Origin of the sequence: Paraburkholderia haematera, from assembly GCF_905220975.1 — a bacterium.
In the GTDB taxonomy this organism is placed as follows: domain Bacteria; phylum Pseudomonadota; class Gammaproteobacteria; order Burkholderiales; family Burkholderiaceae; genus Paraburkholderia; species Paraburkholderia haematera.
In genome coordinates this window covers 1-57671 of record NZ_CAJNBK010000009.1, presented here as the reverse complement: position 1 = coordinate 57671, position 57671 = coordinate 1, and the positions used below count along the sequence as shown (strand labels likewise).

Below are 57671 nucleotides of genomic sequence, written 5' to 3'. Positions count from 1 at the left end.
GAAAGGCAAGCGAACCCAGATATGCGTCGATGGCGAGGTAATAGCGCATCGTATTGCGCTCGACGAGGCCGCGCACGCCGCCGATGTAATCGCCGCTCGACGCCCTCGTAAAGCCCACTTTCGCACTGCCTATGGTCGCGAGATAGACCTTCATCGCGATGCGTCCTGCCATGCCGAATCCATACGAATACGTGAGGTGCAGGAAGGTGCGCCCTTCGCCGATAGCGACGGCTTCGAGCACGATGCGATAGTCCTTCGTGCTGAGCGGTCCCTTCGCCGCGCCAAGATCGACCTGGAAGTAGTCGGGACTCGTCGCCACCGAACGGTAATTGAACTGCACGAGGAACGTGTCACCGAGTTCCTGTTCCGTCTTCTTGCCGACGTTCATGCTGATGGTCGCGCCGTTGCTGCCTGACGTGGCATGACAGTACTTCGTGTTCAGATGAAGGATCAGCACTTCGCACCAGTTCGCGGGGCCCTGCTGCGGGTCGTTGAATGCGCTGTTGACGGTCGCGAACGGATAATCGACGACGGCGTAGATATCGCCCTTTAACGTGTTCTGCGTTTCTTCCGAGTCCAGATGGATCGGGCGACGGAACACATTCGACTTGAGCTGCGGCGCGAGCGTGCCGTACTTGTCCTTAAGCGCGGTGGCATTGTCGTCGGCCCATGTCAGCGCGCCGAACGAGAGGCCCAACAGCGCGAGCGCCACGAGTGCGAGCCGTTTGGTGATCCGCATGATCCGCTGGGTGCTCATGACAGGGCGTTCCCGCTGGGTTGCGCACATTTCGCACGAATATAGCAGAGCCGCCATCAAATGCGGATGAGCCGTTCGAGCATAAAGGTGATTTGAACCAGGATTCACCAGGTTGCCCGGACCGCCGGACTCATTCCGCTCGTCGGCACCTTCACTGTAAGCCGCCATTCGATTGGCGAAGACCCTCATCCAAACCGAACACAATAAACAGGCGGCAAATGCGCCGAAATCAATTGCCAGCTTTCGCCGCCGTCGTCGGAAGTCCATAGCGAGCCGGTGGTCGAACCCATCGCGAGGCGCATGCCAGAGTCATCTACAGCGAGGCCGTGCCGATACACGAGGTCATACGCCGGCGCAGGCGGCAAGCCATTCGAGAAAACGTCGAACGTGCGGCCGCCGTCGCGTGTACGCGTGACGACGAACCGGCCGTCCACCGGGACCCGGCACTCGTCTTTCACGGCGGGCACGAACCACGCGGTGTCCGGCTCATACGGATGCACGGCAACCGCGAAGCCGAAGCTCGATGGCTGCGCTTCGATCCGCTGCCAGTGTGCCGCGCCGTCGGTCGAGCGGAAGATTGCGCAGTGATGCTGCGTCCACAGCGCATCGGGATTTGCCGCGCATTGTACGACCCGGTGCGGGTCTTGCACGTTGGCATCGCCGCGCCGCTCCGGCGGCATGTAGTCGGCCTCCATGCCTTCGGCAGTCACGCGCCAGGTCGCGCCGCCGTCGGCGGTTTGCCAGACGCCGCCGCACGATATGCCGATTGTCACATGCCGGCTGTCGCGCGGATCAACCATCACGGAATGGATGCCCGGCGCGTCGTAGCCGCCTCCGAACCATTCGCGGCGCTCCGGGCGATCCCACAGCGCACGGTTGAGCGCCCATGTGTCGCCGCTATCGCCGGAACGGAAGAGGCCGCCGGGAATCGTGCCGGCCCACAAGACGCCCGGCTCCTCCGGGCCACCGGTTTCGAGCGACCAGATTTGTTGAAGCGTCCACGCAGGGAGGGGCGGGCTGGGCGCGGCCGCGCCCGCATTGTCAGCGCCGGTGTCTGCATTTGCGTTTGCGCTGTCACTGGCACACGTCTCGTCGGCAGTCTGCGGCGGGTAGACGGGAACCGCGCACTCTTCCCAATCCGCCATGCCCGCGCGCTGGCGATGCAGTTTCACGCCGAAGTGGCCGAGGTTGAGCGCTGCATACAGCGATCCGTCGCGGGAGTCAGGCAGCGCCATGCTTACCGGCTCGCCGGCGAAATGCAGCTCACCGAACTCCCAGCCGCCCTTGCCATTGCCTTTCAGAACGAACAGTCCCTTGCGGGTTGCGACAATCAAGCGATCGCTCATGTCGAGCCTCTCTGGTCCCATGCACAGCAGTCGACCAGAGTTAGCGTTTCAGCACTGACTCCAGCCCCATGCAAAGCTCGGGTACGGATAGTCCCCTTACCCGCCCGACAGCGCCTGTACGACGTAAACCCGGCTTTGCTCGCCGAGCGCATCGGACAGATGTTGTCGGTCGCGCAGACGCCGGCCGTCGACAAACACGGCGAGATGCGGCCGCAGTGAGCCCTGATCGTCAAGGATGTAGCCGCGTAGTCGGGGTTGCGCGGCGAAGACGGCCTCGAGTGCCTCGCTCAGCGTGCGCGCATCGATCTCGCGCTCGGGCGTTGCGATATGTCGCTGAATCGAAGCGGCGAAGAAGATATGTGCCATAGCGGAGTAGCGTCGCGGGGATGGCAGTGTCCGTTGGTTCTGTAGTTTAGGCGATCTGCCGTGTGCTTTGGGCCATCGCCATCCACCAGACGATAAGCGGCATGATTCACCGCCCTTCACGTATCGACAAGACAAGGCCGACCCGACCCCGTGGAAACGGAGCGGTCCGGACCGCGCAGCGCGGCGCGCGGTCTGAGTCGCGTTAGCACGACGCTTGCAACCCCGCGTGGCAAACGCAAGGCACCAATCTAACTTCTCGCCGATGACAGCTCGATGCGTTTGCGCTGCAGGAACCGGCGCACGGCCGGATCGCGCTCGAGTCCGATCGCGAGATCGTACGCGCCGAGCGCTTCGGCCGTCGCGCCGGCACGTGCGAGCAGATCAGCACGCGCGGCCCAGTACGGCTGGTAGTCGGCCAGCCGCGGATCGTCCGCATACGGTTCGAGCGCGTCGAGCGCCGCCTGCGGGCCGTCCCGTTCCGCCTGAGCGAGCGCGCGGTTCACCGCAACCACCGGCGACGCTGCAATCACGAGCAGCGCATCGTAAAGCTGCACGATCTCGTCCCAGTTTGGGCGATGCGTCCGGCAGCGGTGGATATGCGCCGATTGCAGCGCGGCCTCGAGCTGAAAGCGTCCGATTGCGTTGAACGCGCTTGCGCGCCGCAGCAACGCGTTGGCTGCGTCGATCATCGGCGCGTTCCATGTCGCCGGATCCTGAGCCGACAGCGGCACGTAGTCGCCGGCCGCATCGCGTCGCGCATCGCGCCGCGCCTGCGCATACAGCATCAGCGCGAGCAGACCAAGCGTTTCTGCTTCCTCGGGCAGCAGCTCGACGAGCAGGTGTGCAAGAAACAGCGCCTCGCCGGCGAGATCGCGCCGCTCGGTATCGCTGCCGACCGGGTCGGTCCACCCTTCCGCATACGCCGCATAGACCGCTTCCAGCACCGCAGCAAGCCGGCCGGGCAACTCCTCGCGCTCGGGCACGCTGAATGGAATACCCGCTTCGCGGATCTTGTTCTTCGCCCGCACGAGGCGTTTGCTCATCGCGGCGGGCGACATCAGGAACGCGGACGCAATCGTCTGAGCTTCGAGCCCCAGCACGACCTGCAGCATCAGGGGCGTGCGAATCGCGGCCTCGAGCGCAGGGTGCGTGCACGCGAACAGCAGCGCGAGCCGCCGGTCAGGCAACGCGCCTGCTTCACGCTCGTCGATCTCGTCGGCCAGGATCGTGAGCTGGTTTTCCACTTCGTCGCCGACGCGGCGATGGCGTGCGCCGTCGATCGCCCGGCGGCGCGCGACCGTCATCAGCCACGCTTCGGGATTCGCGGGGCAGCCGCGCTCCGGCCAGTCCGCGAGCGCGGCCGCAAACGCGTCGGCCAGCGCGTCCTCGGCCGCGGCGACGTCGCGCGTGCGCATCGCCAACAGCGCGACGAGCTTGCCGTAACTGCGGCGAGCGACGGCCTCGGCAATCGAATGCGCGGCGCCGTCAGGGTGACGGCCGCCGCCGGACGGACTCATGCAGCAGATGGCGCGTCGTACGGGGCAGTCCAGACCGGGCGCACTTCTATGAGGCCGTACGCCGCGCCGGGACAACGCGACGCCCACGCGATCGCCGCGTCCAGGTTGGGCACGTCGATCAGGTAGTAGCCGGCGAGCTGCTCCTTTGAATCGGAAAACGGTCCGTCAAGCACCTGCGGCTTGCCGTCGACGAGCCGCACCGTGGTGGCCGTGCTTGTGTGCTGCAGCCGGTTGGCGCCCGCCAGCGCCTCCGCTTTTTTCAGCGATTCGGTGTACGCCTGATAGGCGGCAACCCCTTGCTGCCGCTCGCTGTCGGACATTTTGTTCCAGCCATTTTCTTCCGAATAGATCATCAATAGGTATTGCATATGAGCCTCCGTCATGGGGTTAAGGCGGCCGAATTACATCGGGCCGTCATTACAATGACGCTCGGGCCGCATGCTGACGGACAGGTGGCGTCGAAAAAATCGCGGACCGTGCATCCGCCTTAATCGTTCGCCTCCGTCGAGGACCCTGTTCGCGGTCACTTCGGGCGAGCCCGCCATCCCCTCCGCGCGGCTATCAATTTCACCGCACCGATCTTGCGTGTCGCAGTGCACACGATTGGTCGGAGCGACTGGGACATCGCGCCTGCAGGAACCCTTGTGTATTTATAGCGCCTTCAAACCCGCCCTGAAGAGCAGGAACAGATCGTCGAACTGAGTGACCAGTTCAAAAGACAAGAGAAACGCCAGCATATAGGCAGGCCCTGGATAACCGTTCATCCATTGCAGGATCGGTCCTGCAAGACGTGTTCTGACAAAATCCCGCGTCGCGATACACGTGATGGCTACGCCGATCGCGGCTCCCGCGAGAACATCAGTCGGATAATGCAACCCAAGGTACACCCGCGGCAAACATATGAAGATACCTGTGTACAACAGCGCGAGCACGCCGACGCGTCGTGAGACAACAAAGATGCCCGTCGCAATCGACATCCATAGCATCGCATGATCGCTAGGAAAGGAGCTCCACGTGCGCACAACGGCGTCATGCAGGCCGACAGAGGGAAAGTCCAGGTGGAGTTCAGGGTTGTAGAGCGGCCGCTGCCGGAACGGCAAGCAATAGGCAAGAAGCCTGCCACTCGCAAGCGATAGAAGACCACTCGCGACCGTCGCGATGATCGTCTCACGCCTCCATTCACTACGCGGATCCGGCTTGAACCACATCCACCACAACACGGGTATGAGGACGAGGCCTTTGAATATGATCTGGCCCGTTATCACTCTTATCGCGTGATTTATTGCCGCTGAGTGAAAAGCATTGTGCGTCAGGAAAATCTGGACTGCTGTATCGAAACTGTTCATTGCGGCGCCGAGCTTTCGGTTCTCAACAATAGGTGCCCCATCAGGGCAATGGATCGGAACCGTTCAAAAGACTGCCGTGCCTGTATTCGGCTCGAGCGATACGTTCGTCAACAGAGCCGGTACCGCAACGAGGCTATCGTCGCCAGCCGTGCCCGTAGCCGCCGAAACCGATGCCGACATCGACGGATGGCGCTGCGTAGTACGCGGGTGCATAGCCATAACCGTATCCATAGGCCGGCGCGGGGGCATAGCCGTACGGTGGAGCGACAATGCAGCCTGACAGGCTGGCCGCGAGCGCAACGACACACAAAAGTCTGATCATGTTTTCCTCCGTGCGCGGATTGTAGATGGCGGACGTATTCTGATTCGCAACGAAGTGTGTCCGAACGTAACCGGTCGAATACAGGCAATTGATCAGTTGAATTGGCGTTTGCGTGTTCGCCGGGTTGTGACAGTTTGCGCTCGCCGTGAGCGGGCCCTGAATGACCAGGACTGGGTAGGCGGCGCGTTTCCAGTCATGGCGTCCGACCCGGGAAACAGTCGCATCGGATTACCAGGCATCGTTCGCCTTGCCATCGTGGGGAAGAAGGTGGTGAACATCGGCGGCTGCCGCCGCAGCAATCATTTTGCTGTTCGTTTTTCGGGGGGGCTCTTGCACGGCTGACTACCGCTGTTCTGTATGAGGATATCGGAAGTCGTTCAGGCGCATTTCCTGAGGGGTCATCTCATAGGCGCGCCGAAAGGCACGCGTAAAATCGGATGCGCTTTTGAAGCCGACTGAATAGCCAACGTCCTTGATCGGAACGCTCGGAAATCGAACGAGCTCGTCTGCCGCGGCGCGCAAGCGAAGATGACGGATATAAGCACCAAGCCCGCCTTCGTGTTCGAAGAGCCGATAAATCGTGCTGCGTGGGAGCCCAAGTGATTCAACTACGCTTTCTGGAGATAGTTCGCATTCCTGCAGGTTTGCGCGAACGTAGCGTCTTGTATATTCGAACATGAGCGCGCGGCCGACGGCTCGCTTGCTGCCGCTCAAACCAGCCTCTTCCCCGAATGCCGCTGCGATCAATTCAACGAGGCCAGCGAGCTTGCGATGACCCTCCCCGAACGACATGGACCGGAAGTTCTCGACTAGCGTCTTGGCGCGCTCGACAATAAGCCGCGTGGCAGGTCTGTTCGGGTCGAGCACGCGCCCGTGTAGTGCTTCCGGGTCAGAGAACACATGTCGCAGCAGGTTGGAGGGCACAACGAGCGTGATGTACCGGCACGCCTGCCTCCGCACGCGTATGGGTTGTTCAAAGTCGGTAGCCAGTACGCTGCCCCCACCAAAGAGGTGCTCATGCTTCCTGGCGAGCGTCGTTGTTGAATGAGCTTCACCGTCCAGGAAGAGGGTAAAACCGATGCCGCGCACGGTATCGCGCGAAATGCGGGCGACGGTGCGTTCGATCATGATCTGATCGGTATAGGTGTCGCTTATACGGAATTCACCGATCTCATAACGATTGTTGATGCAGATAAAGGGCTGTCGAACCTGCTCACGCGACGGCACGAGTTCGATAATCTGTCCAAGCTGCTCCCAATAAGCCAGCAATTGCTGTTGCGGCGGCAGCCCGGAAACATCGAATCGGTTGTAAGCGATGCCATTCGCGAGCATATCGTGATCCCGTGGCAAAGTAGGGTGATGAGGATGCGATCCGGCGACGAGAGACGGGCGGCAACGATCTCGCAGCGCAGTATCGGGTGGGTGACGGGGTGGCGCCCCGCCGCCTCCGCGCCCCAGCTAGTGCTTTTAACGGCATAAGCTTATCTTAATATCGACAACTTACGCCTGCACCGATTGACGCGAAGGCCCCTCCCGAACCGTGGCAATGGCACCAAAGGCCGCTATGCGTCGCGTGCCGCCGATCCAATCTGACAAACACGGGCATTTCCCCAAAGCCAGCGAACCGGATCGGTTTGCCGCGAGCGGCTGATTCCATTCAGAGTCAGCCGCAGCTTCCACGCGTTGACTTGCACCCAAGCGCCTGGAACGCGGCCGTCGTCGTGTAAGAAAGCCCGGCTCACGACGATCGTATCGTTGCCGTTCGCGTCGACAGGAACCTGTTCGTCATACAGGCATGCCGTGCCTTTCTGGCTGTAGAACCCGTTCGTGCAGATCGCGAGTTCCCCCGATGGCATATTCAACCCGGATTTCAACTCCCGGGTGACATGATTGATTCAAAGCGCATTAATCGGAATTCAGCGTGAATTAATAATGGAAATATTGCGTGCGATTAGTATCCGCGCGATGGATTAATCGGTATCGTCTTATCCGAAGCCGTTTTGTAAAGTTTGTCCGGGCAGTCGCACCCCATGAGGTGCACGGTGCACGCGGGTTACCCCATCGCCGGCACAAGGTGTGTCCAGCGTGCTTGCATGACACAACGAACGATAACTACGTCTGGAGCCTGAATGACTTGCCGTCCGAGAGTCTTGTCCCGCCTTGCCATTACCCTTGCGCTATCGAGCACATACGCGCTTGCCGCACCGCCGACGTACAAGATGACTACGCCCATACCGCCGGAGATCACTACGCCTGACCGGGTTGAAACGCGGATTGGCCAACTGAATTTCACCGACGGCGTGCCCTCGCCGGAGACAGCACAGAAGGTCTACGACAATCTCGACTTCATGCGCGGCGTTGAAGCGTTTCTCAATGGCATCCCTGGGGCGTCGCTTGTCGCGATTCGAGGCGGGCTTAGAGAAGCCGGTGCGGTTGGCAGCACCGTTGGCGTGTTCGAGTCCCTGATGGATTCGAAATCCTTATTTCTGACGGCCAACACCGAAACGGTGTACTTCTGGAACTGGATGGATTTGAAAGAGGGTCCCGTTGTAGTCGAAACGCCGCCCAACATACTCGGTGTCGTCGACGATTTCTGGTTCCGCTATGTCACTGATCTGGGCAACGCAGGTCCGGATAAAGGAAAAGGCGGCAAGTTCCTGTTCGTGCCGCCCGGCTACAAGGGCGAGTTGCCCACGAGCGGCTACTACATCATCAAGTCACCCACATTCGGCAACCTTTTATTTGGCCGGGCATTCATGAAGAACGGCGATCCAGGTCCAGGCGTGGCCAGCCTGAAGGCACATCTGCGTGTCTATCCGCTGTCTCAGGCGAGCGCGCCGGGGCCGACCCGATTCGTCAATCTTTCCGGCCGCGTGATGAACACGGTCCACGCCAACAACATCAAGTTCTATGACGAGGTGAACCAGATCATTCAGGAGGAGCCGGCAGGCGCGTACGGTCCAGATATGACGGGGCTCTTTGCGTCGATCGGCATGGAGAAAGGCAAACCTTTTGCTCCGGACGCGAGAATGACAAAGATTCTCACGGATGCTGTCGCGGTGGGCAACGCAACCGCGCGCGCAATCGACTTCTCCAATCGCGACAAAGCCGTGTTGATCTATCCGGACCGCCACTGGAATACGCCGTTTGTCGGCGGAAGCTATGAATGGTTGAACAATGGCGCGCGCAACTTTGACGCGCGGACCATGTTCTTCTATGCGGCAACGGTCGATACGCCTGCGATGGCCGTCGCCATGCCGGGTATCGGCTCGCAGTATGCCGCGGCCAATTTCGACGCTGCGGGCAAACCGTTCGACGGTGGTAAGGACTACATGCTTCATGTCCCTCCCAACGTGCCTGTGAAGGACTTCTGGTCCGTCGTGCTCTACAACACCCAGACGCGCTCCATGTTGCAAACTGACCAGCAGTTTCCAAGTTTATCCAGTGAAAAAGGGCTCCGGAAAAATCCGGACGGTTCCGTGGACCTGTATTTCGGTCCGAAAGCGCCGGCCGGAAAAGAGAACAACTGGATTCAAACCATTCCAGGAAAAAGCTGGCTGACGATTTTCCGGCTTTATGGTCCGCTTGCTCCGTGGTTCGACAAGCGCTGGAAGCTCAACGACATCACCGAGACTTCCTATTGAGCAAGAAGGTGGCGACAGCGAAAGTTTGCAAGTTGCAGCCCTCTAAAAATTGTCGGTCTTTTTCCAATAAACGAACGGACTATCCATGAAGAAAACGACCCTGGTTACCACCTGCGTCACGGGCGCTGTTCTCGCCGCCATTGGCACCGCTCAATCGCAAACGGTTGCGGCTCCGTCAGCGGGTGCGACGGTTCCCGTTACCGTCGACAATTTTGTCCGCGCGGAATCAGACATGTATGTCGTTGCGTTGGCCAAGCAGGGAGGGTTGGGGAAGCTGCTGCATCGGCGGGAGCCCGCGTCGATCGATCATCAGACCGTTATCCGGCTGAATCGCGACACGCTCTATTCATCGGGTGTCTTCGACCTCGACGCCGGGCCGGTCACGATCAGGATGCCTGATCCGGGCAAGCGTTTCATGGCGATGCAGGTCATCAACGAGGACCACTATGTGCCGAACGTATTCTACGGTGGGGGTACGCATACCCTGACGCGAGAGAATGTGGGTACGCGTTACGTGGTCGTCGCGATACGAACGCTGGTCGATCCGAATAGCCCCGAAGACATCGGGCAGGTCCACACCCTGCAGGACGCGATCACTGTTAGCCAGAAGGCATCGGGCAAGCTCGACATGCCCAACTGGGATGCGGTGAGCCAGAAGAAGGTTCGCGACGCGCTCCTGATTCTCGCCTCCACGATTCCGGATTTCAAGCGGGCGTTCGGCACCAAAGAGGAGGTCGACCCGGTACGGCGCCTGATCGGCGCCGCGGCAGGCTGGGGCGGCAATCCTGACAAAGACGCAACCTACCTCAACTTCACGCCGGCAAAGAACGACGGAAAGACTGTCTATCGGCTCTCGGTCAAGGACGTCCCTGTGGATGCTTTCTGGTCAGTGAGCGCCTATAACGCTCAGGGGTACTTTGAGAAAAATGCGTCAAACGCGTACTCGATCAATAACCTCACCGGGAAGAAGAATAGTGACGGTTCAATTACCGTGCAGTTCGGTGGTTGCGACGGACAGGTGGCCAATTGCCTGCCCGTTGTCGCCGGCTGGAATTACACCGTGCGGCTGTACCGCCCACGTGCTGAAATTCTCAGCGGGGCCTGGAGTTTTCCGGCGCCGCAGCCAGTCAACTGAACTGACGACTTAGTTGCATGAGCGGAGGGCAGTGGCCGTTATCTGCTAAAGCGGCCGTTCTTCGTCTGAGAGGCGCAGTGACGGTAACAGGTCGGCCTGAAACGGTCGTGATTGATCTCAGCGCGGCCGTGAACAGACGTTCGACGGTGTCGCGCGGATCGTTGTCAGTCAGTGCCCAGACATGCCATCCAACCGAGGATTTGCCCGGGTGCAGACTATTCGAAGGCTGATCCATCGTATTCTTCCGACGCCTCAATCGCTTTTCCTAGCTTGACCAGGTAGCGCTTTGTTTTTTTGAAGTCGCCGCGCCATAACCACTTCAGGCAGCTGAAGAGTTCCCACGCCAGGAACCGGTCACCGTAGTGAAAGACGGTCATGTCGTGCTCGGGCGGTGCGAGCCTCGACGACGTCCTCGACTCAAGGCAATGATCCCGATTGGCTATCTCGACAAAGGGCTGCTCCAGGGTGAGATCGGTGTCGGGCGAGATGACGTGAAACTCGACAGAAGTTAAATCGAAGAAGATGAGCTTTTGAAATGGACTGTTCGGATCATGCGCGCCATCGAACGTGGCGAATACTTTCGATGGGGCGATCTGCTGCTGTATCGTTTGGAATAATGAATGCCCGGCCCCTTCCGAGCAAAAGGCAACGAGGTCGATGTCAGAGAGGCGATCTGCGCTCCCTTTTGCAAATGAACCGACAACCACCGCGCCGGTGCAATCTGGAGAATCTCGGACCGCGGTCGCGATGCGCATGAGAAGCTCGATCTGAAATGTTGTGGAGGGGTTGTCCTTCCACGTTTTGAGAAAGTCTTCGAAGCGCATCGGGCGGTCCCGTACGGTTTGTGGGATGTCTACAGGGTAAGACAATAATACGTTCGCGAACTGACTGCGAAGGACGGTTCCCGGCCCGCATTCTGTCGCATCACATTGCAAATGACGGCGTCCGCGTTGACCTTCAGGCGCCGCTGCCGAATCCATTTTTCTCAAACACGACGGGAGGCGTCGCCGCTTCGTTGACATGCAAACGGAAGACGTCCGGCCGCGAGTAGTGACCCGCGACGTCAAAGTCATATTTCGCCCGGGCAAGGTCGTTGAGGTCAAGGTCGGCCACAAGCAATGCATCCTGCTCAAAGATGGGGCCGGCAATGAGTTCCCCAAGCGGGCTGACGATACAGCTTCCACCGCTCATCAGCACAGTTGAGGGATCGTTACCCTGGATTGCGGCATAGTCGGTTGGGCAATCCGATCGGCGCAGGTGCTGGCAGGCCGATAACACGAAGCAACGACCTTCCAGGGCAACATGCTGCATGGAGGAAGCCCAGGTCGGCCGGCTGTCGGCAGTGGGGGCGCAGTAAATCTGCACACCCTTGGCGTACATCGCCATACGCATTAATGGCATGTAATTTTCCCAGCAAATAACGGCGCCGAGCCTGCCAAACGGTGTGTCGAAAACCGGGAGGGTCGACCCATCTCCGTAGCCCCAGATCAGCCTCTCGCCGCCGGTTGGCATCAGCTTGCGATGCTTGCCGAGCATCGTACCGTCCGGACCATAAAACAACGCAGTGCAATACAACGTCCCGTGGTCCCGCTCGATTACACCGATCACGATGTACTGTTTGTGGTCGGCGGCAATCTCGCCTAACCGGCGCGTGCCGGGACTTGGCACTTCTACCGCGCTGTCATAGTAACGGCGATAGTCGTCGCGTCCGGCAGCGGTTCTGCCACCAATCGTCGAGCCGAAATCGAGCCCCTTTGGATAGGCTGACACGAATGCTTCAGGAAATACGATAAGTTGAGTTCCTTGTCGCGCGGCGTCTGCGGCGAAGGTCGCGACTTTGTCGATGGTTTTGTCCGCATCGAAGACGACGGATCCTGTTTGCACAACCGCAGCACGTAATTTCTGTTGCATCAGAATTCTCCACTGAATGTGTGGGCTTGCAGTCGAGAACGTCCTGGGTTGCCCGCACATCGCGAGCTCAGTAGCAACTCATGCGAGCCAGCGGAGTTCGTCAGTCGCAACTAATGTGTGGCGAAAAGGTTGTTGATTGCGAGCAGGGCTACGGTGGATAGCAAGCCGCTACCAGTATAGGTCGCTAACAGGCAAGCTTCCTGCCTGGATGGCCGCCATTTGTACAGGAGGGGATGCGACCAACGGGTGGGTTGTAGGCACGGGGCTCGCCATGCCCGTCCTGACGCCGACCCTCTCAGGAACACGCCACGCCGACGGTCTGAAGCTAAAAGTGACCGCCGGCGCTTTCACTGCCGTTACTCCGAATGGCCACCGTGATCGTCGTCCCCAGCGGACTCGAGGCCCGGAAGGGTCTGAGTGCCTTCACGCTGAACGGCCACCAGCTTGTGTGGATCGAGGCCGAGCGCCTTCAGAATGGTCGGCGCCACCTGCATGTTGGTCACAGGGCTATCGACGACCTTTCTTTCCAGCTTCGGATTGGAGACCACTAGCAGCGTGTTCGTATCGTCGGCGGAAAGGCCGCCGTGCTCGGCCTGCTTTGCCGCGCTCCCGCTGTAAATCGTCCCATGTATCGGCTGGATGATGAGATCAGGAACACGGCCCTCGGCGGGATTGCCCCACATCGCTTTCAAGGTTGCGCCGTCATAGAGGGTCTGGATGTGGGTGGAATTGACGCTCGCCTGGTCAGCGCTGAGGATCGATACTGCCTGATCTCTATCGCTGTGGTTTTTGAGCCATAAGAGCGACACGTCGTCGGCCGTTTCCTGGGCGACCGCTACGCCGCCATTGGTGAGCAGGGTGGCAGGGTCGCTCACGTCGGCGGTCGCATAAGCGTTTTTCGAACCGCTAAGCATGTGAAGCTGCTTGACGTCGATCGGCGACTGGCCATGCTTGGCGCCGACGATGAACAGTGTCGATTGCAGCAGATGGCCCGCTTTGAGCGCATCGTACATCTGGCCCAGAGAGGCATCGACGAAGTCCAGCGATTGCTCCAACGGCTGTGTCGGGGTCGCGGCTGCATCGAGATAGCCACCACGGGTCGTGGTGGTGCCTTCCATGGCCACCGTGACCTTCTGTCCGACGCTGACCGCCTGAAAGTTCATGCCGAAGATCGCCGGCACACCGACCTGCTTCGTCCCGGTCTGATCAAGTCCGTGGATCCAGTTCAGGACGACCTTGACCTTGAAGCCGTCGTACGTCCGGGTATAGGTCGGGTCGGTGGTCCAATCGGCGGTCGCAGGCGCGTTCGGATAGCCATTCGTCTGTAGGGAGGTCGAGTTGATCTCGGGGGCGTAGAGTTCGTCCAGTCCCAACCCCGACGGCCCGTTGAGGATCTCGTAGGCCGGGTGCTTATCCGACCATGCAGTGCGCAGACCGGCCTCATGGATGATCTCGAAGATCGTGTTCGTATGGTGCTTCATGTATAGATGCGGCCAGACCTGCTCGCAGCCGTTCGCGGTCTTGCGCAACGCGAGGTTCGCGGGATTGATGTGAGGATTGCGTGGATCGAACGTTGCGCCGGGTGGCGGCGATCCGCCGTCCAGCTTGGTGAGATCCCAATCGAGTGCTTCGAAGTTGCTGACTTCCGTGCCGGGCGTGCCGGTGCAATTACTGCCCGGGGGATACAGGGTAGCGTCGTACGTATCGTCATAGAAGACGCCGTGGCTAAGGGGGCTACCACCGGTTGCAAAGGCCAGAAGCCCAGGAAACGAGTCCGAGGGCCTGGAGGTCGAAGCGCCGGTGTACTCGACGCCATGTTTGACGAGCTTCGCGAAGGTGGATCCCGGGTGTGTCTTGATGTAATTGACCAGATCGGCCTCATGCATCCCGTCCACACTGATCAGCAAGACATGCTTGTACTGCTGGTGGTGATCGCCATCATGATCCTGCGCTGTCGCGGCCATGCTCGCAAACGCCAGCATGCTCGCGCTGAATATTGCACTGACTCCAAACCGCTTCCTGATCTCGTTCATTTTTCACCTCGTAAATTGATTGGGAACGATCGTGCCCAACGAGAGGTAAGCCTTGGAATGAGAAAGTACCGTGAAGGGTTGCTTTCGGTTGTCTTCCGGCGAGGGGCGGAAGGCTCAGGGGGCGTGCGTTTGAGCGATTGTAAGGATTTGTATCAGCGAGGTAAGACATGGCCGAAATACCGCAGCGCCTTGCTGCGAGTCAACTTAGTTTGCCCATCGAGAACACGCGCCATGGCTGGAAAAAACTGAAGGCCCTCGATGTGCCAGCCGCGTGTCAGCCCTGGACGTTCAGCCGTCCGTCGAACGGGTGTGGGGTCCCCACTGTGTGATCCCGTCGGCGAACAGCTTTACCTGTACGACGAGCAACACTACCTGGTGGTAGCGGTGCCGGTGCCGTTTTTCAATAACAGTTCACTGCTTCGCCTCCATCGGCTGGCCAAGCACGAATGGGCCGCCCTGAAAGCGTTGCGCGGGATCGTCGCGCGAGTCGCTCGGTGCGGTCGCGGGGAAACGTTCCGCGAACTGCGCAGCGCTGTCGCGCGGGTTGAAGCCGAGGAAGCCGGCTTTCGTGTTGTCCCACCACTTGACCGGATTGTTCGACGCGCCGTACACGACCACGTGTCCGACGCGGTTCGTGAACAGCGAGCACCGCACAAGTTCGATGAAGTCGCGGTAGCTAAGATACGTGACGAGCATGCGCGGGTTCTTTGGCTCTTCGAACGACGAGCCGATTCGCAGGCACACCGTCTCGATGCCAAAACGATCGTAGTAGTAGCGGGAGAGCGCCTCACCGAAGCACTTCGTCACGCCGTAGAGGCTGTCCGGACGCTGCGGCGCGTCGGCGTCGAGCACTTCGGTCACCGGATGAAAGCCGATCGCATGATTGGAGCTCGCGAACACGACACGCTTCACACCGTGCTGGCGCGCGGCCTCATACACGTTGTAGGTGCCGGCAATGTTCGCTCCGAGCAGATCGTCGAATGGGGCGTCGACGGAGATACCGCCGAGATGCACGATCGCATCGACGCCGTCGACGAGTTGCATCACCGCCGGCCGATCCGCCAGATCGACGATGCTCGTTTCCTCGTGCGGCGCAGGTTCGCCGAGCTGCGCGATGTCGCTCACGCGCACGACTTCGGCCCAATTGGCGAGCGCGCCGCGCAGCTGGCGGCCCAGGTTGCCGGCGGCGCCGGTCAGAAGCAGGCGCCGGAAGGGCTTGGACGCTGTGACTGTTTGGCTCATAAAAGAACTCCTGGAAAGTGATCTTTAGAAAACGTTTTCTGAACGAGAACGATGAAAGAGATTCAGTGCCGATTGCCGGATACGCCGCTATCAGACAGCGATTGCAACAAATGGCATTCGCCTGCCTGACCGCGCTTTCTGCGACAATCGGTAAACAAAAGAGAAAACGTTACCTTCTGCATGAAAAAACTTTCCCCAACTATTCGCGACGTCGCCGCAGCGGCCGGCGTGTCGGTCGCCACGGTGTCGAAGTACATGAACGGTGCGCAGCGCTTCTCCGCACCGGTCGAGGCGCGCCTGAAGGCTGCGATCGAGGAACTCGGCTACCGCTCGAATCCGCTTGCGCGATCGATGATCACCGGCCGCTCCCGCACCATCGGGCTGACCATTCTTGACATCAGCAATCCGCACTTCACGAGCGTCGTGAAAGGCGCCAACCGCGTCGCGCTGCGGCACGACTACACGCTGCTGCTCGTCGACACCGACGAAAACCAGGCGCGCGAGCGCCCGCTGATCGAAGCGCTCGCGCAGCGCGTTGACGGCCTGATCGTCAGCTCGCGAATCCCCGACGACGAGGCGCAGTGGCTGCTCGATCTCGGCAAGCCACTTGTGCTGTTGAGACGTAGCGAGGCGCTGCCGATCCCGAGCGTCGGCATCGACAACCGGCTCGCAACCTACATGCTCGCGCGGCATCTGCTAAACCTTGGACATCGTCACATCGCCTACCTTGGTTTCGGCCAGGCTCGCATCAATGACGAGCGCATTCGCGGTGCGCGCGAATGTCTCGAGGAAGCCGGCCTCACGCTCGACGTCTACGACGCTCACGCGCCGACCGCGCGTGCCGGCCAGGACGCGTGCTCGCGCATGATGCTCGGTCCGCGCAGGCCGCAGGCGGTGATCTGCTACAACGACCTGATCGCGCTCGGCTTCATGAAAGAGGCGATGTCGCTCGGCATCAAGGTGCCGCACGAGCTGTCGGTAACCGGTGTCGACAACGTCCCGTACGGCGAGTACGCAGCACCCGCACTCACCACCGTCGATATCCAGAGCGAGAAGATGGGCGAGCTCGCGATGCAAAAGCTCATCGACGCACTTGCGGGCCATGCCGAGGCTGGGCATTCGGTGTTCGAGCCGAGGCTCATCGTCCGTGAATCGACAGCGGCCCGCGGCTGAAGCGCCTCTCGCTTTCTCGCTTTCACGCGTCGAGCTTCGCGGGCGCCATGCGCGGCGTCAGCATCTGCATGACGGCAAGGGCGACGAGGTAGGCAAGCGCGCCTATCGCGAACAGCACCCAGTAGTGGCCGGTGCGTTGCAGGACCTGACCGATCACCTCCGAGAACAGCACCGCTCCGATCGAGCCCGCCATCCCGCCAATGCCGACCACCGCGCCCAGCGCGCGCTTCGGGAAGAGATCGGAGGCGGTGGTGAAGAGGTTCGCGGACCAGCCCTGATGCGCTGCCGCCGCCAGTCCGACGATCGCAACGGCACCCCAGAGGTTGTCGACTTGTGAGACGAACGCGATCGGCAGCACGCAGCACGCGCAGATGAGCATCGCTGTCTTGCGCGCGGCGTTCACGCTCCATCCGGCGCGCAGGAGCGCAGAAGAGAGCCAGCCGCCACCGATGCTGCCGACGGTGGTCATTGCGTAGATGCAGACGAGCGGCAGACCGATGTGCTGCATGTCCATGCCGCGCGATTCGTTAAGCCACTTCGGCAGCCAGAACAGATAGAACCACCACACCGGATCGGTCAGGAACTTACCGATCAGGAACGCCCACGTCTGGCGCTTTCTGATCAGCACGCCCCAGCCCGGCGCGCGGGCGTTCACGTTGGCGGCATCGAGCGCGTCGACTTCGTCCTGCGCCTCCTCCACGGAGCTCGGGTCGGCAGACCGGTAGAGCGCGAACCATACGGCCAGCCAGACGATGCCCACCGCCCCGATGATCACGAACGCCGCACGCCAGCCGAACGCCAGCGCGAGCGGCGGGATGATGGCGGGCGCGAACACCGCGCCGACATTCGCGCCAGAGTTGAAGATGCCGGTGGCAAGCGCACGCTCGCGGCGCGGGAACCATTCGGCAGTCGCCTTGATGGCGGCCGGGAAGTTGCCGCCCTCGCCGATGCCGAGCAGCGCACGCACCATGGCGAAGCCGGTCACCGAGCCGACCGCCGCATGCAACACCGCGGCCAGGCTCCAGATCAGCATGGCGAGCGCGTACGAAATGCGTGTGCCCAACCAGTCGACGATACGGCCGAAGCACAGCAGGCCGACCGCGTAGAACGCCGAGAAGGCGATCACGATGCGGCCGTACTGCACCTGGGTCCAGCCGATGTCGTGCTGCAGAAGCGGCGCGAGCAGACCGAGAATCTGGCGGTCCATGTAGTTGATCACGGTCGCAAAGAAGAGTAGCGCGCAGACCGTCCAGCGGTAGCGGCTGGCGACGCGGGCGAGGCCGATGACGGCAGTTTGCATTGAAGTCTCCGTTGCGCGGCGTCGCTTGTCGCGCCGCGCTATATGCCATTGACGGGGAGGAGCGCCGAGGCCCGCGATGCATGGCACTGCGGCGGCGCTACGCCCCAAACGCATCCAATTTGGAAAACGTTTTCCTATAGTATAAGATTTCTAATGCCTTGGAAAGACCTTGTTTAACCTAGTCTTGTGCGCAGTGCCTCAACGGTGAGACCATCTCGCCCTGATGTTGAGTTAAACGTTTTCTTTCGCATCCACGGTGATCTGTGTCAGGTCGAGATGGTGTGACGTCTACGGACATCAGGCGGGCGCAGCGGGCGGAATGCGGAGGCGTTCATGCCGGCGCGAACAGATAGGAACGAACAGCGGACACGCTTGTGAAGTCGCTAGTTTCAGCATCGATCCACCTACAATCAGGAGACAAAAATGCGTTCAACGCGAAAATCATCCGTTGGTTTGGCGCTCAGTACACTGACGCTTCTTCTCGTCAGTGCATGCGGGGGCGGCGTGAACGGCGGTCCGAGTGATCCCGTTTCTTCTGCGGCCACAGTTTCTCTGCACGGAATTGTCTATGGCGCGACGGATACAAGCGTCCCGTCAGGAGCCGGCGTGCCCATCACCATGATGGGACAGATGAGAGCGCTCTTTGACCTCATCAAGAAGACGCCCGATTTCACGCAAGTGGTGATGGATCTTGGCGACGGCAGTCCCGTGCACGTGCTCGATACCAATACGGGCGATAAATTTCTGCCAGGCAAACTGGCGCTCGGGCTGTCGTACATATTGATTGATATGAAGACGAAGGGGGATCCGAAATATTCGGATTACCTCGCGACGTATCAAAAGATAACGACCGCGATGATGGCGCAGACGAGCGGCGCCAACTACACGTATGCCAATACGTCATGGGGCGAGTACTACTACCTAGTTGCGCTCAATAATTTCAAAGCGCACGGTATGCTCAACGAGGTCTTCAGTGACGCCATGCTGGCTACGCTGCAAAATCGCCTCACCTTCTGCGATATGTTCGGTGCGGATGCGAGCGGCATGAAGAATACGTGCCCCGCCACAGGGACGATCGACGTTGCATCGCTCAATACCGCGCAGAATTACTATGCCGTCTCTTACGGTATTGCGGGGCTGAGACAGAAACTCGGATGGAGCAATCCGACTTTCTTTTCCACCACCGACCCGGCTGTGGCGTCGAAGGGCGCGCGCGACGCGCTTCTGTACACGCTCACGAATCACATTGAAAAAGACTCGTCCGGCGGTTTTTCCGACGAGGCCTCGAATACCCATACGACCTATTACGATCGGGCACGCTTCGATCGATACAGCACGTTGCTCATTGGCGAAGTTGTTGAGCGAACGTTCGAAATGGGCAATGAGGCCAATCTAACGCCCGAATTGAAATCCTATCTGCGCAAGTCAGTCGATCTCATTCTTCCCCAGCTCAACGCAGACGGCCAGGGTTTCAACTATGGCAGGTCCATCGGGCCGTACGGGGATTCCGCCTTTATGGAAATCCTGACTGCCGCGGCAAATGCTGGCGTGTTGTCCGCCCAGGAAATGCAGGTGGCCTATTCGTTTATCTATAAGGCGGCTTATCGCTTTGACACGTTCTGGTACGACCCGACTCTGCCTACGCCTTCGGTGAATATGTGGGTCAAAGGGCGCGGCACCGATTCGTATCGCGGCAAACCTCGAGTCATGGGTGAGAATTTCAGCCTTTTACACCAATACATGTACGTGAATGCCTGGTGGAACAAACTTGGTTTTGGCGGCGCGGCGCCCATGTCAGATTCCGATCTGCAAGCCTGGCTGGACGCGAGACCGCATTACACGCTCACCTGGTACAACTTGCCCACCGATACGGCTCACCCGTACAGCGCGGCGCTCATTACGGTACGCGACGGCAAGCGCGTCATCAATCTCAACTTGAGCCAGGCACCTGACTACAATTCGTACACGCCCTATTACCCGACACCGTTCTCCGACAAGCTGATTTATGGCACAACGGATCTGGGCTATGCGTTGCTGATTCCGCAAGTTTCCTATAACGGGAAAACCTACATTCCGGTTACGTATTACAAGAACCTGAATGTTCAGGAAACCAACGGCCAGGTGGTCGTCTCTTTCGACACGGCCAAATTCCGGCAGGCCGTCAAGAATGCAACCTATGCCACGGATATCGACCTGCAGGTCCATACGGTTCTAACGTTTGCTCAAGGCACGCTGACGCGAACCGATACGCTGAGTTCTGGAACGTTGACCGGCAACATCGCGGTCGAGACGGACTTCACGTCTTTTGCAGACTTCCAGAACACCACAGCGAATAGCGATGGTTTCTCGGTTAAGTACGCCAATAGCAATGCGACCAGCTATGGCACTACGGGTTTTGACAGTTGCGCCCTGTCTAACTTCGACATGGCGGCCGGAGTGACCAATCCGTTGTCGACCACGCCGATCGGGCAGTTGCATTCGAACTTCGCCTGTACGACGCGCCCCTTCGCACTCAACGCGGGAAGCAATCGTACGTTCACCTGGACACTGAAGTACGCCGGTTCTAATTGATCCTGTGAAGCGCGCCGGCCTTTGTAAAGGCCGGCGTCGCCTGCTTCGGTCGAATAGCACAAGTCCGCCGTACGGCATCGGCGGCGGGTCTTGCCGCATCCGACGCGTGCGCAAGATGCGCCGTTCAAACAGGGCGGTGCGTACAGTGCGGGACAAGGGCAGGTTATGCAGCTGGACGTCAAGACCGGCCATCTGACGCCGGTAGCTGCAGGCATCGGAAACGCCTCCGCGCTGCAAGATCCGCACGGCGTTCTGTTCGTGGCGCTGTAAGACCAATAGGCCATCGTCTTCCCGCTCTTTTTAAGCTTGTTGCAAGAAGGGCGGGAAGGCTCGCGCTAATGGTGCTTGCCGAGCGACTCTCTTCCTCAAGCGATTCCCAGCGCCTGCAATATGGGTAGATGTATTTCAGCAAAGCGATTCGCTTTCGCAATCAGATCGCCGCTGGTGTTGAGCAGGCTAACGGAAACGCCCTCCGTGACGTGAGCTGGCGCGGGACTCGTGCGCAAAGCAGTCTCGGCGAATTCGGCCCACTGCGGCGGTTCCATCAGGTGACGTCGCCTCGCCAACAGGAAGAGCTGTGGCACACGGGGAATCAAAACGCCCGATCCGGACACGGGACTGACCAAATATTGCACGTCCCCATGCTGGAGCGCCTGCTCGCAAATGGCGGCGTTCAGCCTGTCCGATGACGGACGAGCAAGGTCAATGTGCGCCTCGTCCTGTACATTGAGTAACACGCCAGTCCCCACTAACAATGTCACGGCCTTGACGATGAGGGGGAGCGTAATGCCACGTCCGCTGACGCTGTTTTCGATATCGGCCAGGCTTGCGGGGCGATGGCTGGCAAGCTCGTCGAGTATCGGACCATATGAGCTTTCCGGTAGCGCCGCTTCTCCCAGCGCTCCGCGCACCTTCAGCAAGACCGAGGCCCTCGGCAGCGCCAGCATGACTCGATGCGCGCGCAGCGCCGTCTGCTGCGCATCTTCACCAAGCGCGCGACTCCCTTTGACCCAGTAATCTCGCCGCATCGACCGGTTGATGCAAAAGTCCCGTACGGTCTCACGTAAAGCGGTATCTGGAATGCCCGCCAACAAGGCGCGTTGAGCTGGGGTGAGATTGATCTCGTCAACGTGATCGCGATAGTCCGCAGAACAGCCATAAGTCAAACCGCTCGCGGCAAGCGACGAGGTGACCTGCGAGAACGTCATGGGCTGCCAGTCACGATTGAAATATTCATGCGCGAGGTAGTGCGGGTTCTCCTTGTTCAATGCGTCGACACGTTCAGCCACCAGCGGGTTGACCACAGCGTAGCCGGGTTGCGTCGCCATTACGGTCTTGACGAAATCCATCGCCGCTGCAATGTGCGTCTGGACTTGCGTTTCGGTGGACGCATTGCCGTGCGCATTGAGCCGCGCGCTCGCCTGGAAATGACAATTCATCAACTCGCGCACCGGCAACATCGTGGCCCACCCGGGCTGGGTGTTATAGCTCATGGACACCACGCCGCCGTCATTGAGTTTGCGTCGTATGAAATCGGCAATGAGTGCGCGGTTTTCGTCGGAAATCCAGCTCCAGATGCCGTGCATACCGATGAAATCAAAATTCGGCAAATCGTCTCGCGTACAGAATGCCGAGAAGCTTTCAGCGAACAATCTCGCCTGCGATCCGGCGCACTGTGTCAGTTGCCGTGCAAAGCTTGCATGAGAGGGGTTGAAGTCAGTACCGAACCATTCTGTAGCTGACCCGGCTGCGTGGATGTTCACGCTGACGCCGTGGCCGAATCCCAGTTCGCAAGCGGTACGCAGGACCGGAGGGACGATTCCAGACTTTAGCAACGGAAGTCTAAGGCGCAGCGGATCCAGCTCGTCGCAATAGCCGTACGTGTACGCAATACCATCAATGCTGCCGGCTTCCCACTCACTCACGTTCTGGCTCTCGTTTTCTTGAAGGATCGTCGTGCTGGAACGACGTCTTCCCAACCCACTTGCAGCAGGGGCCGGGCGATACGGTCAACGTCGCTGGGCGCGGATCTCGCCGCCGCCGGGTCGGCGTGATGCGAAGCCTCTCACAGCGCGGGCCCCTTTGTCTATCCACAGTCCGACGCCAGACATTCCACTCGAATGAGTCGTGAGCTTAAGTGCAGTGCGATAAAAGTCGACGACGTTGGGGTAGATGTCGTACTCAACTGGGATTAGGATATTCAAACCTGATCGCCGGCAACGGCTTGATTCATGCTTTCAGCATCAGACCTTATCCGGCCGGTTTCGGGCATTCGACATCGATACGTAGATCGTCGCCAATTATTGACTCGTCTGGCAGGTCGGTGGCAGACATCGATTGTCAGGTCTCAACAAAGCAGCGCCAATCAAACGGACACAGGTTCCCGGCCCATGATCAAGCACAACACCACGTTGATCGATACCACGATCGATCGCGTCGATAGCAGCCTTATCCTTACTCGGGCCGATGATAAGAAGGCCAGGCTCTTTCGCTTGACCATGCAGAACGTCTGCTACTTTGCCGCATCCGGCGACATCGATGCCGAAGCGTTCGAGCAGATCGATCAACTGCAACCCGGCATGAACGTGCGAGCTTGCGTCTTCGAGGATCGCGGCCGTCACAAGATTGCCTGGATCAGGAGCGCCGACCATGCCATCGCGCCCTATGACGCGCTCGCTCAAAAGCGTGGGAACTTGACTCTGCTCCCCCGCGCCTTGGGTCCGCTGGTGCTGAGCCTCGCCGCCCTGGCAATCCCAAGCTCGTTCATCATGGCGCTGGCCGTCTTCGTGATATTCGTCAGTCTCATAGGTTGCCTTATCGCAATCTCGCACCGCGAAAGTCGCCAGCGCTCGGACGGACATCTTCGTGACGATTGCCTGTCTAGTACTCATCGGGGTTTGCTGCGGCCTGGTAGGCTTGATTGCAGGAAGCACGGATCGCATGCTTGATCTGTATCTCGAGATCAGCGGGACCGCGGTCGGACTCTGTGTTCTAAGCGCGATTTTACGTTCGCTGTTCGGGTTGATTGTGTGGCCTGACATCAGAAGACTTGTGCAGCCGGGAGGCAAACACGAGATGAACGCCGCATGGAAAGCGCTTGCGCTCGAACCGAAAGAAGGCCGTAACCTCCGATTTCTTTGATTACGGCGCGTTGTCAATTATTCAAGCCCCCCACGGCCCCCACGGAGAAAACGTTTTAGGATGAGCTGAATTGAGGACAGCGTAGGGTCGAACTGAGTTGCTCGTCGGCGTGACAGTCAATTGCATCGGCGGATCGATCCAATGACCTTCGCCATGCGGTCGGTCTCTGCCGCCTGGCAAGCGGCAATTTCCATTGGCACGACGGAACCACCTCCATTTTCCGCCTCGGCAGATTTCTTGCAGCTTGCATCCCGGCGCTTCTTCCACGCGACGATTTTGTCTTCCAGGCGCGCTTTGCAGCCCGGGGAATTTGCAACCTTCTCGTCGACCACGTCCTGCAGCTTCTGCTCGGCAACCACCCTGTCGCGCCAGGCGCAGAAGTTCAGGCTTGTCTGGTTCGCGTCGCAGTTCGCGAGCATGCCTTGCACCTCGCTCGCCGGCAGTCCGCTCTGTTGCGAGATGACATCAGCAGGATCAGGGGTATCGGCAAATGCCGACGAGCACGCGAGTACAAGTGCCAGTAGCGCGAGTTTCATTGGACACCCCTGTTTGAATGGCGCAGCCTCTTCGCGGCGACGGTTCACAAGCTCATTCGCGCATGCATCACCCAAGATGCGTGCATCGATTGGCCGCTATGAAGACAGTCGGGAGTTCGCCCCGGGTCGAACTGAGCCAATGATTATCCGGCGGAGCTCGGCACGGAGGAACCATTCGACGGCGCGTCGTGCATCGGCAACAACCGAGTGGTCAGTACACCGCCCCAAAATCTACTGAACGTCCGACTGACAGCGATCGGTAAGATACCAGCTTGGGACGCCGTCTTCATGGTCCAGTTGAAAAATCGCTCAACTCGCGCCGCGCACCGCCGTTAACTCAGTCGACATCCCAGACCAATTCGGCGCGTCACGTCGCACGCTTCGTGACGCACGGGCTCAAATCGTCAGGGTTCGGACTGCAAGTTTGCCAGGGTTGGCAACACCGCGCAATGGACGTCCGTGCTGCACGGCGTGCGATCAAAGAAATCAAATGTCTCTCAAAGGACTCTGTACCGCGTTCGTCGCGGTAGTGCTGAGCGCAGCGGCTGCGTCCGTTTGCGAAGCCCAATACTCCACCGGCTGGGTAGCCAACACCCATGGCACGGGCACAACTCGGGTGGGCAATGTGGCCCGCTCGATGTGGGTGGCACCAGAAGGGGTGATCTATACCGCGTCGATGTGGGACGAAGGTGAAGGTGGCATCGCGATCTATCAGAACGGACAGACCATCGGTTCGATCGGGGCGCACGCCGAATTTCAGGGTGGCGCGATCACCGGCAACTCGACCTCGCTATTCGCTGCGCTGCAGTTCAACGCCACGTACGGAAGCGGCAAGATTGGCCGATACGACCGGACAAGCCGCACGCGCGACCTGCTCATCACGGTAAGTGCGACGACCACCGAACGCCTCGCGGATGTCGTCACCGGACTCGCGACGTCCGGCTCGCTACTGTACGCGAGCGACTTCCCAGGCAACCGCGTGCGCGTGTTCACGACGTCCGGTGTCTGGCTGCGCGATATCAGCGTGGCAGGGCCGGGCGCGCTCGCGGTGGACGCAGGCGGCAACGTCTGGGTCGCGCAACACAGCACGGGCGCTGTGATCCAGTTCAGTCCGACCGGCGAACCGCGAAACACCATCCAGTTGCCGGCCAAAGCGCAACCCTCTTCGCTGTATTTTGACTCGTCGAGCGGGCAGTTATGGATCGGCGACGAGGGTCCGGACATGAACATCAAGATCTATGACGTGTCCGGCGCACCTTATGTTGTGGGTACGTTTGGTGTTCAAGGCGGCTTCCTCAATACGGTCACGGGCATCAAGGGGCAGGCGGGCGACAGGCGCTTTACGCGCGTCACCGGCATCGGCAGGGATTCCGCGCGCAACCTCTATGTCCTGAACAACCCGTGGGGCGGGTCATGGGACCTCGGCCGCAACGGCGGCACCGACATCCACGCGTACGACGGAACCGGGATTCTGCGCTGGCAACTCCAGTCGGTGAACTTTGAGGGCAACGCGGCACCGGACCCGGCCACCGACGGGGCGATCTTCTACGGCGGAACGAACATCTATTCGGGCACGGTGGGAGGCACCTTCATTGCCAACACAATCGATCCGATCACCTATCCGTCCGATCCGCGCATCAATCTCGCCGACCACGAACGCGGCGAACATTTCGCTCAGCTCGCCAGCGTGGGCGACCACCGGATACTCGTCGCCGCAAGCCAGAACCCGGATACCTTCTACTTTTTCCACTTCAACCGGACGAGCGGGTACATTGCGATTCCGGATAGCACGTTGCCGGGAACGTCCTTCGGTACGACGGCGAGAGTTCGCAATGGTTTCTGCCTGGATAGCAAGGGCGATATCTGGGCGGGTCTCGACAAAACCAACGTCATTTCTCACTATCCGCTGACCGGTTTCGATGCGAGCGGCAAGCCGGTCTGGGGTGCCGCGATCACGATGCCGATCCCGCGCACAATCTCGCAACTGACGCGGATCATCTACCTGCCTGGCAGCGACACGATGATTCTCACGCAAGGGGCCACCGGCAGCACGGACTGGACCGCGGTCGGATCGCGCGTCGAGGTCTATCACGGCTGGCTGGCCGGCAACAGGAGCACGCCGAATCCAGTGATCAATATCACTGGCGCGAATCCCAAATCCATTGCGGCCGCAGGCAATTATCTTTTTGTGGGCTACGTACATACCGTGCCGAATATTGATGCCTTCAACCTCACCACGGGACAACTCGACATCACGTTCACCAATAGCAACCCAAACAAAGTCGACGTGGGCAACGACGTGGACTCGATGTACGGACTTCGGGCCTATCGGCGTTCGACCGGCGAATATGAGGTGACGAAAGACAACTACAACGACTCGAGCATTGTGGTGTATCGCTGGACACCGCCTGCATCGACCGGGACCGGGGTGAGTGCGACGAAGACGATGGTGGTGTCGCCATTCAGCGTGAATTGACGATGCGCGTGAGTCGCCACGATGGCTGGGCACACGCACTGAACGGTCTTGCGTTCGCTTCCAATGTCCGGCGCCATTACTGTTGGTGGCGAAGTCGCTGGGGGGCTTGTTTAACGACCCGGAACCACAACGCCGTTGACGCCCCGCGTGTTTTCTACCGACTGCCGTTTTCCGTCGTCAAGATTCCGCCACCGTCCGACTCCGTCTGTTTACTCTCCGCGCTCTCTACACGTTCAATCCGTACTTGCATCGACCGTGCGTCTGTCAAACCCAAGGTCTTCGCCGCGGCATAAGAGAGATCGATAATTCGGTGTTTGATGTAGGGTCCGCGATCGTTGATGCGCACGACAACCGACTTTCCTGTTGCCAACGAACTGACGCGCACATAGCTGCCGAGCGGCAATGTGCGATGCGCAGCCGTTAATGCGCCGCCATCATAGCGTTCTCCGTTTGCGGTCAGATGCCCCTGGAACGTTGCCGCGTACCATGACGCCTCGCCGGATTGCAACGTCTCATGTCGCATACGACAGGAATCAACGCTGCACGCGGCATGTTCGGGCGCAATCTGTCCGCAAGCAGCGAACAAAGCGCAGATTCCCAATACTCCCAAATAGCGGAGTGATAGCACCATAGACCCCATGTCAGTTAATGAGGCGTAGTTTTAACGTTCTCAAAAAGCTCGGACAAGCCGCGTGCCCGGGTGACATAACATCTTCAAAATTTTTTAGGTCTCATGCAGTGGGTCTGTCAGTCCGACCCTGATTTCATTGCAGGTGTCGCCGATCAGGCGCGCAAAGTTACACGCCGCACCGCTCAATGGTTCGGGCTGCTTGCGATGATGCAACGTCCACAACTTTCCGGACGTCGAACGGGTTTGCAAGGCAACTCGTGAGTCATGCGTATGCTTAAGGTTCAACGGATATTATCACCTGCGGTGCGATGGACCGCTACAGGGTGGACTGCTGCCCGACGTGGGAGCATCAACGTTGGAGCGCACTGCCGGTTCATCCCCGGACCGGGTTCGGCCATGAAGCGACGGCGGCACGCTGCCGAAGACTATTTGTAACGCGACACGCAGTAGCCGCAGCCAAGTCGTGCGTGACTATTTTGTGTGGGTTGTGTGCTCTTCGAATGCAGAGACGATGCCGTCAATCATTGCTGCGATGCGCGCGGTATGCCGAAGATCCTGATGCGTGACGAGCCAGATTTCGTAGACCGCCCCACGTGCGGGTTCCGGCCATATCTGCACGAGGCCGTCGTGTTCAGCCAGATGTATCGGAAGCTCACCGATGCCGATGCCGGCCTTTACCGCGGTACGCAGCATGAGGCTGGAATTGAAGGTGGATACGATGCGCCCCGCGTGCACCGGTTCGCCAGCAAGAGTCGGCGATGTGGGTGATCGACTACCGGTCCAGCTTCCCTGATAGACGACAAGATCGTGGCCCGCGAATGCGGAGCCAGGGGCGGGCTTGCCGTGCTGCTCGAGATAAGCCTTGGATGCAAAGAGCGCCATGGGCCAGCGAGCCAGGCGCCGTGCGACAAGATCGGGATTCTCCGGCCTGACTGAGCGGACCGCGATATCCGCTTCACGCTTTGCCAGATTAAGCATGCGCGTCGACGTGTCCAGCAGGACGCGCACTTCGGGATGGGCAGCATGCAGGCGTTCGATGGCGGGAAGCAGGAAGTCGAGCGCGATCGAGTCGGTGCTGGTGACTCTTACGTCACCCGCAAGCCGTGTATCCGTGCCTTGAGTTCGTCTGACGAGTTCGTGTGCGGAGTGTTCCATTTTCTCCGCTGATCTGAGCGCGGCTTCGCCTGCGGCGGTCAGCGCGTAACCCTCCGAGGTGCGCAGGAAGAGCGTTGCACGTAGGGCGTGCTCTAGTGCCGCAATCCGTCTGCCGACCGTCGCCTGATCGAGATTGAGCGTCCTGGCCGCTCCACGGAGCGTTTTTTCGCGCTCCACCGCGAGAAACACTCGCGCGTCATCCCAGTTCATCGTGCCGTCCTCATGATGCAAATTTGCATCTCACTGCATGAATAATGCTGCACATATTCATCAATGTCGACTCCTATACTGAGCGTAAGAGTTCCTCGTTCAGTGATCCGCCCGGATCAATCGAGCCTCATCAATCGAAGGAGTGGTGTCCATGTCTGCTTCAACTTTTCGTGTGCCGTCGTCCATGACGGCCATTGAGATCAAACAGCCCGGCGGTCCTGAGGTCCTGGTGCCGACTACGCGCCCGGTGCCGATGCCGGCCGCTGACCAGGTTCTGATCCGCATCCACGCGGCTGCCGTGAACGGGCCAGACGTTTTCCAGCGCAAAGGGCTGTATGATCCGCCCCCCGGCGCTTCGGACATTCCAGGGCTGGAAGTGGCAGGGCAAGTGGTTGCCATCGGCGCCGACGTGTCCCAATTCCGGATCGGCGAACTGGTGTGCGCATTGATACCCGGCGGTGGCTACGCGGAATATGCCGTCGCGCACGCTTGCAACACGATGCCTATTCCCAAAGGCCTGACGTTGGTGGAAGCGGGGGCCATGCCCGAAACGTTTATGACGGTATGGCTGAACCTGTTCCAGCGCGGCAAGCTGGTTGCCGGCGAATCGGTGTTGATCCATGGCGGCGCGTCGGGTATCGGTACCACGGCGACCATGCTGGCGAAGGCATTCGGCGCGGCGAAAATCATCACGACAGTGGGTTCGCAGGCGCATCGGGAGGCCAGCCTGGCGCTAGGCGCGGACCTCGCGATCGATTACCGTGAGGACGATTTCGTCGCCGAAACGAAGCGGTTTACCGATGGAAGAGGTGTCGACGTGATCCTCGACATCATTGCCGGCGACTACGTGGCCAGGAACTATGACGCCGCGGCCATGGACGGACGGATCCTCCAGGTGGGCGTGATCAAGGGGCCGGCGAAGGATCTCAACATCTTGCCGATGCTGACGAAACGTCTAACGCATATGGGCTCGACACTGCGATCGCGCACATCCGCGGACAAGGCGACCATCGTCAATGAACTGGAGCGGCTGGTCTGGCCGCACATCGAGAGCGGCAAGATCAAGCCGGTTGTCTACAAGACCTTTGCGCTTGCGGACGCTCGCGGCGCTCACGAGCTGATCGATTCCGGCACACACTTTGGAAAGATTGTCCTTACGACAGGTGCGGATCTCATTGACTGATGCCTGGCTTGCCGCGAAACCGGCAAGCCTCTTGCCGGTTTCGCCCACACAAGGCTCATTGATCGACACAGGATGCAAATGGTTAAGCGTGTTCTTGCGGCCCTATAGGCTCTGCCAGCCTGGACTATGTCGAGATGTACCCTGCGCAGGCCCTCACTTTGCGCTCCAATCTGCCGTGGCCAGCTTGGTGATGAAGAAGTCGGCCAGGGCGCTAACCTTTGCTGGTCGTGCGCGGGCAGTGGGTGTAACGAAATACAGGCCGCCTTCGGGTAAGCGCCAGTCAGTCAAAATCGGTTCAAGCTGATTGTCGGAAAAGTACTGCGTCGCAACAAATTCAGGGAGTTCAACAACGGCAAGTCCCGCGAGGACCGTGGGCAGCAACGCTTCCACGCTCGTTCCTCGCAACGACCCGGTTGGCGTCACCGCGCATTCCTCGCCACTTTTGTGGGTAAAGCGCCAAACGTCGCGCTTACTCCTGTTCGTGTAGGTAAGACACTGGTGGGCGCCCAGATCTTGTGGGTGCTGCGGACGACCATAGCGAGCCAGGTAGGCGGGGGATGCCACGACAAACCGACGCACGTGTGCAATGTGACGCGCGACGAGAGATGAGTCTTCCATGATGGCGATGCGCAGGGCGGCATCGAAGCCTTCGCCAATCAGATCGGCATGGACATCCGTGAGATGAAGATCCACGGAAATATCCGGGTAGGTCCGAAAAAATTCAGGCAGCTGCGGGGCAACCCACCGGGCGCCAAAAGTGAACGGTGCAGCGAGCTTGACGAGACCACGCGGTCGGCTTGAGGTCTCGCGGACGAAATCCTCTACCTCCTCGGCGTCGGCATAGATTTTCGCCGCTCGTTCGGCGAGTGTGTGGCCATAGTCCGTGAGTGCAAGTCGTCGGGAGGTACGGTTGAACAGTCGGCCTCCCAGCCGCTCTTCAAGGCGGGTAACGGCCCGAGAGACCGTGGCGACCGAGACACCCATGGCCGTGGCCGCCGCAGCGAACGAACCTTCTTCGGCGACCTTCGCGAACATCGCCAGCCCTTCGAAATCCGGAAGCTTTGACATCGACAATCCTGCAACGATGGTTTTCATTCATTTCTATTTCGAAAAATAGCATGCGGCCTTAGATTTGTCTCAACCCGCTTAGGAGATAGATCGTGGTACGCAGACCTGAAGGAAAAATTGCTGTCGTCGCCGGCGGCACGACCGGTATTGAAGTTCTCGCATTCCCCACGCCAAACAGCGTCAAAGTCCCGATCGCATTGGAAGAGATGGAGCTCGACTATCGGCTCGTTCCCGTCAACCTGCGCCAGGGCGAGCAGAAGACCGACGTCTTCAAGGCGATGAATCCCAACGCGAAGGTCCCGGTTCTCATCGACCGTGCCGTTCCTGGCGAGAGCGATGTGGTGCTCAGCGAATCCGCCGCGATCCTGGTCTACCTTGCTGAGAAGACCGGACAACTTCTTCCGAAGAATGGCCCCCACCGGGGCAAGGTCTTCGAGCAACTCTTCTTCCACGCGTCCGGCCTCAGCCCGGCGTTCCTCCAGGCGTTTCTGGTCGCGATTCAGCCGTCGCCCCAACCCGAGGCCCAGGCGCGCGCGCTATCGGAGGTTGACCGGACGCTGGGCGTGCTCAATCACGGCCTTGAGCATCAACGGTACGTTGCAGGTGACGCCTACAGTATTGCGGACATCGCCCATTTCGGGTGGGTGTGGCGCCATCAGACTGTCGGCGCAACCCTCGACAAATTCCCGTTCGTCGCTCGATGGTACGCCGAGATATCAGCTCGACCTGCGGTCGCCCGAGGCATCGCAAAGACCTTGGCGCTTGCTCAGTAATCCATAGCATTTATTTCAAGTGGTAGGCGCTTGAGAGACAACTACTTGCCTTAAGGAGGCAGCCAATGTCCAATAGTATTTCGATCCTGCTGAGACGCAATCTTCTCGACGTATTCGGTGAGAACGATCCCGTGCGCAGGCGCGCGGCCATCGACGAAATTTTCACCGAGGATTGCGTGTTCTATGACCCCAAGAACGGCATATACCGCGGCCGTGACGAGATCGATCGGATCGCCGGTGTGATCAGGGCAACTCACCCTGACTTCCAGTACCAGCCAATCGCCGAGCCCGATTTGTCGGGCGATGGCGGGCGGATCCAATGGGTATCCGGCCGTCCAGGTGAAGCGCCGGCTTACGCTGGAACTGACTTCATCGTTACCCGGGAAGGTCGCATAGTCGCCGTCTATCTCTTCTTCGATACGCTGCCCTGAGCGCGCCGGATTGACGATAGACGCTACGTGCGAGGCCTCTGCGACCTGCTGGTCAGCACCATCGCGATGCCACCAAGGATCGCGGCAGAGGCAGCACCAAGGCGTGGTGTGATCGCTTCCGACAGGAACGCCACTCCGCCAAATGCAGCGATCAGGGGCACCGACAACTGCACAGTGGCGGCGCGCATGGACGAAAGCTTGCTGAGTGCTGCATACCATATGACATACCCGATGCCGGACGTGATCGCGCCGGAGGCAATCGCCAGGATGACCCCGGCCGCGCGTGCGTGAGCGTGGGAGTTGGCGAGAAAAAGCAAGCTCAACAATAGGGCGAGTGGCGCCGCACGCGCGAAGTTGCCCGCCGTGGCGGCGAGCGGATCGGCCACTCCACGGCCGCGCAACGAGTACACGCCCCACGCCACGCCCGCGATTGCCATCAACGCAGCGCCGAGAAGCGGCGGCGCGGCGACACCCGGCGATACCAGGTAGACAAGCCCCGCGACTGCCAGTGCGAGACCGAGCCATGCGATGGCTCCGAATTTTTCGCCGGAGCGCAAACCCACGCTGAACATGGTCAATTGAACCGCGCCGAACAGAATCAATGCGCCCGTGCCGGCGGGCAAGGTGAGATACGCGAAGGAAAAGAACGCGACATAAGCAAACAGCATGGCCGCGGCGAGCCAGTCGGTATGGCCGGGCGAGGACCGCTTCGACCTGAACCGCACGATGACGGCGAGCGCAATGGCTCCAGAAATCAGCCTGATGCCGGCGAAGCTGACCGGATCGATTTCCCCTTGCCGCAACGCGAGTCGGCACAACAGTGAATTGGCGGCGAAGGCAAGCATCGCCATCGAGGTGAGGACCGTCGTCTGAAAGGTTAGCAGGCCACCACGGTCTTCACTCATGAATCGCCACCAGGATGACTGCCCACGACAGCAACGCGATGCCGAGGGGCATGCTGAGACGCTGGCCCCAGCGAACGTTCTTTTCGATCGCCATCACAGCCGCAAGCAGGAGCATCCAGCCGAGGCTGCCGGTGCCGAGCGCGAACATCAATAGCATCAGCGCCCAGCAGCACCCGACGCAGAACAGGCCGTGCTGAGCGCCAAGCGCAAACGCGTGCCGTGCTTGCGCGTGCCCACGCCAGTGCTCGATGACGAAGCTCAAAGGCGTGCGGCACTTTTCAAGGCACCGGTACTTGAGTTTGCTGAACTGAAACGCGCCAGCCAATGCAATCGTCGCGACGCCGATCAGCCAGCCGTGCCAGGCCAGTGCGGGTACGCGTGCGAGCGCGGACAGCACTGCACTGTGGAGTCCGTGTGCGAGGAGTCCAAAAGCCCCCCACACCGTCATGTAGCCCAGGCCAAGCAGCACGAGGAGGCGCCCATGGTCCGGGCGCTGCGCCGTCAACCGGTCGAAGGCGTTGAACAACGGCAAGGTGGTCGGCAGCATCATGGCCGCCGTCATGAGAATCCACGCGGTGGCGTAGAGCACGATGGGCACGACCACGTCGCCGGCGGGAACAACACGGCACAGAAATGCCGCCGGCCCTGACGCTGTCCAGTCGCCGTGCTCGATATAGCGTCCGTATGGACTGCGCGCCCACGCCCATAACACCACCCACGCGAGCGCAATCAGCGCAGTCAGGACCGGCAGGAACACGTGAACATGGCGCGAGGCGCGGGACGGCGGCGGGCCTGCCGTCGGGTTCATGCGTCGAAGACAAACGTGCTCTGCAGGGCGTTGTGGTTTTTAATGTCGAGATCGATGCCGAGGGCGGGGTTCTTCGATCGATAAGTCGGGGCCTTGCCGACAAACACCGGAGCGCCTGGTACCGTCGAGAACACGGTGTCGGACAGAGTGGTCTGGCCACCGGTCGCACCGAGATAGGGTTCGAGTTCTGCGTAGTAGTTCGTGCCGATCTCGAGTTCGCCCTTGCCCGCGACCACGGTGAAGCGGATCGGCGCTCGCTCCACGGATACGACCTGGCCGATGAGCTTGACGAGGTCAGCTACCGGTCCGCCGGCCTGGCCGGTGTAGACCTTCAGCAGTGCCTCCTCCTGCGCCTTTGAGGCCTGGTCGTCGACATAGACCGCGGCAGTCCAGTTGCCTTGCAGGATATTGCCAGGCACATGGGCAACGACCGCGATGGTATTGCCGCCGACATCGATGCCTTCGACCGCTCCCTTGTCTATACGCCACGCGACAATTGTGTCGCAGGTACCGTTGTCAGGGTCCTCGCCGATCCAGCACGGACACAGGACTTTGCAGTTGCAAACTTCGAGCAGACGACCTTCCAGGTGATAGCTCATACGAACCTCCATTGAAGGCACGCGAACACCGACTTGTCGCCGCGGGGCGCGGCCGCAAGGGAATAGTAATTCTCCGGCGCGAGGTAAGCCAAGTCAAGTTTAATAGCGGTCGGGCAGGCGGTCGTGCGAGGTCATTGGGTGATTCACCTCGCGTGCCAAAAGGACTCTTCGACGTCCACGCTGCTTCAAATCGGACATTGGGGAGATCCCGGGTTTGCTCCGGCGTGGACGTCGAAAATCTAGGCGAGCAGCAGCAAGGCATCCGCGAGCGACAGCACCGTGGTGCGCGAATCGAATGCGGTGGAGAACAGATGTTCATGTACCACCTGATCCGGGTCGTAACAGCAATCCTTGACCGTGTACAAGCGGAAGTCCGCGTCGCTCGCATACGCGACCGAGGACAGCACGACACCGGTCGACGCAATGCCGACCATAGTCAGCGAATCGACACCTTGTGCGAGAAGTCGTGCCTGCAGATCGGTGCCGAAGAACACGCTGGCGCGATGCGCGATGATGACCGGCTCACTGGCCTGCTGGCCTAACTCCGGCGAGGTCCTGTCGTCGACGAAGAGGCCAAGTTGCTTGATTCCCTGCCCATTCTTGTTCAATGGGCTGACTTCCGGATAGCCCGGGCTGAACCGGAGGTTGGCAAAATAGACGCTGACGCCTTTGGCCCGCGCCGCGTCGCACAGCTTGCGCGTATTGGCGAGCAAGGCCGGTGCGACCGATGGAAAGAGCCCGAGAATATCGGTCTGATAATGCATGACGACAAGCGCGGTATGCGCCGGCGCGATTGCCGGAATCATGACGGACACCACCCAATAGCCTCTGCCAACGCTACTGCCTCCATTGACACTTCTCCTTTGCTTCGACACGCGGTTCATATTCACAACCAGAGAACGTCGAACGCAGCGAAGCATCCATTGTCAAAACGACGCTTCGCTGCCGCGGAAATAATACTTCATGTCGTCACACCGGTTTGCTGTTTAGACGATGTACCGTCCGCCCGCCTTGCGCAGAAGATGCAATCATCGGCGGCGACGAACCCTTCGCATCCTTCCCCGTGCATTGCCGGGAGGAGCCGCGACCCTACCTGAATACCGCCACACTTGTTACTCCCCACGTTCGCTTTCCGGTGCAAAACTATCTCACGGCCAACAACCAGCGTTGAGCAACGAATGGACTCGCGCTTCAGCCACGAGGCGCGGGAATTCACCCAAACCAGGAGATTGCAAAAGCCATGACTACATCAACCGAGAACGGACAGAAAGACGGACAACCTGCCATGCACACACCGCCGGTCGTGTCGGCGCAGGCGTGGGAATCGGCCCGCGAGCAGCTGCTCGTGAAAGAAAAAGCTCAGACCCGCGCCCGTGATGCTCTGGTCGCCGAGCGTCGGCGAATGCCGTGGATGGCCGTGGAGACGGCGTATGTGTTCGACGGGCCCGCGGGCCCGGCCAGCCTGCTCGAGCTGTTCGAAGGGCGGCGTCAGCTTATCGTGTACCGCGCCTTTTTCGAGCCCGGCGTGTTTGGCTGGCCAGACCACGCTTGCCGGGGCTGCTCCATGGTGGCCGACCAGGTCGCTCACCTTGCCCATCTGAACGCGCGTGACACCACGCTCGTCTTCGTCTCGCGTGCGCCTCAGGCGGACATCGCGAGGTTGAAGGCGCGGATGGGCTGGCAGATGCCGTGGTTCTCCCTCACGGACAGCTTCGACGCCGACTTCGGCGTGGCGGAGTGGCACGGCACGAACGTGTTCTACCGCGACGGCGACCGCGTGTTCCGCACTTACTTCATCAACAACCGCGGCGACGAGCAGATGGGCGGCACCTGGAACTACCTCGACATCACGCCGCTGGGCCGGCAGGAGGTCTGGGAAGACTCGCCCGAGGGCTATCCTCAGACCCCGACCTACAAGTGGTGGAACTGGCACGACAGCTACGTCGCAGAAGCCGCGCCCGACAAGAAGTGGGTCGAGGTGTCGGACGCGGGTGAGGCGGCGTTCCGGAATCAGGACGCGGTCACGAAGTCATGAGCCTGTATCGGGTCTTGCCGGCAACGCCTTATCGTATTGAGAGCTTGCCCCGGTCAGTGATTGCAAGTGAGCGAAACCAGCCGCGTTCGCAAAGTCTGGGAGACGCCAGATCGCGCCGTTTGCTCCCCATGAACCCTCCGTGACATCGTGAACGATGACGGAGGTCGCCAGGCGGCGTTGCTCTGTAGCGGGCAACGCTTGCCTGAAGGCATCGTGAACCAGACGTGCAAACTCGCCAATCTGATCTGGGGCATTCGACGATGTCACGTACATTGGTTTAATTCTTGTCCTGCTTCACGCAGAAAATGGGTAATCGTTTCCTCGATCACCGACCTGGCGAGTCCCTGCACGATGAACACGAGCCGTGTCGTGTGATCGTCGTCAGGCCACGCTTCAAGTCGCAACGGTTCGTGCAGCAACTGCTGCACGCCATGGAACACAACAGGCCGCGATTCGCCGATGAAATTGCCGATCCCCTTAACCCGCAGGATGCGTTCGCCGTGATAGCCGAGCAGGACGGTCAGCGCGGTTTCGAATGCCCGCATCGGCAATGCCTGGGAATAAGTCAGGCAGAAGCTGTCGATGTCCGGATGAGCCACACGTGACGCCGCAGCGCCACGCATCAGCAGCTTGCGCGGCGAAGGTTCGGCGCGTAACCAGGGCCGCAAGGCACGCGGTGTCAGGATGTCGAGCAGCTGTTGTGCGTCGATCTCGCCGTTGTGCACCGGGATGCGCGCCGCCCCCGGATTCAGCGCCTCAAGCGCGGCCTCGAGGTCGGCAAGCTTGGGCGCATCGACCAGTTCAGCCTTGGTCAGCAACAGCCGGTCCGCGACTGCTACCTGCTGACGCGATTCCTCATGCCGGGCGAGTTGCGCGGCGCCGTGTTTCGCATCGACGGTCGTCACGATGCCATCGAGTTGTAAACGGCCTTCAAGCGCCGGGTCACCCAGCAGCAGCGAGATCACCGGGCCAGGGCGCGCAAGCCCGGTAGTCTCGATCAAAATCCGTTCGAAGGCGGGAATCTCGCCGCGCGTGCGGCGCTCCAGCAGATCGGCCACGGTCGCTGCCAGTTCGTCGCGCACGCCGCAGCACAGGCAGCCGTTTTCGAGCAGCGCGACGGTCTCGTCGCGCGAGGTGCTGACGAACAGATGATCGAGACCGATCGCGCCCAGTTCGTTGATCACCACGGCACAACGGCCCAGCGCCGGTTGCGGGAGCAGGCGATTAAGCAACGTGGTTTTACCCGAACCGAGAAAGCCCGTCAGCAACGTCAGGGGAATCGCAGTGGATTGCATGGTGGCTCTTCCTGACACTCAGATCACCTGCAGGTCTTTACCGACGATGATCTGTCCACCGAATTGCTTGCGTGCATCGGCGGCCCACATCTCGTCGGTAATCGCGGGATCGCCGCCTGGCACGAAATGGCTCAGCACCAGCGTCTTGACGCCCGCCGCCGCGGCAATCTTGCCGACCTGCTCCGTGGTGGTGTGGCTCTTCACGAGGTGATCGAGCAGCGTCGGCGCGTTGTCGACGGTCTTCATCAGCTTTTCGAGCGCGGGCAGGTACATCACCTCATGCACCAGGACGTCAGCGCCTTTCGCGAATTCGGCAAGCGCAGGGTAGTAGGTCGTGTCGCCGGAGAAGACGACCGTGCGGTCCCGCGTCTCGAAGCGGTAAGCGAATGCCGGCTTGATCGTGTAGTGGTCGACCAGTGTCGAGGTGACGCGCACGCGGTCGTCTTCCATCACGAGACGCGGACCGTCGAATTCATGGATGTTGATCAGTGGCCGCAACGGCGGGCGGCCTTCTTCGCGCATTCGCACGTCGAGGTCGATTGCGTTCATGTCGACAAAGTCATCGATCATCTTTGTCATGCGCGGCGGCCCGTAGAGGTTCACGGGCGTATGCAGGCCGGTGGCCCAGGCGAGGAACACGAGGTTGCCGAGGTCGGCGTTGTGATCCGAATGATGGTGGGTCAGGAAGATGTCACGGATGCCCGGCAGCTTGACGCCCGCTTTGGTCAACTGCAGCGCGACGCCGTTGCCGCAATCCACTACGTAGGGCTGACCGTCGACCACCAGCACGTTCGACGGCGCCGCGCGCAGGTCGGACGGCGTCGGGCCTCCCTTGGTGCCGAGCAGGATCAGCTGTGTGCCTTTTGCTGAGTGTCCAGCGGCGGGTGCAGGTGTTGCGGAGTTGGCCGGTGACTGCGCGTGGGCGTCCTGCATCCACGGCAGCGCTGCGGTGGTGCCTGCTGTAACGGCAATACGCATGAAATCGCGGCGGGAGCGTCCGAACGGCTGATCACTCATGGCTCTATGTCTCCTGACATTTTTTGATGGGATGTGTTCGATTGGCACTCGGCGCCTTGACCGCGCCGGCACGTTTTTGCGGCTTCAATAGTCCCGGGCCAGGTCAAGGATGTCAAATCAATTCCGGAACGGGCGAGCGTACGCCTCCTGCCTCACCGGACTACAATCATTTATACGACCCTAATACCGGCAAAGGAGGGGCAATGCTTTGGCAACCCATCTCCCGCATGCGTTCGAGGCGCACCGCAATCACTGTGGCGGTCGTCGTGGGTGGCCTGATCGTCGTCGGCCGTATCACCGGCCTCGTGGTCGACTGGCTGTGGTTTTCGTCAATCGGTTATGTCGGCGTTTTCTGGACGGTTGTCTCCGCCAAGGTGCTCCTCTTTGCCGCGGTGTTCGCAGCGTCGGCGAGCGCAATCGCCGCTTCGGGGTTCCTCGCGCATCGTTACGCGAGGCGTCCAGGTAGCTGGCAAGTGGAAACGGCCCGTCTATCAGGTACGCCGGAGTTCATCAGCGAACTGGCAGACCAGCTCGCCCCACGCATTCCCTGGCGCGCGAGCATTACCGGTTGCGCTATTGCCCTGGGGCTGATCATTGCCACCGGCGAAATCTCCAACTGGGATCTGGTGCTGCGCTTCCTTCATCAAGTGCCCTACGGCGAGCGCGATCCTGTTTTCGGCCTGGACATCAGCTTCTATCTGTTCTCGCTGCCCGCTTACCTTGTGTTCAAGAACTGGCTGCTGCAGGTGCTCGTTTGCAGTGCGATCCTTGCCGGCGTGATCTACGGGGTGCGCGGCGATATCACGTTCGATCGGCCGCCGCGCGGGCTCTCAGGCGCTGCCGCCACTCATGGCGCAGCGCTGCTCGGTGCGTTCTTCGTCCTGAAGGCCGGGTCCTACGTACTCGACCGCTTTTTGCTGCTCTACGGCGATAACGGCGTTGTGGTCGGCGCCGGTTATACCGACATCCACGTCGAACTCCCGGTCTTGTGGGTGCTTGCCGGTCTTGCTGCCGCCGCGGCTGTCGCGTCGTGGGTCAACATGCGCCGGCTGGACTATCGGATTCCTGCTGCCTCCGTGTTGCTGGTGTTCGGCACTTCGTTCGTGTTCGCTCTGATTTACCCGGCGCTGTTCCAGCGCTTCTACGTCAAGCCGAGCGAGCTGCAACTGGAGATGCCCTATATCAAGGACAACATCGCGCTAACGCGAATGGCCTATGGCCTCAGCCAGATCGCGGTAAAGCCGTTTCCGGCCGAACAGGAATTGAATCTCAGCTCACTCGAAGCCAATCGGGCGACCATCGACAACATTCGCCTGTGGGATGTGCAGCCGCTGATGGATACGTACGCGCAGCTGCAGGAGATCAGGACTTACTACAAATTTTTCTCCGTCGATATCGACCGCTACCGGCTCGACGCTGGTTACCGGCAAGTGATGCTGTCGGCCCGCGAACTGGAACCGTCGATGCTTTCCGCGAACGCCCAGACCTGGGTGAACCTGCACCTCCTGTTCACGCACGGCAACGGCGTGGTGATGTCGCCCGTCACCGAAAAATCGACAGAAGGGTTGCCCTCCTTCTATCTGCAGGACATTCCCCCCGTGACTCACGGCGGGCCGGCCATTCGCGAGCCGCGTCTGTATTTCGGTGAAGGGGGAGAGGGCTACGTCATCGTAAAAGGCAGCGTCGCCGAATTCGATTACCCCAAGGGTAAAGACAACGTCTATGCCAGTTACAGCGGAAGCGATGGGATTGCCATCGGCAGCGTCGCACGCCGCAGCCTCTTTGCCTGGGAGTTCGACGATCCGAATATCCTGCTAACGGGCTACATCACGAACGCTAGCCGCATCCTGCTGCACCGTAACATTCAGGACCGCGTAAGGACGATCGCTCCGTTCCTCACCCTCGACCATGATCCCTATCTCGTCGTAAGCAATGGACGCCTTTTCTGGATGCAGGACGCCTATACGACAAGCCGCTGGTTCCCCTACGCCCAGCCGGCTTTCGGCGATGGCGCCAACTACGTCCGTAACGCAGTCAAGGTTGTGGTCGACGCCTATAACGGCACGGTGGATTTCTATGTGAGCGATCCTGCCGATCCGATCCTGCGGACTTATCAGCGCATCTTCCCGGGCCTGTTCAAGTCTCTCGCGGCGATGCCGCAAGACTTGCAGCAACATATCCGCTACCCCGAAGACCTGTTCCTGATCCAGGCGCGAACTTATCGGGCGTACCACATGGATGCGCCGGAGGTTTTCTACAATCGCGAGGATCTCTGGCAGTTCCCCCGGGAATTGATCGGCATTGATGGCGGAAATAGTCCCGGCACGCCGATGACGCCTTACTACATGATCATGCGGCTGCCCGGGGAGCCGCGCGAGGAGTTCGTTCTGATGCTGCCGATGGTGCCCAGCCAGCGCGACAATATGATCGCGTGGCTCGCCGCCCGTTGCGATCCACCTAACTACGGCAAGCTTATCGTCTACGCGTTCCCGAAAGACAAGCTCGTTTATGGGCCGTTCCAGATCGAGGCGCGCATTCAGCAGAACACCGAGATTTCGCAGCAGATTTCGCTGTGGAACCAGATGGGTTCGCGCGTCATTCGCGGCCATCTTCTCGTCGTGCCGATTGAGAACTCCATCCTCTACATCTCTCCTCTCTACTTGCGGGCGGAGTCGGGGCAGTTGCCCGAGTTGAAGCGGGTGATCGCCGCGTATGGGGACCGGGTGGTGATGAAGGAAACTTTGGGCGAAGCGCTGGCGGCGCTCTTCAAGGAAAGCGTCCCGCTCGCACCGCAGCCCCAGGGCACGGCGGACGCGCGTGCTCGCGAGGCGCTTGCACACTATGACCGTGCGATCGAGCGATTGAAGGCGGGGGACTGGAGTGGTTTCGGCGCGGAACTGGATGCGTTGCGGCCACTGCTCGAGGCGCTGGGTGGTGGTCGTTCGGAGGGGCAGAAGTGATTCGTAGGTGAGTGGGCGCGGTGTGCGCTCGGTGCCGGAGTGGTTGAACGTCGGATCGTTGTTATACGTTGTCGTATAACAATATTATTTCAGCATGTTTACGAAATCCTTTGATTAGCGAATCATCGGGTAAGTACCGCATGTACGGTCGCGCGTATGTTGACTAGAATTCATATGTCATCGTATAACTTAATAGAGGGCGTGGTGCGCGGATACTTGCCAGAAGGCGCGTGCGTGCGTTGCACGTGGACAACCCACCGAAATCATCGGCTGCGACTGGGATGTCCCAAGAGGCGACCCCTACCAGGCCCGCTTCTTCATATCTCGCGGTTCTCTTCAGCGTGATCAATGTGCTGACTCTCGTGTCACCGTTTCAGCGGGAATTCTCAACTTGATCGGTCGATAGTTTTTCGCGCGGCGCTTTGCGCAAGGTCTGACACGACGGCGGTCAGAGGCGCTTCCGATCCCGCTCGGGACCCTGCCGGCTACGTTCCGCAGTCAAGGCCGCTGTCGCGGTCACGCGAGAGCCTCAACGGCAAGATTGGTTAACGTGAAAGCAGGTCGCTGACGACCAGCCGGAGTAAATCGGCAACGAGTCTGAATGATTAGTAGTATTTATTATAAGGATGGACAATGCTTGATAGATTTACAGTTTTCCCATGCATAGTCGCAACGCTTGCCGTGTCACTTTCCGCTTGCGGTAGTGGTGACAGTTTGCCTGCATCTTCGACCAGCAATACCGCTCCGGCGGCAACAGCACCCGCTGCATTCAAGGTCGGGGTGGCTAAAAGCGATGCCGCGCTTCCGTCCGCGCCGCAACTGCCGACTGCCAGCCAGGTCTGCAGCACGCTCGAAGCCAGTAACAATCTGGTACGCCAACCCAGCGGCGCGCTGGGGCCCGAAGCCGATAGCGGTACGACGTCTGCCATTCTGAATCCGGATCAGGCGCGCATTCAGGCGGCGCTCGACGCTTGCGGCGCCGCGGTAGACGCTCAGGTCGGCGCAGCCATCTATGCTGCGGACTCCGCAGCGGCCGCATCGCAGACCGCGGCGGCCGCGCCGAATGTCAACATTTCTGGCGCGTCGGCCCAGCAACTGGCTGCTGCGCAATATCACGCCCAACAATTCGCTGTTCATCTGGTTGTATCGAGTACCGGCCCGGGCAACGCGTTTATTACGGGACCGCTCACGCTACCGTCTGGCGTCACGCTCTGGATCGACACGGGCGTGACGGTCTATGCGACGCGCGACGTGATGGCTTATGCGCCCAACGTGGCAGGGCCTTATTGCGCTAACACGGCGGTCAGCTCGACCAAGGCAGGGAGCTCCAGCAACTGCCTGCCACTGATCGGCGGCAGCTACCTCGTCAATTCCGCTGTCGTCGGCGGCGGCAGTATCGACGGCCGGGCTGCATCCGAGATCGTGAGTTCGAACCCCCTCTATCCGTTGATGCGCGTCGACCTGACTTGCACGAACACCTATGCGTCTTATGCAAAGGGACTGCAGGCTGGCGTCAATACGCCCTGCGACGACGGCGGCACCTTCGTCGATCCTTCAGCCTCGTCCCGACACATGACCTGGTGGGATTTGGCGTGGCTCGGCAACATGATCGAGAACGGTACAACCGGGGTCGGCTCGCAGTCGAACTTCCGCATGATGGTCTTCAACTACGCGAAGAATCTGACGCTCTTCGGCATCACGCTGAACAACAGCGCCAATTTCCACGTCGTGCCTAGCGGCGTCGACGGACTCACGGTCTGGAACGTCAAGGTCCAGACGCCGTCACTGTCGGCTTCGGCGAACCCGGCGGGCAATGGCAATCCGAATTATCTGGGCATGGTGCCGACGGTCGACACGGCCAAGAACACGGACGCGTTCGATCCGGGTTCCTCTTCCAAGCCGGTTGTTCAGGCTTTGGCGATCGGAAGCACGAAAAACTCGGCGGCCGGCAAGATCGCGTTTGACGGGTACCTCAAGAATGCCGTCTTTGCCTATAACTACATCAGCACCGGCGACGACGACATCTCTCCGAAGGGATCCAATAACCCGAGTCCGACCGGCTCAGGCTTGTTCGGCATCGACGGCAACCGCAACGTTGCAACCGATCGGCAATACGGGTTTGTCATCGCCCACAACCATATTTATGCGGGCCATGGCATCTCAATCGGCAGCGAAACGAATGCTGGCGTCACCAACATCCAGGTCTACGACAATTCGTTCGATGGCTCGGAACAGGCGCTGCGCATCAAGTCCGATTGGGCACGAGGCGGCATCGTGACCAACATCAATTACAACAACATCTGTATTCGCAATAGCGGGCAGGCACTGCTGTTCACGCCGTACTACAGCACCAAGGCGTTGCCGAATCCTACGTCGCCGCTCTATCCGGACTTCCACAACATCTCGTTGTCGAACGTGCATATCATTGGCGGCACTTCGGCGGTATTCGAGGGATTCCAGGCCAATACAGGCGGCATCACGCATGCGGCACTCCCGCTCGGCATGACGCTCACCAACGTGCTCGCCGATTCGCCGAGTAACGTGGCGGTCACCACGTCCGACGCGAACCTGACGCTGAACAATGTGAACCTGCCGATTTTCCCGTCGACCGCGAATCGGGTCGTCCTGACCGGCACCGCATCGCAGTTGCTGAGTACGGCGAACGCGGTGGATTGCAGCAGCGCCTATGTCGACTTTCCGGGCATCGGGGATTCGTCGCCGACCGGCCAGACGTGGGCGGGTTCGCAGTAAGCAGACAGACGTATCGCGTGCCGCGCGTTGAAAGGCGGCACGCACTGACACCCTGCTGCGCCGCAAGACGCAACCGTGGTAAAAATGTCAAAGCAGTGTGCGTCACAATTTTGAAAAATATTGGCCTGTGCCACCATGGACTGGCCAGCTTCTGCTTTTAAATTTGTGATCCACGGGGGCTCCATGAGTAGCCATGAGCTGATTTGGGCAGCGGTGTCGCACAACAGTGACGGCGTCGTCTTCCAGGTTCGTATTGCCCACGGACTTCAACGTTTCTATGTTTCGCGCCGCGTGCTTGAGGATGTGTTCGACCTCGAGCGGCGGGCCTCAGACGCGAAACAACTCGAACTCTTCTATCAGTGTCTGGAGCGCGTTCTGGTTCGAGCCAGCAAGAAGCGCTCGATTGCCAGCTCGGACACGGTTGCACTTCAGACAACGGATTTCATTCCGTCGGGTAACAGGGACAGCAGATCGGATCTGCATACCAGCGCACGAAGCGCGATGTAAGCAGCACCGGCGCGGCAGCGTTCGCCCCGGTCGTTGAGATGAACGTTCGAGCGGATTCGGCACGCCAGGACCGGCGTGCCGAATCCGCTTGTCACTCGGACGTTTAAACGCCAACTCCACACCTGCAACCGGTCATTCGATCGGCAATTGTGAACATTGAAGCCAACTTCCAGACTCGCCCCCGCTGCGGATCGATGTGAACCCGTCATTCATCAGACAATTGTTGCCGCAGGTCATCTCAGGCAGGAGTCCGAACTCGACGTGAATCAGGCGAACCGCGACGGCACGACCTGACTCGACGTGCCCGAAACGGAAAGAGCGACAACTATGGTTTCCTGAATAACCATGTTGCACTGCGGAAGGATGTTACTGCGGCGGCGCGCTGTACTCGCCCTGCAGCGGGCAGCCGGCCCTGTCTCATTCCGTTGCAAGGTTGCAGGCCGAGTGAATGCGTAAATTGAACCCGATTCAGGCACCTTCTCAGCGGATCGTTCCGTTGCAGCCAGCAATAAGATGCTCTTCATGGATACCGGCCTCGTGCCTTCATCTCACGTGTCGGGGTCAAGTTTCCTGGCCACCTGCCGATAGTAATCCTGAGGAATGACCTATTCCTCTTTTGTAGCTAAACGGCAAAGCGGTCATAACCGCCATACTTTCAGGAGTCTTTCATGCTGCGTTTCATTCGATCCCTGTCGCGCGACGAGCGTGGCGTCAGTGCGCTGGAATATGCGGTTCTCGCCGGCATCGTCGTGACTGCGGTGGTCGCAGCCGGCGCCGTGCTAAGCAGTACCACCGGTGGCCTCCCAGAACTGTTTACGACTCTGATGACCACGATCAAAAACCAGATTTCCCCGGCGGCATGATTGGTTAATCCTCGCGGCCGTCCAGTGCAAAACGCGTACACGCGAGTTGGGCGGCTGTATCTTTCGGCGCATTCGGCAACCGGTGACACACATGGACGTAATCAAAGCAGCGGCTTGCATGATGCTGACGATGCTCGCCCTTCTTGATCTGCATACCCGGCGTTTGCCGAATGCCGCCGTCGCCGTCTTTGCCGCACTTTACTTCGTCGACGCGGCCCTGACCCAATGCACCGGCGCCTCGTTGGCAGCGCATGTGGTCGCGGGTGCTTTGTCGCTGGCACTGGCTGGATTGATTTTCCGGTTCGGCTGGCTCGGCGGCGGTGACGTCAAGCTTGCAGCCGCCGTCTTTCTTTGGGCGGGTCCGCAATCCTGGACGGTTTTCGTCATTGTGTCCCTCTGCGGATTGTTCGTCACGCTTACGGTACTTACGGCGGCTGCCATGAAGCGCATCCCTGTGTTGGCAGCGGTGGTAGGACGCCTCGACTGGATTGCGCTATCGCGCGGCGTGCCGTATGGCGTCGCACTCGCGCTTGGGGGCATCATCGCGGTCCTACTGCAGCCGACCTTCGGCAATCACACGGCCTTTGGCCTGCGTGGACCTGCTGTGAGCCATCACGCTGAATTCGCGCTTCCTGCTCTTGCGCGTCTTGTCTGAAGAAAACGCGCCGCCATGCAAAACATCATTAAGCTTGCTGCGCTCGTCGTCATCGCCATGATTGGCGCATTCGTCATCCGTGCGCTCTTTCTTGCCTCGTCCGGCCCGTCGTCGGCGGCGCCTCCGCCAACGGTGCGCGTGCGTGCCGCGGCCGACGACCTCCCGGACGGGCTTCTCTTGCGTGATTCGGACCTCGTCTGGAAAACGATGCCGCGCAGCCAGGCTCTGGCGGGCATGCTCCTGGAGGGTTCGGGGGAAGCCGGCACCGAGCAGGATCTGAAAGGCGATCTCCTGCGCCATGCCGTGCGCGCGGGCACACCGCTCGGCACGGCTGACGTGATCCTGCCGAGCGCACCCGGGTTTCTAGCCGCCGCGCTCAAACCCGGCATGCGCGCAATCTCGGTCGCCGTCGACGATGTATCCGGCAACGCAGGACTGATCCAGCCGGGCGACTATGTCGACGTGCTGCTGACGCAGCAGATTCGCGCTGACGGCGGCGTCAACGTCGCGCCGGCTCGCGCCGTCGAGTCCGAGACGGTGGCCGAGCGTGTGCGCGTGCTGGCCGTTGGCTCGGCGTTCCGGCGTCCTAAGGAAGATGCGGCTGCTCCGAGCCTGAATGTGCGCACCGCGACATTCGAAGTCACACCGACGAGCGCCCAGGCCATCACGGTCGCCGCGCATCTCGGCACGCTGTCGCTCGCGCTGCGCAGTTTTGCCACACGCGACAGGCACGCCTCAGACCTCGAGGACGTGACGCATGCACCGACGCCGCCGGTGTGGGCTGGCGACGTCTCGCGCGGGCTGCGCGAGTTGGCCTCCGACGCCCCGCGCAAAACTTCCGCGCCTCCTCCGCACGTGACCATTTACCGCGGCGCCAACGTCGAGCAGGCAGGCAACCCGTCGGCGGGCCCGACATCCACAGATACGCCGGGCTTGCCACCGCTGCCCCCCGGCACGCCGCATGCAGCACGGACATCCGCTGCAGAGGCAACCGGCACAACAGCCGCAGGATCCTAGGACCCATCATGTCCAGCCTCACACGCGCTCTACGCTTTTCACGCCGCGCCGGCAGCTTCGCAAGTCACCGCTGTGCCGTTTATTCCTTTGTCGCGACACTGCTTTGCCTCGCCGTGCTTGCCGGCCCGGGTGCCGGCTTCGCGTGGGCGGGGCCGGCTGCCGAGGTGCTCTCGGTCCCAGCCGGCAGCGGCACGATGATCACACTGCCGACCCCGGCCGTCGCCGTCTTCGTCGCGGACCCCGAGGTAGCCGACGTGCAGGTGCCGTCGCCGCGCTCTGTCTACGTGCTCGGCAAGAAAGCGGGTACAACCACGCTTTTTGCGCTGGGCGCCAACAACAAGGAAATTCTGCGCAAGACGGTCAGCGTCGCGGCCGATACCGCTTCGATTCAGCGCCTCCTGGACAACAGCTTCCCCCGGTTCGGCATCAGGGCCACGAGCGCACCCGGGTCGTTGACGGTGAGCGGTGCGGTGCCGAGCGCAGCCGATGCCGATGCCGTCGTGCAAGCGATGCAGCCGTATCTGCACGGCAAGGAGCAGTTGGTGAACAGGCTAACGATCGCTCATCCGATCCAGGTCCTGCTCCGCGTACGCATCACCGAAGTCGACCGCAACGTCACTCAACAGCTCGGCATCAACTGGAATGCGCTCGGCGCTTCCGGCAACTTCAAGGGCGGGCTTGCCTACGGCAGCACAGCGACGCCGACGGCGGGCGCCTTCTCGATCATCGGTCAGTTTGTGACAGGCGCGAGCTCGATCGAAGCCGTTCTCAACGCACTCGACGAAGAGGGGTTGATGACCATGCTCGCGGAGCCGAACCTGACCGCGATGTCGGGGCAATCGGCCAGCTTTCTCGCAGGCGGCGAACTACCCATCCCGGTCCCTCAAAGCGGTACAACAAGCACCATCACGATCGAATACAAGCCTTACGGCGTTTCACTGAACTTCACCCCGACCGTGCTGGCCGACAATCGTATCAGCCTTACTGTGCGGCCTGAAGTCAGTGAGATCGACCCGAGCAACAGCATTACGCTGAACTCGATCGTGGTTCCCGCACTGACAGTGCGACGGATGGAGACCACCGTCGAACTTTCTAGCGGGCAGAGCTTCGCTATCGGCGGGCTGCTGCAAAGCTCGACGAGCGACGTACTTTCCGCGCTACCCGGACTCAGCCGCCTACCGGTGCTCGGCAAGCTTTTTTCGTCAAAGAACTACCAGAGCAAGAAAACCGAGCTCGTGGCGATCGTCACGCCGTATATCGTCGCGCCCACCGGCCCCGGACAACTGCACGGCGCGCTCGATGACGTCATGCGCCCGAGCAGCGATATCGAATTTGCCGTCCAGCATTCGCTCGGTGTCGATTCACTTTCCGGCAATTCGCCGCGCCTCGTCGGCGCAGCGGGCTTCGTCTATTGACTATCGGAAGGGGAACACAATGAATGCACGGTTCGCCTCGATTGCAGCAGTGCTCGCCAGCGCGGCATGTGTCGGTCTCACGTCGTGCATGTCGGCTACGCCGCTGGGCATGCCGGATCCGTCCGTCATCGGCTTCGCGCCCGGCGAAGGCGGGCACGCGATCCCGCCTCGGTGCGAGGCGCTCGATCAGCAATCCAAAATGGTAGACGCCGGCTCGGCGCGGCCCGGCGTCGCGTTCGGCTGCGCCACTTACTCGAATCTCGCCGCGATGCTCGCGCGGCCCGCCGATCTCGTGGCGCCGGTGCCCTACGCGGGGGCCGACGCACCGCTCGCAGCGAGTGCCGTGCGGCGCTACGAGGAAGGACGCGCGGCACCATTGAAATCGGAATCTGCCACGTCGCCGTCCTCATCGTCGACGACGTCGACCGGTTCCCAATAGCGGAGATGATACAAATGGGCGCCTTAGAACCGAACGCTCTTAAACGCGGCCGCCGCCCATCCGGCGCCGAGAAACTCGTTGCGGTGGTTTCCGATGCCGCAAGCGAGGCGGTCATCAACAGCTTTGTTGTCGACCTGGGTATCGCAAGCTCGCATGTCGCTTGCGGCGCCCTCGACGATGCCGTCGCAATCATGTCCGCGCTGAAGGAATCGCCGCGTTACCTGATCGTCGATGTGTCGGACTCGAGCATGCCGATCTCCGACCTCCAGCGGCTTTCGGAGACCGTCGATCCTTCCGTTTGCGTCGTCGTCATCGGCGAGCGGAACGACGTTGGACTCTTTCGTAGCCTGTTGCATCTCGGCGTGCAGGACTATCTCGTCAAACCGTTGACCGTCGAACTCTTGCGACGCGCGATCGCTTCAACCGACCCAAATGTCTCGTCGCGCATGGGCAAGGTTCTCAGTTTCGTGGGCACGCGCGGGGGCGTCGGTGTCACAACGATAGCGACGGCGCTCGCGCGCCACCTGGCCGACAAGACACGGCGACGCATCGCCTATGTCGACCTCGATCCCTACGGCGGAACGGCTGCGTCGATGCTCGGCATCGCCAGCAACAACGGGTTGATGGAAATGCTGCGAAACCCGCATCGGCTCGATCAACAACTCATCAATCAAGCCCTCGTGGCCCAGAGCGACCGTTTGTTCGTACTCGCGTCCGAGTTCCCGCTCAACGACGACTTTGCTTTACGCCCCGGTGCGCTGACGGAACTCGTCGCTCTGCTAAAGCGCAACTACCACTACATCTTGCTCGACTTGCCCGAGCGGGCAGGCGGCCTCGTCGACGAAGCATTTAACGCGAGCGCAATGATCCATGTGGTGGCGGACCACTCAGTGCAATCGACGCGCGAAGCCGCCCGCCTATGCCGTTTCGCGGAAGGCCGCGATTCGGAACCCTCGGTCCAGGTGCTGCTCAACGAATCGCGGCAGTCCGTAACTGGCCGCGTCAATTCGGCCGATTTCGTCACCGCGCTCGCGCGAGGATCGATCTGTTCACTCCCTTATGAGCCACAGATGCTCGCGCTCGCTGAGAACCTGGGAGAACCGCTCGCAGAAGCGCAACGTTCGCCGTTTGCAGCGGAGATCGTCACGCTTGCCAACGCAATCACGGGCGGCGAGGTGGCCGTAACGGCGCGTCAACCATGGTATAGACGCCTGCTGCCGAACCGGGGGGCTCGCTGATGTTTGGCCGCCGGAGCCCCCATGGGATCGACGCGTTCGCAAACGGTTCGGACGAGTTGCAACCCTTGCAAACTGCAACCGGCCCGGAAACTGCCGGGTCGAACCCCGAACCCGGCAGGGGGGCGGAGGCTGCGCCGCCGAGCTTGCCCGCAACGACAGCCCTATCGACCGCGGATCGCCATGACGCACCGATCCGCTCGGATACGTTCAAGACGATTCGCTCCGCCGTCTTCTCCTCGATGAACATGTCGGCCGCGCTGATGATGTCACGCAGTGACGTGCGTGCGGGCATCGAGCAGATCGCGGCCGAAACGATCGTCCGCGACCGTCTGACGCTGACGCTGGCCGAGCAAACGTTCATCGTCGACGAGATCCTCAACGATATGTTCGGCATCGGTCCGATCGAGCCGCTGCTGGCCGACGAACGCGTTACCGACATTCTGGTGAACGGGCCGGACCAGGTCTACGTCGAGCGCGGGGGACGCCTCGAGCTCACCGCGCTCAAGTTCCGGGACAACGCACATGTCATCAACGTCGCACAGCGTATCGCGACGGCGGTTGGGCGGCGGGTCGATGAAAGCAGTCCGATGGTCGATGCGCGGCTTGCCGATGGCAGCCGTGTGAACGTCGTACTGCCGCCGATTGCCCTGCACGGCGCCTCCATTTCGATTCGCAAGTTTTCCAAGCGCAACATCACGCTCGGACGCATGTCGCAACAGGGCAACATCTCCGCCGCCATGGTCGATGTGTTGCGCATCGCTACCGCATGCCGGCTCAATATCGTCATCTCAGGCGGCACGGGCTCCGGCAAGACGACGCTGCTCAACGCACTGTCGCGCTTCATTGACGAAGGCGAGCGCATCGTGACGATCGAAGACGCGGCCGAGCTTCAGCTTCAGCAGCCGCACGTCGTCAGCCTCGAGACGCGGCCGGAGAACAGCGAGGGGCTCGGTGGCGTCTCGCAGCGCGACCTTGTACGAAATGCGCTGCGGATGCGCCCCGACCGCATCATCCTGGGTGAAACGCGTGGCACGGAAGCCTTCGATGTCCTTCAGGCGATGAACACGGGGCATGACGGGTCAATGACGACAGTCCACGCCAATACCCCGCGGGATGCGATCACCCGGCTCGAGAGCATGGTGATGATGGCAAATGGCAATCTGCCGCTGATGTCGATTCGCCGGCAGATCACAAGCGCGGTTCACCTGATCCTGCAAATCGAGCGCATGCGCGATGGCGTGCGGCGCGTGACGCACGTGACTGAGATCGCGGGCATGGAAGGCGATGTCGTCATCACGCAGGATCTCTTCACATTCCGCTACAGCGCGAGCGCTTACGAAGCACAGGTTCGCGGGGTATTCGAAGGATCGTCGCTGCGACCTGTCTTCGCGCAGCGTGCCGCCTACTATGGGCTTGAAGAAGCTCTGCTCAAGGCGATCCAGTCGTGAATGCCGCGAACGTCGTCGCTGCCGGTGCTTTCTTCGCCATCCTCATCGCGGGCTTCATCGTGCGTGCAGTTCGCGAGATCGCGAGACAGCGCCCGAGCGCGCGCATCAGGTCGCGCGTCGCCACGCTGCGCGATGAGCGTCGGCCGATTAAGCCCGAGCGCGACAACAGCGAGCAGCAACTTCTGCATCCGAAGCGCCGCATGGGCGATCAGGCGGCCCTGCTCGCCGTGTTCGCGGCATGGCAGGAGCGCGTGCGCGCGGTCAGCGGTTCCGGCGGCATGCGTGCAATCTCCGTTGTCGCCGCGGCCGCCTTTATCGCTTCACTGATCGGCACGTCGTTCGCTTCGATGACTCCGCTCGTGCGGTTGCTGATTTCCGTCGGCATCGCGGGTATAGCCGTCCGCGCAGCCTACCGCTGGTTAGTCGCACGCTTTCGGCGGCGCTTTCTCGCTGGCTTTCCCGATACGCTCGACCTTGTCATTCGCGCCGTACGGGCGGGGATTCCCGTCGTGCAGGCGATCAGCACCGCGGGCGTCGAGAGCGAGGAGCCGGTTCGCGCAACGTTTCGCACGATGGGCGACGCCTTACTTGTCGGCGCGGAACTGAAAGACGTGCTTCAACAGGCGGCAGCGCGTCTGCAGATTTCCGATTTTTCGTTTTTCTCGGTCTGCCTGATCTTGCAGCGTGAAACGGGGGGCAATCTCGGCGACACACTTGAGAACCTTTCGGCAATCGTGCGTTCACGGCGCGACATTCGCGCAAAAAGCAAAGCGCTCACAGCGGAAGGCCGGCTCGCCAGCAAGATGATTGCGGCGGTCCCGTTCACGCTCATGGCTTTTCTTTATATTGTGAACCGACCTTATCTCGAGACCCTCACGCACACCCACGCCGGACACAAGATACTCACGCTCGCGGCCGTGCTGTTGACCATCGGGCTCTGGATGATCAATAAAATCTCGAACCTCGATACGTCGCGATAATGAATGCCGATCTTTTGCGCAATGCCGCGCTACTCGTCCTGCTAGTCATGCTCACGCTTTGGCTCGTCTTGCGCAGCACGAGCAAGCGCGCGCGTATCGCCCAACGCGCGCGGCAAAGCGTGGCGCGCGTGGCGACCGAAAACACGCCGGCTGCCATCGCTGCAAAGAGCATGCCGCGCAACCTCGCCAAACGTGTGGCCACGCTTGGTGAACGGATACCCGTTGTGCAAGCCGAAGAGCGCGCCAAGCTTGCAACCCACCTCGCGAGTGCGGGCTTTCGCGACCGGCGCGCGGTTGCCGTGTTGTCAGGATCCAAGATCGTTGTCGGCGTCTGTCTGGCGCTCGGCGCGATTGGACTTGGTGGGCATTTGCCCGCAGTCGGCCAGTTCTTTGTGTTTCGTGTCTTGCTGATGGCCGGGGCCTTCGTTGTCGGCATGATGCTGCCCGAGTATGTGCTCGGCTTCATGATCCGGCGACGCCGCAAGGCGATCGCAGTCGCGTTGCCCGATGCGCTCGATCTGCTCGTCATTTGCACGAATGCGGGCAACAGTCTCGTCGTTGCGCTCAAGCGCGTCTCGAACGAGTTGCGCATGATTTGTCCTGAGCTCGCCGACGAACTTGCCGTCACGACGGACGAACTCAGCATCGGCAGCGACAGCGCGCACGCGCTCCACGCGTTGGCCGCCCGCACCGGCATGTCGTCGATGCGGGCGCTCGTCACCACGCTCGTCCAGTCTCAGAAGTACGGCACGCCGATCACTCAGTCGTTGCGCATGCTCTCGCGCACCGAGCGCACCATGCAGATGGTCGCGCTCGAAGAGAAGGCCGCGAAGCTCGCACCGAAAATGACGATCCCGATGATGCTGTTTATCATGCCGACCGTCGGGCTCATCGCGGCGGGCCCTGCGGTGATTCGGCTCGTTGTCCTGTTTCGTCATCACTAATGCTCCCGCCCCCGGAGGTGGAATGATCATGCGCCATCCCTTGTCACTGCCTGGAGCGCTGCGAGCACTCTGCGCGCCATTTGCCGTCGTGGTGCTTGCGACTGGCTGCGCAAGCAACCACTTTGTCACGGCGCAGCCCGTCGCGATCCCGCATGCAACGAACGCGCGGACCGACGAGCATATCGCCCAGAGCGCCCTCGAGGGCGGCGACGCGCAGCTCGCTGTGTCCCTCTTCGAAAAGATGCTGCAGGCCGATCCGCACTCGCTCACGGCCCAGCTCGGGCTTGGCGATGCGATGTATCAGATCGGCGATCTCGCTCGTGCCGGTGTGCTTTATGCAGGTGTTTTGGCGGTCGCTCCCGAGGATCCGCGTGCTCATCTGGGGCTTGCACGGGTGGCACTGCGCGAGCGCCGGCTCGATGAGGCCGTGTCGCGTTACCGCGAACTCGTGGCAGCCAACCCCGACAATGCGATGGCCGCTGAAGGCCTGGGCGCCGCGCTCGATCTGCAGGGCAAGCATGCTCAAGCGCAGGAGGTCTATCGCTCGACCTTGCGGCGCCATCCCGAGATAGAGGGACTCAAGGCGGATCTCGGCCTCTCGCTGATTCTGTCCGGCAACCCGCGTGCCGGCGCGAACGTGCTACTCGATATCGCGAGTCTTCCCGATGCGCCACTGCAGGCTCGCGAGAATCTCGCGCTAGCCTACGGACTGCTCGGTAATAACGAGGCAGCGAGACGCATCCTGAGCCCTGCCATGCCGAGCGGCTCCGTGGAGGATAACCTGCGTTTCTACGGTGAGTTGCGCGAGCGGTATAGGGCGCAAGCGGATGACGGCGCGAGGCTGGCGCAAGCAGTGCCCGCTGTTGGCGTGACGTCGCCCGGAGCGCCGAAATGAGAGGCCGACCGCGCGCCGCCGCAAACGAGCGTGGCATCGCCGCGCTCGAGTTCGTGCTGATGCTGCCGTTCGTGCTGATGGTGATGTTCGGCATCGTCGATGTCAGTCTGCTGCTTTGCGACAAGGCCGTCATCACGAATGCCGCCGGCGAGGCCGCGCGCCAGGGCGTCGTGCTAAGCGTGCCCCGCGCCAGTGGGAGCTCGATCCAGGCCGTTGCCGTTTCGTATGCCCAGAACAGCCTGATCACTGGCGGTACGGCGACGACGCCGAGCGTCGATGTCGTTCCGTCTGGAGGCTGCCCATCAACCGGCACCGGCAACACGCTTCAGGTTACGGTCACCTACACCTATCGGGGACTCGTTCTCGGTTCAGCACTGAGCGCGCTGGCAGGGCCGGTCACGATTACAGCCGCCGCGGTGAAGTATTGTGAATAAGAATGCCGATCAGCATGATGCATCCTTCGTGAGCGCCCGCGCGTATCGAATGACTCGCCGTGGTCGGCTCGCGAACCCCGTGCCCGATCACCAGCGCGGATCGATCACATTGTGGTTTCTTTTCACACTGACGTTTTTGCTGATGTTCGGTGCTTTTGCTGTCGACATGCCACGCGTCTTTAGTGCCCACGACGAATTGCAGAATGCAGCGGATGCGGCGGCTTTGGCCGGAGCCTCGGCGCTGTCGACGGGCACGAGCGTTCCGAACTGGTCGGCCGCCGCCGCTGCGGCGGCGGCGGCCGTTACGCTAAATACTTCGGATGGCAAGCAGCTTTCCACTGGCACGGTCATGACAGGGTACTGGAATCTGGCCGCATCACCAGCCTCGATTCTGGCCCCGAGCTCGGTCACGCTGCCGGCGCCTGCCGGGCAACTGCCGGAGCCCGCTGTGCAGGTCACGATCAAGCGCGACGCCAGTGACAATGGCGGCCTCGTGACGCTTCTGCTCGGCGCGCTGGTTGGAACACCGGCCACGGCGGAGAGCGCGACGGCTGTCGCGGTGATCACACCGCCTGCCTCCGTTCCGGCCGGCGGCCTCTTTCCTGTCGTCATGGATCAGTGCGTATTCGACCAATACTGGAACTCGAATACCAACCAGCCAGAAATCGATCCGTCCACGAACCAGGCCTACGAATTCGAAATCGGAAATGGCCAGCAATATGGCTCCTCTTGCGAGGCCGGTGACTGGACATCATTTACGACCGTCTCGAACAACGTTCCTACCATCCGCAATCTGATTGCGAACGGGAATCCGACGGCGCTGTCGATCGGCGACAACATTTACATCGAGCCTGGGGTCAAGACAACGATTTACTCGAGCGTACCGACGGGCGTCACCGTCGTCATGCCGGTCGCCGCCCAGGTCTCGAGCAAAAGCTATGTACCGATCGTCGCGTTCGCGGCCTTTCATATCGACGGATCGTACGGCGGCAGCAGCAAGTACATCCAGGGCCATTTTGTCGGCGGCTATACGATGCCGACACAAGGATCGGGAGTGGGCACGAGCAGTTATGGTAGCTATAGCGCGCCGCGTCTCGCATTCTGAGCAACACCGAAGCAGGCACGGGCGAGTGCCGTGCACTTCTGGCAACCCACTTGCGGCGCACGCAACGCTTGACCTGGATTAACGGGCAGAAGCCAGAATGAGCGCCGCAGCGTGAGCCGCGCACGCAATGTGGATGACAATGCCGGTGATTTGCAATCCGCCGGCTGGGGCCTCAGGTATGAGACGGATGCCGGGCTCCATCCGGGAGTTTATGGACCAATGGTTTCTATGGTCGAGCACTCGCCGAACCACCCTGATGGGCGAACGTCCGGTGCACCCCAGACAGCTGCCGTTTGCGAAAGTGAATCATAGCGCCGTGACGTTGCGCCTTGTGCTGTTCAGGTTTTCATTGAACGAGAGTTTTCAGCTTCAAGCTTCGTCGAACCGGCGCCACACAATTCTTCGGACGTCCCAAGACTGGGCTCTTGCAGGGACGCGTAACGCCGACTGGGAGAGGTCCGATTTACGTACAGCGCCGAAGCCACGCCAGGTCGTCTGGGTATTTGATGAGGCCCTGTGTTACGGACGCACCTCTATTAACAGATCCAGCTGTTCGGTCATTTGAATGACCGTGTGAGAAGAGAAAAGCCGATCACACCAGCAGGGTGACGCCCGCCCAGGCGATCAGCACGACGCCCAGCACGCGGCCGACACGCTCACCGCCGGGCAGGATTTTTTCCACGAAAACGATTAGCGACAGCGCGGCGATCCAGACGAGATTCATGATGCCGCCGACGAACAACAACGCCATCAGCAGCCAGCAGCAGCCCACGCAGTAAATGCCATGGCGCATCCCGAGCAGGAAGCTGCCTGCGACGCCAGGACGCCAGTGCGCGGTGAGGAAACTCACTGGTGAACGGCACTGCGTCAGGCAGGCGCGCTTGAGCGGCGAGAACTGATAGACGCCCGCCGCGGCCAGAACGATCGCGGAAAGGGGCGCGCTCTTTGACCACAACATCATTTCCGAAATGATCCCGGTCGGTTGCAGCACCTTCTGCAGCGATGCCGCGCAGATCGAGAATGCCAGCCATGCGCTCAGGTAACCGGCCAGGAGAAACAACGACGGGATGGCCGACCTGGCCTCGATCGCGGTG

General features: G+C 60.7%; 52 protein-coding genes (1 of these 52 running past the window's edge). 26 read left to right on the top strand and 26 right to left on the bottom strand.

Annotation, left to right across the window (positions count from 1 at the left end; translation table 11 throughout):
• The 9 genes from KHO23_RS17590 to KHO23_RS17550 all read right to left on the bottom strand — a co-directional run.
• A protein-coding gene (locus KHO23_RS17590) for a hypothetical protein (protein WP_211612500.1) crosses the window boundary here: on the bottom strand, positions 1–757 show its 5' portion. It extends 143 nt beyond the left edge of the window; only the first 757 of its 900 coding nucleotides appear in the window; it begins with the start codon at positions 755–757; the stop codon falls past the left edge of the window.
• A 185-nt stretch (positions 758–942) separates the two neighbouring features.
• Positions 943–2103: a WD40/YVTN/BNR-like repeat-containing protein gene (locus tag KHO23_RS17585; protein ID WP_211612499.1), complete on the bottom strand. Its 1161-nt coding sequence runs from the start codon at positions 2101–2103 to the stop codon at positions 943–945.
• A gap of 96 nt (positions 2104–2199) precedes the next feature.
• Positions 2200–2469 carry a MoaD/ThiS family protein gene (locus KHO23_RS17580; protein WP_211612498.1) on the bottom strand — a complete coding sequence of 90 codons (270 nt, stop codon included), beginning with the start codon at positions 2467–2469 and terminating at the stop codon, positions 2200–2202.
• 248 nt (positions 2470–2717) lie between these two features.
• Positions 2718–3986, bottom strand: a complete 1269-nt coding sequence (locus tag KHO23_RS17575) for an RNA polymerase sigma factor (protein ID WP_211612497.1) — start codon at positions 3984–3986, stop codon at positions 2718–2720.
• Entirely contained in the window at positions 3983–4354 is a 372-nt protein-coding gene (locus KHO23_RS17570) for a YciI family protein (protein ID WP_211612496.1), read from the bottom strand. The genes KHO23_RS17575 and KHO23_RS17570 overlap by 4 nt, the downstream gene beginning before the upstream one ends.
• A gap of 282 nt (positions 4355–4636) precedes the next feature.
• The gene (locus tag KHO23_RS17565) at positions 4637–5332 is read right to left on the bottom strand and encodes a phosphatase PAP2 family protein (RefSeq protein WP_211612495.1); all 696 of its coding nucleotides are present in this window, start codon (positions 5330–5332) and stop codon (positions 4637–4639) included.
• Between the two features lie 133 nt (positions 5333–5465).
• Complete coding sequence (locus KHO23_RS17560) at positions 5466–5654, bottom strand: hypothetical protein (RefSeq protein WP_211612494.1); 189 nt, start codon at positions 5652–5654, stop codon at positions 5466–5468.
• Positions 5655–5996: 342 nt separating this feature from the next.
• Complete coding sequence (locus tag KHO23_RS17555) at positions 5997–6986, bottom strand: AraC family transcriptional regulator (protein WP_211612493.1); 990 nt, start codon at positions 6984–6986, stop codon at positions 5997–5999.
• Between the two features lie 230 nt (positions 6987–7216).
• A complete protein-coding gene (locus KHO23_RS17550) occupies positions 7217–7516 on the bottom strand; it encodes a hypothetical protein (protein ID WP_211612492.1) in 300 nt (99 codons plus the stop codon).
• A gap of 357 nt (positions 7517–7873) precedes the next feature.
• Here KHO23_RS17550 and KHO23_RS17545 point away from each other — a divergent pair, with 357 nt between their 5' ends.
• Together KHO23_RS17545 and KHO23_RS17540 are read left to right on the top strand one after the other, a co-directional pair.
• Positions 7874–9298, top strand: coding sequence for a DUF1254 domain-containing protein (locus KHO23_RS17545; RefSeq protein ID WP_236066896.1), 1425 nt, complete (start codon positions 7874–7876; stop codon positions 9296–9298).
• Between the two features lie 85 nt (positions 9299–9383).
• On the top strand, positions 9384–10433 hold the full coding sequence (locus tag KHO23_RS17540; protein ID WP_211612490.1) for a DUF1254 domain-containing protein: 1050 nt from the start codon (positions 9384–9386) through the stop codon (positions 10431–10433).
• Positions 10434–10648: 215 nt separating this feature from the next.
• Here the strand turns inward: KHO23_RS17540 and KHO23_RS17535 are convergent, their stop codons facing one another.
• The 4 genes from KHO23_RS17535 to KHO23_RS17520 form a co-directional block, all read right to left on the bottom strand.
• On the bottom strand, positions 10649–11257 hold the full coding sequence (locus tag KHO23_RS17535; RefSeq protein WP_211612489.1) for a nucleotidyltransferase domain-containing protein: 609 nt from the start codon (positions 11255–11257) through the stop codon (positions 10649–10651).
• Between the two features lie 133 nt (positions 11258–11390).
• Positions 11391–12344, bottom strand: coding sequence for a carbon-nitrogen hydrolase family protein (locus KHO23_RS17530; RefSeq protein WP_211612488.1), 954 nt, complete (start codon positions 12342–12344; stop codon positions 11391–11393).
• A gap of 356 nt (positions 12345–12700) precedes the next feature.
• The gene (locus KHO23_RS17525) at positions 12701–14377 is read right to left on the bottom strand and encodes an alkaline phosphatase family protein (protein ID WP_211612487.1); all 1677 of its coding nucleotides are present in this window, start codon (positions 14375–14377) and stop codon (positions 12701–12703) included.
• A 411-nt stretch (positions 14378–14788) separates the two neighbouring features.
• Complete coding sequence (locus KHO23_RS17520; protein WP_211612486.1) at positions 14789–15619, bottom strand: NAD-dependent epimerase/dehydratase family protein; 831 nt, start codon at positions 15617–15619, stop codon at positions 14789–14791.
• A 180-nt stretch (positions 15620–15799) separates the two neighbouring features.
• Between KHO23_RS17520 and KHO23_RS17515 the strand changes: the two genes are divergently transcribed.
• Positions 15800–16792 (top strand): LacI family DNA-binding transcriptional regulator, encoded by a 993-nt coding sequence (locus tag KHO23_RS17515; protein ID WP_211612485.1) that lies wholly within the window; start codon positions 15800–15802, stop codon positions 16790–16792.
• A gap of 22 nt (positions 16793–16814) precedes the next feature.
• Here KHO23_RS17515 and KHO23_RS17510 read toward each other — a convergent pair whose 3' ends face one another.
• Positions 16815–18092 carry an MFS transporter gene (locus tag KHO23_RS17510; protein ID WP_211612484.1) on the bottom strand — a complete coding sequence of 426 codons (1278 nt, stop codon included), beginning with the start codon at positions 18090–18092 and terminating at the stop codon, positions 16815–16817.
• 423 nt (positions 18093–18515) lie between these two features.
• Here KHO23_RS17510 and KHO23_RS17505 point away from each other — a divergent pair, with 423 nt between their 5' ends.
• Positions 18516–20663 carry a hypothetical protein gene (locus KHO23_RS17505; RefSeq protein ID WP_211612483.1) on the top strand — a complete coding sequence of 716 codons (2148 nt, stop codon included), beginning with the start codon at positions 18516–18518 and terminating at the stop codon, positions 20661–20663.
• Between the two features lie 365 nt (positions 20664–21028).
• On the opposite strand, the gene KHO23_RS17500 is transcribed toward KHO23_RS17505, so the two are convergent.
• Complete coding sequence (locus KHO23_RS17500; RefSeq protein WP_211612482.1) at positions 21029–22588, bottom strand: class I SAM-dependent methyltransferase; 1560 nt, start codon at positions 22586–22588, stop codon at positions 21029–21031.
• A 465-nt stretch (positions 22589–23053) separates the two neighbouring features.
• Between KHO23_RS17500 and KHO23_RS17495 the strand changes: the two genes are divergently transcribed.
• Positions 23054–23611 carry a hypothetical protein gene (locus KHO23_RS17495; protein ID WP_211612481.1) on the top strand — a complete coding sequence of 186 codons (558 nt, stop codon included), beginning with the start codon at positions 23054–23056 and terminating at the stop codon, positions 23609–23611.
• Positions 23604–23804: a hypothetical protein gene (locus KHO23_RS17490; RefSeq protein ID WP_211612480.1), complete on the top strand. Its 201-nt coding sequence runs from the start codon at positions 23604–23606 to the stop codon at positions 23802–23804. The genes KHO23_RS17495 and KHO23_RS17490 overlap by 8 nt, the downstream gene beginning before the upstream one ends.
• Before the next feature lie 116 nt (positions 23805–23920).
• Here the strand turns inward: KHO23_RS17490 and KHO23_RS17485 are convergent, their stop codons facing one another.
• Complete coding sequence (locus KHO23_RS17485; RefSeq protein ID WP_211612479.1) at positions 23921–24340, bottom strand: lysozyme inhibitor LprI family protein; 420 nt, start codon at positions 24338–24340, stop codon at positions 23921–23923.
• A 490-nt stretch (positions 24341–24830) separates the two neighbouring features.
• Here KHO23_RS17485 and KHO23_RS17480 point away from each other — a divergent pair, with 490 nt between their 5' ends.
• A complete protein-coding gene (locus KHO23_RS17480; RefSeq protein ID WP_211612478.1) occupies positions 24831–26816 on the top strand; it encodes an SMP-30/gluconolactonase/LRE family protein in 1986 nt (661 codons plus the stop codon).
• 154 nt (positions 26817–26970) lie between these two features.
• Here the strand turns inward: KHO23_RS17480 and KHO23_RS17475 are convergent, their stop codons facing one another.
• Both KHO23_RS17475 and KHO23_RS17470 read right to left on the bottom strand, forming a co-directional pair.
• Entirely contained in the window at positions 26971–27447 is a 477-nt protein-coding gene (locus tag KHO23_RS17475) for a septal ring lytic transglycosylase RlpA family protein (protein ID WP_211612477.1), read from the bottom strand.
• A 471-nt stretch (positions 27448–27918) separates the two neighbouring features.
• Complete coding sequence (locus KHO23_RS17470; RefSeq protein WP_211612476.1) at positions 27919–28812, bottom strand: LysR family transcriptional regulator; 894 nt, start codon at positions 28810–28812, stop codon at positions 27919–27921.
• Positions 28813–28963: 151 nt separating this feature from the next.
• Here KHO23_RS17470 and KHO23_RS17465 point away from each other — a divergent pair, with 151 nt between their 5' ends.
• Positions 28964–29995, top strand: coding sequence for an NAD(P)H-quinone oxidoreductase (locus KHO23_RS17465; protein WP_211612475.1), 1032 nt, complete (start codon positions 28964–28966; stop codon positions 29993–29995).
• A 153-nt stretch (positions 29996–30148) separates the two neighbouring features.
• Here KHO23_RS17465 and KHO23_RS17460 read toward each other — a convergent pair whose 3' ends face one another.
• A complete protein-coding gene (locus KHO23_RS17460; RefSeq protein ID WP_211612665.1) occupies positions 30149–31063 on the bottom strand; it encodes a LysR family transcriptional regulator in 915 nt (304 codons plus the stop codon).
• A 92-nt stretch (positions 31064–31155) separates the two neighbouring features.
• On the opposite strand from KHO23_RS17460, the gene KHO23_RS17455 reads away from it, so the two are divergent.
• Positions 31156–31836, top strand: a complete 681-nt coding sequence (locus tag KHO23_RS17455; RefSeq protein ID WP_236066895.1) for a glutathione S-transferase family protein — start codon at positions 31156–31158, stop codon at positions 31834–31836.
• A gap of 65 nt (positions 31837–31901) precedes the next feature.
• Entirely contained in the window at positions 31902–32267 is a 366-nt protein-coding gene (locus KHO23_RS17450) for a nuclear transport factor 2 family protein (protein WP_211612474.1), read from the top strand.
• Between the two features lie 23 nt (positions 32268–32290).
• Here KHO23_RS17450 and KHO23_RS17445 read toward each other — a convergent pair whose 3' ends face one another.
• The 4 genes from KHO23_RS17445 to KHO23_RS17430 all read right to left on the bottom strand — a co-directional run bounded on the left by KHO23_RS17445 (position 32291) and on the right by KHO23_RS17430 (position 35385).
• Positions 32291–33172: a DMT family transporter gene (locus tag KHO23_RS17445; protein ID WP_211612473.1), complete on the bottom strand. Its 882-nt coding sequence runs from the start codon at positions 33170–33172 to the stop codon at positions 32291–32293.
• Positions 33165–33980 carry a DUF2182 domain-containing protein gene (locus KHO23_RS17440; protein WP_211612472.1) on the bottom strand — a complete coding sequence of 272 codons (816 nt, stop codon included), beginning with the start codon at positions 33978–33980 and terminating at the stop codon, positions 33165–33167. The genes KHO23_RS17445 and KHO23_RS17440 overlap by 8 nt, the downstream gene beginning before the upstream one ends.
• On the bottom strand, positions 33977–34579 hold the full coding sequence (locus KHO23_RS17435) for a DUF1326 domain-containing protein (protein WP_211612471.1): 603 nt from the start codon (positions 34577–34579) through the stop codon (positions 33977–33979). The genes KHO23_RS17440 and KHO23_RS17435 overlap by 4 nt, the downstream gene beginning before the upstream one ends.
• A 239-nt stretch (positions 34580–34818) precedes the next feature.
• Positions 34819–35385 (bottom strand): isochorismatase family cysteine hydrolase, encoded by a 567-nt coding sequence (locus KHO23_RS17430; RefSeq protein WP_211612470.1) that lies wholly within the window; start codon positions 35383–35385, stop codon positions 34819–34821.
• 434 nt (positions 35386–35819) lie between these two features.
• On the opposite strand from KHO23_RS17430, the gene KHO23_RS17425 reads away from it, so the two are divergent.
• Positions 35820–36614, top strand: a complete 795-nt coding sequence (locus KHO23_RS17425) for a DUF899 domain-containing protein (RefSeq protein ID WP_211612469.1) — start codon at positions 35820–35822, stop codon at positions 36612–36614.
• Between the two features lie 263 nt (positions 36615–36877).
• Here KHO23_RS17425 and KHO23_RS17420 read toward each other — a convergent pair whose 3' ends face one another.
• Positions 36878–37909, bottom strand: a complete 1032-nt coding sequence (locus tag KHO23_RS17420) for a CobW family GTP-binding protein (RefSeq protein WP_211612468.1) — start codon at positions 37907–37909, stop codon at positions 36878–36880.
• Between the two features lie 18 nt (positions 37910–37927).
• Positions 37928–38887 carry an MBL fold metallo-hydrolase gene (locus tag KHO23_RS17415; protein ID WP_211612663.1) on the bottom strand — a complete coding sequence of 320 codons (960 nt, stop codon included), beginning with the start codon at positions 38885–38887 and terminating at the stop codon, positions 37928–37930.
• A gap of 242 nt (positions 38888–39129) precedes the next feature.
• On the opposite strand from KHO23_RS17415, the gene KHO23_RS17410 reads away from it, so the two are divergent.
• The 15 genes from KHO23_RS17410 to KHO23_RS17340 all read left to right on the top strand — a co-directional run bounded on the left by KHO23_RS17410 (position 39130) and on the right by KHO23_RS17340 (position 56577).
• Positions 39130–41886 (top strand): UPF0182 family membrane protein, encoded by a 2757-nt coding sequence (locus KHO23_RS17410; RefSeq protein WP_211612662.1) that lies wholly within the window; start codon positions 39130–39132, stop codon positions 41884–41886.
• A 633-nt stretch (positions 41887–42519) separates the two neighbouring features.
• Entirely contained in the window at positions 42520–44637 is a 2118-nt protein-coding gene (locus KHO23_RS17405) for a glycoside hydrolase family 28 protein (protein ID WP_211612467.1), read from the top strand.
• 183 nt (positions 44638–44820) lie between these two features.
• On the top strand, positions 44821–45144 hold the full coding sequence (locus KHO23_RS17400) for a hypothetical protein (protein WP_211612661.1): 324 nt from the start codon (positions 44821–44823) through the stop codon (positions 45142–45144).
• A 668-nt stretch (positions 45145–45812) separates the two neighbouring features.
• Entirely contained in the window at positions 45813–46007 is a 195-nt protein-coding gene (locus tag KHO23_RS17395) for a Flp family type IVb pilin (RefSeq protein WP_211612466.1), read from the top strand.
• Between the two features lie 91 nt (positions 46008–46098).
• Positions 46099–46662: an A24 family peptidase gene (locus tag KHO23_RS17390; protein ID WP_211612465.1), complete on the top strand. Its 564-nt coding sequence runs from the start codon at positions 46099–46101 to the stop codon at positions 46660–46662.
• Positions 46663–46677: 15 nt separating this feature from the next.
• Positions 46678–47679: a Flp pilus assembly protein CpaB gene (cpaB, locus tag KHO23_RS17385; protein WP_211612464.1), complete on the top strand. Its 1002-nt coding sequence runs from the start codon at positions 46678–46680 to the stop codon at positions 47677–47679.
• 8 nt (positions 47680–47687) lie between these two features.
• Positions 47688–49094: a type II and III secretion system protein family protein gene (locus KHO23_RS17380; RefSeq protein WP_211612463.1), complete on the top strand. Its 1407-nt coding sequence runs from the start codon at positions 47688–47690 to the stop codon at positions 49092–49094.
• Between the two features lie 19 nt (positions 49095–49113).
• Complete coding sequence (locus tag KHO23_RS17375; RefSeq protein WP_211612462.1) at positions 49114–49533, top strand: CpaD family pilus assembly lipoprotein; 420 nt, start codon at positions 49114–49116, stop codon at positions 49531–49533.
• 14 nt (positions 49534–49547) lie between these two features.
• A complete protein-coding gene (locus KHO23_RS17370) occupies positions 49548–50771 on the top strand; it encodes an AAA family ATPase (RefSeq protein WP_211612461.1) in 1224 nt (407 codons plus the stop codon).
• A complete protein-coding gene (locus tag KHO23_RS17365; protein WP_211612460.1) occupies positions 50771–52219 on the top strand; it encodes a CpaF family protein in 1449 nt (482 codons plus the stop codon). Before KHO23_RS17370 ends, KHO23_RS17365 begins: the two co-directional genes overlap by 1 nt.
• Positions 52216–53199, top strand: a complete 984-nt coding sequence (locus KHO23_RS17360) for a type II secretion system F family protein (protein ID WP_211612459.1) — start codon at positions 52216–52218, stop codon at positions 53197–53199. The genes KHO23_RS17365 and KHO23_RS17360 overlap by 4 nt, the downstream gene beginning before the upstream one ends.
• The gene (locus KHO23_RS17355) at positions 53199–54143 is read left to right on the top strand and encodes a type II secretion system F family protein (RefSeq protein ID WP_211612458.1); all 945 of its coding nucleotides are present in this window, start codon (positions 53199–53201) and stop codon (positions 54141–54143) included. Before KHO23_RS17360 ends, KHO23_RS17355 begins: the two co-directional genes overlap by 1 nt.
• Positions 54144–54165: 22 nt before the next feature.
• A complete protein-coding gene (locus tag KHO23_RS17350) occupies positions 54166–55038 on the top strand; it encodes a tetratricopeptide repeat protein (RefSeq protein WP_236066892.1) in 873 nt (290 codons plus the stop codon).
• Entirely contained in the window at positions 55035–55472 is a 438-nt protein-coding gene (locus KHO23_RS17345) for a TadE/TadG family type IV pilus assembly protein (RefSeq protein ID WP_211612457.1), read from the top strand. Before KHO23_RS17350 ends, KHO23_RS17345 begins: the two co-directional genes overlap by 4 nt.
• Before the next feature lie 49 nt (positions 55473–55521).
• Entirely contained in the window at positions 55522–56577 is a 1056-nt protein-coding gene (locus tag KHO23_RS17340; protein ID WP_211612456.1) for a pilus assembly protein TadG-related protein, read from the top strand.
• A 592-nt stretch (positions 56578–57169) separates the two neighbouring features.
• Here KHO23_RS17340 and KHO23_RS17335 read toward each other — a convergent pair.
• On the bottom strand, positions 57170–57671 hold a 502-nt coding region (locus KHO23_RS17335), incomplete at its 5' end, for a DUF2182 domain-containing protein (protein WP_211612455.1).

Excerpts from the sequence above, each read along its gene's own strand:
- KHO23_RS17585 (WP_211612499.1), bottom strand. The coding sequence starts at position 2,103 with ATGAGCGATCGCTTGATTGTCGCAACCCGCAAGGGACTGTTCGTTCTG.
- KHO23_RS17580 (WP_211612498.1), bottom strand. The coding sequence starts at position 2,469 with ATGGCACATATCTTCTTCGCCGCTTCGATTCAGCGACATATCGCAACG.
- KHO23_RS17575 (WP_211612497.1), bottom strand. The coding sequence starts at position 3,986 with ATGAGTCCGTCCGGCGGCGGCCGTCACCCTGACGGCGCCGCGCATTCG.
- KHO23_RS17570 (WP_211612496.1), bottom strand. The coding sequence starts at position 4,354 with ATGCAATACCTATTGATGATCTATTCGGAAGAAAATGGCTGGAACAAA.
- KHO23_RS17565 (WP_211612495.1), bottom strand. The coding sequence starts at position 5,332 with ATGAACAGTTTCGATACAGCAGTCCAGATTTTCCTGACGCACAATGCT.
- KHO23_RS17560 (WP_211612494.1), bottom strand. The coding sequence starts at position 5,654 with ATGATCAGACTTTTGTGTGTCGTTGCGCTCGCGGCCAGCCTGTCAGGC.
- KHO23_RS17555 (WP_211612493.1), bottom strand. The coding sequence starts at position 6,986 with ATGCTCGCGAATGGCATCGCTTACAACCGATTCGATGTTTCCGGGCTG.
- KHO23_RS17545 (WP_236066896.1), top strand. The coding sequence starts at position 7,874 with ATGACTACGCCCATACCGCCGGAGATCACTACGCCTGACCGGGTTGAA.
- KHO23_RS17540 (WP_211612490.1), top strand. The coding sequence starts at position 9,384 with ATGAAGAAAACGACCCTGGTTACCACCTGCGTCACGGGCGCTGTTCTC.
- KHO23_RS17535 (WP_211612489.1), bottom strand. The coding sequence starts at position 11,257 with ATGCGCTTCGAAGACTTTCTCAAAACGTGGAAGGACAACCCCTCCACA.
- KHO23_RS17530 (WP_211612488.1), bottom strand. The coding sequence starts at position 12,344 with ATGCAACAGAAATTACGTGCTGCGGTTGTGCAAACAGGATCCGTCGTC.
- KHO23_RS17525 (WP_211612487.1), bottom strand. The coding sequence starts at position 14,377 with ATGAACGAGATCAGGAAGCGGTTTGGAGTCAGTGCAATATTCAGCGCG.
- KHO23_RS17520 (WP_211612486.1), bottom strand. The coding sequence starts at position 15,619 with ATGAGCCAAACAGTCACAGCGTCCAAGCCCTTCCGGCGCCTGCTTCTG.
- KHO23_RS17515 (WP_211612485.1), top strand. The coding sequence starts at position 15,800 with ATGAAAAAACTTTCCCCAACTATTCGCGACGTCGCCGCAGCGGCCGGC.
- KHO23_RS17510 (WP_211612484.1), bottom strand. The coding sequence starts at position 18,092 with ATGCAAACTGCCGTCATCGGCCTCGCCCGCGTCGCCAGCCGCTACCGC.
- KHO23_RS17505 (WP_211612483.1), top strand. The coding sequence starts at position 18,516 with ATGCGTTCAACGCGAAAATCATCCGTTGGTTTGGCGCTCAGTACACTG.
- KHO23_RS17495 (WP_211612481.1), top strand. The coding sequence starts at position 23,054 with ATGATCAAGCACAACACCACGTTGATCGATACCACGATCGATCGCGTC.
- KHO23_RS17490 (WP_211612480.1), top strand. The coding sequence starts at position 23,604 with ATGCTTGATCTGTATCTCGAGATCAGCGGGACCGCGGTCGGACTCTGT.
- KHO23_RS17485 (WP_211612479.1), bottom strand. The coding sequence starts at position 24,340 with ATGAAACTCGCGCTACTGGCACTTGTACTCGCGTGCTCGTCGGCATTT.
- KHO23_RS17480 (WP_211612478.1), top strand. The coding sequence starts at position 24,831 with ATGTCTCTCAAAGGACTCTGTACCGCGTTCGTCGCGGTAGTGCTGAGC.
- KHO23_RS17475 (WP_211612477.1), bottom strand. The coding sequence starts at position 27,447 with ATGGTGCTATCACTCCGCTATTTGGGAGTATTGGGAATCTGCGCTTTG.
- KHO23_RS17470 (WP_211612476.1), bottom strand. The coding sequence starts at position 28,812 with ATGAACTGGGATGACGCGCGAGTGTTTCTCGCGGTGGAGCGCGAAAAA.
- KHO23_RS17465 (WP_211612475.1), top strand. The coding sequence starts at position 28,964 with ATGTCTGCTTCAACTTTTCGTGTGCCGTCGTCCATGACGGCCATTGAG.
- KHO23_RS17460 (WP_211612665.1), bottom strand. The coding sequence starts at position 31,063 with ATGTCAAAGCTTCCGGATTTCGAAGGGCTGGCGATGTTCGCGAAGGTC.
- KHO23_RS17450 (WP_211612474.1), top strand. The coding sequence starts at position 31,902 with ATGTCCAATAGTATTTCGATCCTGCTGAGACGCAATCTTCTCGACGTA.
- KHO23_RS17445 (WP_211612473.1), bottom strand. The coding sequence starts at position 33,172 with ATGAGTGAAGACCGTGGTGGCCTGCTAACCTTTCAGACGACGGTCCTC.
- KHO23_RS17440 (WP_211612472.1), bottom strand. The coding sequence starts at position 33,980 with ATGAACCCGACGGCAGGCCCGCCGCCGTCCCGCGCCTCGCGCCATGTT.
- KHO23_RS17435 (WP_211612471.1), bottom strand. The coding sequence starts at position 34,579 with ATGAGCTATCACCTGGAAGGTCGTCTGCTCGAAGTTTGCAACTGCAAA.
- KHO23_RS17430 (WP_211612470.1), bottom strand. The coding sequence starts at position 35,385 with ATGATTCCGGCAATCGCGCCGGCGCATACCGCGCTTGTCGTCATGCAT.
- KHO23_RS17425 (WP_211612469.1), top strand. The coding sequence starts at position 35,820 with ATGACTACATCAACCGAGAACGGACAGAAAGACGGACAACCTGCCATG.
- KHO23_RS17420 (WP_211612468.1), bottom strand. The coding sequence starts at position 37,909 with ATGCAATCCACTGCGATTCCCCTGACGTTGCTGACGGGCTTTCTCGGT.
- KHO23_RS17415 (WP_211612663.1), bottom strand. The coding sequence starts at position 38,887 with ATGCGTATTGCCGTTACAGCAGGCACCACCGCAGCGCTGCCGTGGATG.
- KHO23_RS17410 (WP_211612662.1), top strand. The coding sequence starts at position 39,130 with ATGCTTTGGCAACCCATCTCCCGCATGCGTTCGAGGCGCACCGCAATC.
- KHO23_RS17405 (WP_211612467.1), top strand. The coding sequence starts at position 42,520 with ATGCTTGATAGATTTACAGTTTTCCCATGCATAGTCGCAACGCTTGCC.
- KHO23_RS17400 (WP_211612661.1), top strand. The coding sequence starts at position 44,821 with ATGAGTAGCCATGAGCTGATTTGGGCAGCGGTGTCGCACAACAGTGAC.
- KHO23_RS17395 (WP_211612466.1), top strand. The coding sequence starts at position 45,813 with ATGCTGCGTTTCATTCGATCCCTGTCGCGCGACGAGCGTGGCGTCAGT.
- KHO23_RS17390 (WP_211612465.1), top strand. The coding sequence starts at position 46,099 with ATGGACGTAATCAAAGCAGCGGCTTGCATGATGCTGACGATGCTCGCC.
- cpaB (WP_211612464.1), top strand. The coding sequence starts at position 46,678 with ATGCAAAACATCATTAAGCTTGCTGCGCTCGTCGTCATCGCCATGATT.
- KHO23_RS17380 (WP_211612463.1), top strand. The coding sequence starts at position 47,688 with ATGTCCAGCCTCACACGCGCTCTACGCTTTTCACGCCGCGCCGGCAGC.
- KHO23_RS17375 (WP_211612462.1), top strand. The coding sequence starts at position 49,114 with ATGAATGCACGGTTCGCCTCGATTGCAGCAGTGCTCGCCAGCGCGGCA.
- KHO23_RS17370 (WP_211612461.1), top strand. The coding sequence starts at position 49,548 with ATGGGCGCCTTAGAACCGAACGCTCTTAAACGCGGCCGCCGCCCATCC.
- KHO23_RS17365 (WP_211612460.1), top strand. The coding sequence starts at position 50,771 with ATGTTTGGCCGCCGGAGCCCCCATGGGATCGACGCGTTCGCAAACGGT.
- KHO23_RS17355 (WP_211612458.1), top strand. The coding sequence starts at position 53,199 with ATGAATGCCGATCTTTTGCGCAATGCCGCGCTACTCGTCCTGCTAGTC.
- KHO23_RS17350 (WP_236066892.1), top strand. The coding sequence starts at position 54,166 with ATGATCATGCGCCATCCCTTGTCACTGCCTGGAGCGCTGCGAGCACTC.
- KHO23_RS17345 (WP_211612457.1), top strand. The coding sequence starts at position 55,035 with ATGAGAGGCCGACCGCGCGCCGCCGCAAACGAGCGTGGCATCGCCGCG.
- KHO23_RS17340 (WP_211612456.1), top strand. The coding sequence starts at position 55,522 with ATGACTCGCCGTGGTCGGCTCGCGAACCCCGTGCCCGATCACCAGCGC.